Origin of the sequence: Bradyrhizobium campsiandrae, from assembly GCF_014529705.1 — a bacterium.
Classification (GTDB): Bacteria; Pseudomonadota; Alphaproteobacteria; order Rhizobiales; family Xanthobacteraceae; genus Bradyrhizobium; species Bradyrhizobium campsiandrae.
Genome location: NZ_JAANIH010000073.1, coordinates 1 through 42,343, shown reverse-complemented (window position 1 = coordinate 42,343; position 42,343 = coordinate 1). Strand labels below are relative to the sequence as shown.

Annotated in this window: 40 protein-coding genes and 1 pseudogene; 15 read left to right on the top strand and 26 right to left on the bottom strand. The window is 64.8% G+C overall.

The annotated features are described in order from the left end of the window. The 3 genes and pseudogenes from G8O24_RS35855 to nifA form a co-directional block, all read right to left on the bottom strand. Positions 1 to 164: pseudogene (locus G8O24_RS35855) on the bottom strand (Fe-S cluster assembly protein SufB); the annotation flags it as partial. A gap of 10 nt (positions 165 to 174) precedes the next feature. Then, positions 175 to 369 (bottom strand): 4Fe-4S binding protein, encoded by a 195-nt coding sequence (locus G8O24_RS35850; RefSeq protein WP_028137126.1) that lies wholly within the window; start codon positions 367 to 369, stop codon positions 175 to 177. A 145-nt stretch (positions 370 to 514) separates the two neighbouring features. Further along, positions 515 to 2,248, bottom strand: a complete 1,734-nt coding sequence (nifA, locus tag G8O24_RS35845) for a nif-specific transcriptional activator NifA (protein ID WP_188107239.1) — start codon at positions 2,246 to 2,248, stop codon at positions 515 to 517. 93 nt (positions 2,249 to 2,341) lie between these two features. Between nifA and G8O24_RS35840 the strand changes: the two genes are divergently transcribed. Further along, on the top strand, positions 2,342 to 2,503 hold the full coding sequence (locus tag G8O24_RS35840; RefSeq protein WP_188107238.1) for a hypothetical protein: 162 nt from the start codon (positions 2,342 to 2,344) through the stop codon (positions 2,501 to 2,503). On the opposite strand, the gene G8O24_RS35835 is transcribed toward G8O24_RS35840, so the two are convergent. Beyond that, entirely contained in the window at positions 2,504 to 3,343 is an 840-nt protein-coding gene (locus G8O24_RS35835) for an SDR family NAD(P)-dependent oxidoreductase (protein ID WP_188107237.1), read from the bottom strand. Between the two features lie 302 nt (positions 3,344 to 3,645). Here G8O24_RS35835 and G8O24_RS35830 point away from each other — a divergent pair, with 302 nt between their 5' ends. Further along, the gene (locus G8O24_RS35830) at positions 3,646 to 4,482 is read left to right on the top strand and encodes a xanthine dehydrogenase (RefSeq protein ID WP_188107236.1); all 837 of its coding nucleotides are present in this window, start codon (positions 3,646 to 3,648) and stop codon (positions 4,480 to 4,482) included. Beyond that, positions 4,479 to 4,700 (top strand): (2Fe-2S)-binding protein, encoded by a 222-nt coding sequence (locus G8O24_RS35825; protein ID WP_188107235.1) that lies wholly within the window; start codon positions 4,479 to 4,481, stop codon positions 4,698 to 4,700. The genes G8O24_RS35830 and G8O24_RS35825 overlap by 4 nt, the downstream gene beginning before the upstream one ends. A 239-nt stretch (positions 4,701 to 4,939) precedes the next feature. Here the strand turns inward: G8O24_RS35825 and G8O24_RS35820 are convergent, their stop codons facing one another. Continuing rightward, positions 4,940 to 5,902 (bottom strand): phosphate acetyltransferase, encoded by a 963-nt coding sequence (locus G8O24_RS35820; protein WP_188107234.1) that lies wholly within the window; start codon positions 5,900 to 5,902, stop codon positions 4,940 to 4,942. A 592-nt stretch (positions 5,903 to 6,494) separates the two neighbouring features. Here G8O24_RS35820 and G8O24_RS35815 point away from each other — a divergent pair. Next, positions 6,495 to 8,009 carry an ATP-binding cassette domain-containing protein gene (locus tag G8O24_RS35815; protein WP_188107233.1) on the top strand — a complete coding sequence of 505 codons (1,515 nt, stop codon included), beginning with the start codon at positions 6,495 to 6,497 and terminating at the stop codon, positions 8,007 to 8,009. A 59-nt stretch (positions 8,010 to 8,068) separates the two neighbouring features. Here the strand turns inward: G8O24_RS35815 and chcB2 are convergent, their stop codons facing one another. The 5 genes from chcB2 to G8O24_RS35790 form a co-directional block, all read right to left on the bottom strand. After that, positions 8,069 to 8,809: a cis-4-hydroxycyclohexanecarboxylate dehydrogenase gene (chcB2, locus tag G8O24_RS35810; RefSeq protein ID WP_188107232.1), complete on the bottom strand. Its 741-nt coding sequence runs from the start codon at positions 8,807 to 8,809 to the stop codon at positions 8,069 to 8,071. A 36-nt stretch (positions 8,810 to 8,845) separates the two neighbouring features. Next, positions 8,846 to 9,640, bottom strand: coding sequence for an SDR family NAD(P)-dependent oxidoreductase (locus G8O24_RS35805; RefSeq protein WP_188107231.1), 795 nt, complete (start codon positions 9,638 to 9,640; stop codon positions 8,846 to 8,848). Positions 9,641 to 9,677: 37 nt separating this feature from the next. Beyond that, complete coding sequence (locus G8O24_RS35800) at positions 9,678 to 10,016, bottom strand: NIPSNAP family protein (RefSeq protein ID WP_188107230.1); 339 nt, start codon at positions 10,014 to 10,016, stop codon at positions 9,678 to 9,680. 22 nt (positions 10,017 to 10,038) lie between these two features. Beyond that, a complete protein-coding gene (locus tag G8O24_RS35795) occupies positions 10,039 to 11,271 on the bottom strand; it encodes an ABC transporter substrate-binding protein (protein WP_188107229.1) in 1,233 nt (410 codons plus the stop codon). A 70-nt stretch (positions 11,272 to 11,341) separates the two neighbouring features. Beyond that, positions 11,342 to 13,045, bottom strand: a complete 1,704-nt coding sequence (locus G8O24_RS35790) for an FAD-dependent oxidoreductase (protein WP_188107228.1) — start codon at positions 13,043 to 13,045, stop codon at positions 11,342 to 11,344. A gap of 182 nt (positions 13,046 to 13,227) precedes the next feature. Between G8O24_RS35790 and G8O24_RS35785 the strand changes: the two genes are divergently transcribed. Beyond that, positions 13,228 to 14,106 (top strand): helix-turn-helix domain-containing protein, encoded by an 879-nt coding sequence (locus tag G8O24_RS35785; protein ID WP_188107227.1) that lies wholly within the window; start codon positions 13,228 to 13,230, stop codon positions 14,104 to 14,106. A gap of 57 nt (positions 14,107 to 14,163) precedes the next feature. Here the strand turns inward: G8O24_RS35785 and G8O24_RS35780 are convergent, their stop codons facing one another. Genes G8O24_RS35780 through G8O24_RS35770 form a run of 3 tightly spaced genes read right to left on the bottom strand, consistent with a single transcriptional unit; the run spans position 14,164 to position 16,997 of the window. Further along, the gene (locus tag G8O24_RS35780; protein WP_188107226.1) at positions 14,164 to 15,057 is read right to left on the bottom strand and encodes an NAD-dependent epimerase/dehydratase family protein; all 894 of its coding nucleotides are present in this window, start codon (positions 15,055 to 15,057) and stop codon (positions 14,164 to 14,166) included. A gap of 21 nt (positions 15,058 to 15,078) precedes the next feature. Continuing rightward, positions 15,079 to 15,927, bottom strand: a complete 849-nt coding sequence (locus G8O24_RS35775; protein ID WP_188107225.1) for an IclR family transcriptional regulator — start codon at positions 15,925 to 15,927, stop codon at positions 15,079 to 15,081. 14 nt (positions 15,928 to 15,941) lie between these two features. Further along, positions 15,942 to 16,997, bottom strand: a complete 1,056-nt coding sequence (locus tag G8O24_RS35770) for a Gfo/Idh/MocA family protein (RefSeq protein WP_188107224.1) — start codon at positions 16,995 to 16,997, stop codon at positions 15,942 to 15,944. Between the two features lie 177 nt (positions 16,998 to 17,174). On the opposite strand from G8O24_RS35770, the gene G8O24_RS35765 reads away from it, so the two are divergent. The 10 genes from G8O24_RS35765 (at position 17,175) to G8O24_RS35720 (ending at position 29,336) form a co-directional block, all read left to right on the top strand. Continuing rightward, positions 17,175 to 18,437, top strand: a complete 1,263-nt coding sequence (locus tag G8O24_RS35765; protein ID WP_188107223.1) for an ABC transporter substrate-binding protein — start codon at positions 17,175 to 17,177, stop codon at positions 18,435 to 18,437. Positions 18,438 to 18,515: 78 nt separating this feature from the next. After that, positions 18,516 to 19,385: a branched-chain amino acid ABC transporter permease gene (locus tag G8O24_RS35760; RefSeq protein ID WP_188107222.1), complete on the top strand. Its 870-nt coding sequence runs from the start codon at positions 18,516 to 18,518 to the stop codon at positions 19,383 to 19,385. Continuing rightward, a complete protein-coding gene (locus G8O24_RS35755) occupies positions 19,382 to 21,913 on the top strand; it encodes a branched-chain amino acid ABC transporter ATP-binding protein/permease (protein ID WP_368736641.1) in 2,532 nt (843 codons plus the stop codon). Before G8O24_RS35760 ends, G8O24_RS35755 begins: the two co-directional genes overlap by 4 nt. Positions 21,914 to 21,929: 16 nt before the next feature. Further along, positions 21,930 to 22,739 carry a shikimate dehydrogenase family protein gene (locus G8O24_RS35750; RefSeq protein ID WP_188107220.1) on the top strand — a complete coding sequence of 270 codons (810 nt, stop codon included), beginning with the start codon at positions 21,930 to 21,932 and terminating at the stop codon, positions 22,737 to 22,739. Positions 22,740 to 22,743: 4 nt separating this feature from the next. Then, positions 22,744 to 24,468 (top strand): FAD-dependent oxidoreductase, encoded by a 1,725-nt coding sequence (locus tag G8O24_RS35745; protein ID WP_188107219.1) that lies wholly within the window; start codon positions 22,744 to 22,746, stop codon positions 24,466 to 24,468. Positions 24,469 to 24,477: 9 nt separating this feature from the next. Continuing rightward, positions 24,478 to 26,205, top strand: coding sequence for an FAD-dependent oxidoreductase (locus G8O24_RS35740; RefSeq protein WP_188107218.1), 1,728 nt, complete (start codon positions 24,478 to 24,480; stop codon positions 26,203 to 26,205). Positions 26,206 to 26,222: 17 nt separating this feature from the next. Further along, positions 26,223 to 26,837 carry an NIPSNAP family protein gene (locus G8O24_RS35735; RefSeq protein WP_188107217.1) on the top strand — a complete coding sequence of 205 codons (615 nt, stop codon included), beginning with the start codon at positions 26,223 to 26,225 and terminating at the stop codon, positions 26,835 to 26,837. Positions 26,838 to 26,852: 15 nt separating this feature from the next. After that, positions 26,853 to 27,683: a sugar phosphate isomerase/epimerase family protein gene (locus G8O24_RS35730; protein ID WP_188107216.1), complete on the top strand. Its 831-nt coding sequence runs from the start codon at positions 26,853 to 26,855 to the stop codon at positions 27,681 to 27,683. Next, positions 27,680 to 28,387, top strand: coding sequence for an SDR family oxidoreductase (locus G8O24_RS35725; protein WP_188107215.1), 708 nt, complete (start codon positions 27,680 to 27,682; stop codon positions 28,385 to 28,387). Before G8O24_RS35730 ends, G8O24_RS35725 begins: the two co-directional genes overlap by 4 nt. 172 nt (positions 28,388 to 28,559) lie before the next feature. Beyond that, positions 28,560 to 29,336, top strand: a complete 777-nt coding sequence (locus G8O24_RS35720; RefSeq protein ID WP_202988802.1) for a sugar phosphate isomerase/epimerase family protein — start codon at positions 28,560 to 28,562, stop codon at positions 29,334 to 29,336. 63 nt (positions 29,337 to 29,399) lie between these two features. On the opposite strand, the gene G8O24_RS35715 is transcribed toward G8O24_RS35720, so the two are convergent. From G8O24_RS35715 to G8O24_RS35655, 13 genes are all read right to left on the bottom strand, one after another. Beyond that, positions 29,400 to 30,161 carry an SDR family NAD(P)-dependent oxidoreductase gene (locus G8O24_RS35715; RefSeq protein ID WP_188107214.1) on the bottom strand — a complete coding sequence of 254 codons (762 nt, stop codon included), beginning with the start codon at positions 30,159 to 30,161 and terminating at the stop codon, positions 29,400 to 29,402. A 21-nt stretch (positions 30,162 to 30,182) separates the two neighbouring features. Continuing rightward, positions 30,183 to 31,922 carry a nitrilase-related carbon-nitrogen hydrolase gene (locus G8O24_RS35710; protein ID WP_188107213.1) on the bottom strand — a complete coding sequence of 580 codons (1,740 nt, stop codon included), beginning with the start codon at positions 31,920 to 31,922 and terminating at the stop codon, positions 30,183 to 30,185. 11 nt (positions 31,923 to 31,933) lie between these two features. Further along, positions 31,934 to 32,923, bottom strand: a complete 990-nt coding sequence (locus G8O24_RS35705; RefSeq protein WP_188107212.1) for an acetamidase/formamidase family protein — start codon at positions 32,921 to 32,923, stop codon at positions 31,934 to 31,936. A 31-nt stretch (positions 32,924 to 32,954) separates the two neighbouring features. Beyond that, positions 32,955 to 33,683, bottom strand: a complete 729-nt coding sequence (locus G8O24_RS35700; protein ID WP_188107211.1) for an ABC transporter ATP-binding protein — start codon at positions 33,681 to 33,683, stop codon at positions 32,955 to 32,957. After that, a complete protein-coding gene (locus G8O24_RS35695) occupies positions 33,676 to 34,392 on the bottom strand; it encodes an ABC transporter ATP-binding protein (protein ID WP_188107210.1) in 717 nt (238 codons plus the stop codon). The genes G8O24_RS35700 and G8O24_RS35695 overlap by 8 nt, the downstream gene beginning before the upstream one ends. After that, positions 34,392 to 35,456 (bottom strand): branched-chain amino acid ABC transporter permease, encoded by a 1,065-nt coding sequence (locus tag G8O24_RS35690; protein ID WP_188107209.1) that lies wholly within the window; start codon positions 35,454 to 35,456, stop codon positions 34,392 to 34,394. Before G8O24_RS35690 ends, G8O24_RS35695 begins: the two co-directional genes overlap by 1 nt. 15 nt (positions 35,457 to 35,471) lie before the next feature. Beyond that, on the bottom strand, positions 35,472 to 36,344 hold the full coding sequence (locus tag G8O24_RS35685) for an ABC transporter permease subunit (RefSeq protein ID WP_188107208.1): 873 nt from the start codon (positions 36,342 to 36,344) through the stop codon (positions 35,472 to 35,474). A 103-nt stretch (positions 36,345 to 36,447) separates the two neighbouring features. Then, complete coding sequence (locus tag G8O24_RS35680; protein ID WP_188107207.1) at positions 36,448 to 37,689, bottom strand: urea ABC transporter substrate-binding protein; 1,242 nt, start codon at positions 37,687 to 37,689, stop codon at positions 36,448 to 36,450. A 10-nt stretch (positions 37,690 to 37,699) separates the two neighbouring features. Next, positions 37,700 to 38,365, bottom strand: a complete 666-nt coding sequence (locus G8O24_RS35675) for an ANTAR domain-containing response regulator (RefSeq protein WP_188107206.1) — start codon at positions 38,363 to 38,365, stop codon at positions 37,700 to 37,702. Next, positions 38,362 to 39,522, bottom strand: coding sequence for a transporter substrate-binding domain-containing protein (locus G8O24_RS35670; RefSeq protein WP_188107205.1), 1,161 nt, complete (start codon positions 39,520 to 39,522; stop codon positions 38,362 to 38,364). Before G8O24_RS35670 ends, G8O24_RS35675 begins: the two co-directional genes overlap by 4 nt. A 406-nt stretch (positions 39,523 to 39,928) precedes the next feature. Beyond that, entirely contained in the window at positions 39,929 to 40,978 is a 1,050-nt protein-coding gene (locus tag G8O24_RS35665) for a LacI family DNA-binding transcriptional regulator (protein WP_188107204.1), read from the bottom strand. Continuing rightward, positions 40,975 to 41,619 carry a ThuA domain-containing protein gene (locus G8O24_RS35660; protein WP_188107203.1) on the bottom strand — a complete coding sequence of 215 codons (645 nt, stop codon included), beginning with the start codon at positions 41,617 to 41,619 and terminating at the stop codon, positions 40,975 to 40,977. The genes G8O24_RS35665 and G8O24_RS35660 overlap by 4 nt, the downstream gene beginning before the upstream one ends. 10 nt (positions 41,620 to 41,629) lie before the next feature. Beyond that, on the bottom strand, positions 41,630 to 42,343 hold a 714-nt coding region (locus G8O24_RS35655), incomplete at its 5' end, for a Gfo/Idh/MocA family protein (RefSeq protein WP_244646198.1).

Sequence of the window (42,343 nt, the reverse complement as noted above, 5' to 3'; positions counted from 1 at the left end):
AGCATCCAGTCGGGCTCGTTCTTCTTCTGCGAGATGAATTTTACGATCTCTTCCGACAGCCCCTTGGGGGCCTTCTCGGTGTCGATCAGGGTCTCAAACCCATAACGATACTGGTCGACGTCGATGCCGCGGACCCGCTCGATTGTTTCCTGAACCGCCGCCATCGACCTGCCCTCAGGCCGGGATGCAGGTATCGGGTACCGGACAGACCACCGCGCATTGCGCCGTGTCGAAATGCCCCTCGCATTCGGTGCACTTCTTCGGATCGATCACGTACATATCGCGCTTAAGGCTGATCGCGGCGTTCGGACACTCGAACTCACACGCACCGCAAACCGTGCATTGCGAGGCGACGATCTTGTAGGCCATGTGTTCGACTCCTTGAATGGGCAATGCCGTCGAGCATCTCTCTTCAAGCGTCGTGCCAATCGTGAAGCCTCGGAAATTCAACGATAATTTTCTCGGATCCGGTTGTCGTGGCCCCGACAGCATGTCGCATCTGCGACAGTCGGGGTCAGAGCCGCTTGACCTCGATGCCGTGCTTCTTCAGCGCGTAGCCGATCTGCCGCGGGGTAAGGCCGAGCAGGCGAGCGGCCTTGGCCTGAACCCAGCCGGACTTCTCCATGGCGGCGACGACGCTGTCGCGGTCAGTCACACTGCCGGCCAGCGACCCGGCCGCGCCGCCCGCCCCCACCGGCTCGGCCGGCGGCGGAGATCCGCCGGCAACCCTCTCGCGCGGAACATTTGAAGGAAGCACGGTCAGCGGCACGATCGGCAGCGAGCGCTGTTGCGTGCTTTCCGATGTCCCGTTCCACAACATCGCAGACAGGCACTGGCTGTGACAGCAGGCGAAATCGTTCCGGACGATTTCCGGGCCCGGCGCCAGCGTCGCCGTGCGCTGTACGCAATTCTCGAGCTCGCGCACGTTGCCGGGGAAGCCGCAGCTCATCAAGACCTCGATCGCGTGCCGATCGAAGCTCAGCGCGCGGCCGTTCTCGCTGTTGAAGTTCTTTAGGAACTCATTGGCCAGTAGCGGAATGTCACTGCGCCGCTCGCGCAGTGGCGGCAGCATCATCGGCACCACGCTGATGCGATAATAGAGATCGGCGCGGAATTCGTTGCGCGCGACCGCCTCTTCCAGATTGCGATTGGTCGCGGCGATGACGCGGACGTCGACCTTGATGGTCTGATTGCCGCCGACCCGTTCGAATTCCTGCTCCTGTAGCACCCGAAGGAGCTTGGCCTGGAACGAGGCCGAGATCTCGCCGATCTCGTCCAGGAACAGGGTGCCCTTGTCGGCGAGCTCGAACCTGCCCTTGCGGGAGTTCAGCGCCCCCGTAAAGGCGCCCTTCTCGTGGCCGAACAGCTCGGACTCCAGCACCGATTCCGGCAGAGCCGCGCAATTGATCTTGATGAAGGGACGCTTCGACCGCGGCGACAATTCGTGAATGGCCTTTGCGATCAACTCCTTGCCGGTGCCGGATTCGCCGCGCAGCAGCACCGTCGAGTTCGACTTCGCCACCACCGCGATCTTTTCCAGCAGCCCGCGCAGGGCCGGGCTGTCGCCGATGATGCCTTCGACCTGAACCCTGCGGCGATCGCGCGTCGGCTTCAGCTCGGACAGCTCCTTCTGCAGCCGATAGCTCTCGTGCATCAGCCGCTCGCGGTCCTGCGCGACGACGCGGTGCAGCTTCACGGTCTGGCCGACCAGATTGGCGATCATGGTCAGGAGGCGGACGTCCGAATCGAACCGGTACATCGGGCGCTCGTCCCAGACCCGGTCGATCGTCAGCGTGCCGACGACCTTGGAATCGATGCGGATCGGCACGCCGATGAATGACACACGCGTGGTGTCCGAGGCGCCCAGGGTCTCGACATCCGCCGGGCTGAAGGCGGGATGGGTCGCAATATTTTCCGCAACCAGCGGCATTGCGGTCGCGACGATCTGGTCGACCGCCTTTTGCGGCAACCGTCCGCGATAGCGCTCATCGCTGCCCTCGCTCCAGCCGGCCCCCACCGCAAGATCGGGGATGCCGTCGTCGGAGAGCAGCGCGACGACGCCGTGGCGCATCTGCAGAAACGATTGCAGGAGGTTAATGACGTTCGCCAGTGTCGTCTCAAGCCGCGTCGGCGCCGTCAATATCTTGGAAATCTCGAAAATGCCGGTCAGCGCGATTTCGTTCAGCGGCACGATCGGCGCGATCTGATCGGCGGGAGAGCGTTCAATCAAAGGAGCAGCGTGCAGCATGACGGAATCTCCGTTGCCTGTTAGATCCTCCCCGCGGCCTTCTTTGGAATTTGTCGTATTCTGATTCATGTCGTGTCGGGAGTCGCGCTCAACTTGTCAGCATCGCTGCAAAAAGATTCCATCGCACGTGCTCGCTTTGTCATCCGTTTCGCGGAATTTACCTTCGGAATGGGGGTCACGCGCGAAAGCGGGATCGCCGCATTGATCCGGATCAAATCGACGAAGTTTCTTTTGCGATCGGCGCCGGCCACTTGATCACACGTGCTGTCCTCCGTTGATCGGTACTTCTGCACCTGTGACGTAGCTGGCCGCATCCGAACACAGGAAGAAGATCACCTTGGCGACCTCGTCGGGTGTGCCGACCCGATGCAGCGGGATGATCGGCGCCAGCTTGGCCTCTGTCTCCGGCGACAGGATATCGGTCTTGATCTCGCCGGGCGCAATGGCGTTGACGCGAATTCCGAACGGCGCGTAGTCATGCGCCATCTCGCGGGTGAGACAGGCGAGCGCCGCTTTCGATGTCGCATAGGCGGTGCCGGCAAACGGATGCACCCGCGAGCCCACAATCGAGGTGACGTTGACGATCGAACCGGCGGCGCGCTTCAATTCCTCCACGAGGCCCTGCGCAAACAAGATCGGCGCCAGCAGGTTGACGTGGAACACGCTCATCCAGGTTTCCACCGGCGTCGTCATCGAATTGAGCCGCGAGCCGTCGGCGGCCTTGGGTGAAATGCCGGCATTGTTGATCAACGCATGCAGCGGTCCGCCCTCGAGCCGCTCCTTGATCTCGGCAACCGCGCGCGGCAGGGCACGATGGTCGCTCAACTCGACCTGCACATGGTTGTCCGTCCCGGAATCCCAAGGACATCGCTCGCCATCGAAGGGCTGCCGGGAGCACGTGATGATCCGCCAGCCGGCCTCGGAGAACAGTTTTCCCGTCGCATGACCGATGCCGCGCGACGCACCTGTCAGCACCAGCGTCTTCCGTTCGCGGCCTTGTGCGCGCGACTTGTCGCCATGAAACGGGCACAGCGCAACATCAGGCGCAGACGCACCACCCGGCGCAGCATCGCGATCCAGCAGATCGAGCGTCACGTCAGCTCCTCACTGCGTCCGACCGGACGCCCGACAATTACGACTGGGCCGACTTTGCAGGAATTGGGCCACGCCCCCAATCGTTGCGGTTTCTTCTGCTCGATGTCGGCTTTTCGACACGATGCAAGGTTTGCAACACGCTCGCGTTTGCTTTCGGACCAGACGGGCCCGCGACGGCTTCGTGAATGTTGATCGGCAGTTGAGAGCTCTTTTTCAATCGTTCCAAATGGCCCGCCTCTTGCTCTTCCCGTTCCAGGCGGGTTCGCGCCTTGCTGCACGTTTCTCTGCAACCGTGGTTTCAAATGTCCCAGCCGAACGACCAACGACTCTTTGCTGTTATCCTCGGCACCAATGAGATCGCCTCCGCTGTCGGCATTCAACTCGTCCGCGCCGGATATTGCGTGGTGCTGTCGCACGATCCGGATCCACCGGTGATCCGGCGCAAGATGGCCTTTCACGACGCGCTGTACACCGACACCGTACAGCTCGAGACGTTGGTGGCGGAACGCGTCGACGACGGCGTGCAGGTCTATCAGGCGCTGGGCCGGCCGCCGCAAATCATGGTGACCTGGCTCGGGCTGCTTGATCTGCTGCCGGTACGTCACATCGACCTTCTGATCGATGCGCGCCTGCAGAAGCACCGGATCACGCCCGACCTTCGGCGGCTCGCCCGCTTGACCATCGGGCTCGGCCCCGGCTTCTCGACGAACTCCAATTGCGATGTCGCAGTCGAGACAAGGCCCGGCAAGATCGGGCTGATCACAGACACGCGCTGGACCGATGCGGCCGACGGCGTCGCTAGTTCGCTGGGCGACGTCGGTGCGGAACGCTTCGTCTATTCGCAATTCGCCGGACGCTGGCACACGCCGATCGAGATCGGCACCCGCGTATACCGGGATCTCGTGCTCGGCCATCTCTCCGGTGTTCCGGTGCTCGCGCCGCGCGACGGCATCCTGCGCGGCATCGCCCGCGACGGCTGCGATGTGCCGGCCGGCGTCAAGCTGGTGGAGGTCGATCCACGCGGCCGCGATGCGCAGTGGACCGGAACGGACGGCCGCGGACGCGCCATCGCCAGCGCCACCATTGCCGCCGTCAGGCTCCACGCTGCACGACGCATCACGCAACGGAATCCGGCATGATCGTTTGTTCCTGCAATGTCATCAGCGATCACGACATCAGGGATGTGGTATCAACCGACGGCGAGCTTTGCTCGGCCGCGCAGGTCTATGGCTGCCTCGGATGTACCGTCCGGTGCGGGTTGTGCTCACATTCGGTCAAGCGAATTCTGGAGGAGCGGCCGGCTCGCCGCGCTCGACATCTGGAGGACCTAGGCGCCACGGCGGCTCGCTCCGCGTAGCGTCTGGAACGACATGCCGGCATCGGCCCTCCGCAGGGGTGACCGAAATGGAAATTCGGAAACAACCCCATGCACAGTAGCCATGGCGTTGATCGCGCAAGATATTCTGATTTTACGAAAAAAATGTTGACCCGTCGGGCAAAACACTGGCAATATGCCATCATCACCTCACGCACCGCAGCGCCCCAGCCCGACACGCGGATGCGTGATCAGTCGATCGAGAATGCTGTCCATGGCGCTCACACGGCAACGGTCGGCGTCTTCTGGCGCCGCGCTTGGGCATAGAGGGCGGCGAGAGCGCAGGAGGCCATCCGTGCCCGTGGCGTATCGGCGCGCGAGGTCAGGACGACAGGCACGCGCGCGCCGAGCACGATGCCGGCGCCGTCGGCCTTGGCGAAATAAGCGAGATTCTTGGCAAGCATGTTGCCGGACTCGAGATCGGGCACGACCAGGATCTGCGCACGGCCGGCGACCCCCGACTTGATACCCTTGATGCGCGCGGATTCCGGGTCAACCGCATTGTCGAAGGCGAGCGGTCCATCGAGCACGCCGCCCGTGATCTGGCCGCGGTCCGCCATCTTGCAGAGCGCCGCCGCCTCGATCGTGGACGGAATTTTCGACGTCACCGTCTCCACGGCAGACAGGATGGCAACGCGCGGCGACTTGCCGAAGCCGGCCTGGTTGTAGAGGTCAATCGCATTCTGGATGATGTCGCGCTTGGCATCGAGATCAGGGAAAATGTTGATCGCGGCATCGGTCACGAAGATGGTCTCGGCATAGGCCGGCACGTCCATGACGAAGACGTGGCTGATGCGCCGGTCGGTTCGCAGCCCCCCGGCCTTCGCGGTGACGGCGCGCATCAGCTCGTCGGTGTGCAGGCTGCCCTTCATGAGCAGCTCGCCGCGGGCCGCATGAATCAATTCCACGCCTTTCGCCGCAGCATCATGGCTGTGGGCGACATCGACGATCTCGTAACCGGAAATATCCAACGCGAACCTGGCGGCCACATCCCTGATCTTGCGTTCCGGGCCAACCAACAGCGGCCGGATGATGCCGGCCACCGCGCTGTCGACGGCGCCCCGCAACGACGTCTCGTCGCAGGGATGCACGACGACGGTCGGCGCCGGCGGGACCGCCCTGGCCGCGGCGATCAGGTTATCGTACTTGCTGGGAGAGTGCATATCTGCCGTATCCTGTGACATCAATTTGCTCGCGATCCTGCCGCCCGCACCAGGACGCCTTCGCCTCGGATCGGCCCTCCGTCGCGCCGACAATTGACGGCGCCGTGCGAGAACGAACCTTGATCCAGGTCAAGATGAGCTGCCCACTTAAGAAGCTCTCATCCTGCATGGACATCACGAGATACGGCTTGCTTGACGACCCGATCGCTGCCGGAGTGACATCGGCATGTCACAAATCACAACTGCCGCGGCGCAAACAGCGGACGAAAGGCCACCGCCAACACCGCGCTCCAAGTCAGGATCGGCACGAACGGTCCGAACGACGAGGAACGTCCAGATCATCCAGCTCTAACGACGTTCTCGCCATTGATGATTGACCGAGGCATGTCAGAGGTAAAGCCTTGCCCTGCCCCGATTGAGTTGGTAGCATTTCCCATGCCTCAGGTTGAAGGCCCGAGAAGATCGATGATCTATTACACTTTTCAGAATCCAACCCGAGGACCTGTCTCGGCCCCGCGTTTCATCTCGCGGGGCTGACCAAGGAGCGCATCGCCGTCTCGTTGTCAGCCGCTTCTGCGCATTTTATCGCGCGCCCTGACTCCATGAGACTGCAATGTCCCTTATCGCCATCAAAGACGTTTCTCTGACGCGTGTCGAGACGCTTTTCACCGGGCTGAGTTTCTCGATCGCCAAAGGCGATCGCCTCGGCCTTGTCGCCGCCAACGGACGCGGCAAGTCGTCCCTGCTTCGTATTTTGGCGGGCGAGGACGATGCCACCACCGGCACCGTCACCCGCAGACGCGGGCTGATTGTGGCGGCCGCCCCGCAAGATCCGCCCGAACGGCTCCTGTCCCTGAGCTTCCACGAGGCCGTGCGCGACGCTCTCGCTCCCGATGTCGCCGAAATCGAGAGCTGGCGCGTCGATGTCCTGCTCGATGATCTGCTGGTGGACGACTCCATAAGGGGCCGCGCCATTCGCCGCCTGTCCGGCGGTTGGCAACGGACAATGCTGCTGGCACGAGCCGCCGTGGTCGAGCCCGATCTGCTGCTGCTGGATGAGCCGACCAATCATCTCGACATCGGCCGGATTGGCGTGCTCGAAAGGTTTCTCGCGGCCTTGCCTCGCGACTGCGCGGTGGTCGCAGCGAGCCATGACCGGGCGTTCCTCGATGACGTGACCAGCCGCACCTTGTTCCTTCGCCCCGAGGACAGCGCGGATTTTTCCTTGCCCTATTCTCACGCCGTGCAGGCATTGGAAGAACGCGATGCTGCGCGGGAAAGGCAGTTCGAGAACGATATGCGCAAGGTCAAGTCGCTCCGGCAGCAGGCGGCGAAGCTCAAGAACATCGGCATCAATTCCGGCTCGGACCTGCTGGTGGTCAAGACCAAGCAGCTCTCTGAGCGCGCCGACCAACTCGAAGAGCGCGCCCGACCAGCGCATCTGGAGCGCTCGGCAGGGACGATCCGCTTGACCAACAGTGGCAGCCACGCCAAGGCGCTGGTCACGATCAACAATACGGCAATCACCACGCCAGACGGGAGAGTTCTGTTCCGTATCGGACCGAGCTGGATCGAGAACGGCGACAGAGTGGCGCTGCTCGGAGCGAACGGCACCGGCAAGACGCGGCTGGTCGAAAGGTTGCGGGCGGCACTTACCGCGTCGGATCCGGACATACGAGGGGCGACGAGCCTCAAGCTCGGATATTCGGATCAGGCGCTGTCTCAGCTCGACGCGTTTGCAACGCCTTGGGAAGCCGTCAAGCGTTTGAGCAGTCTTCCGGATCAACTGACGCGCTCGCAGCTCGCGGGGGCCGGGGTCGGCATCGACGCCCAGGCTGCACCCATCTCGCGGCTCTCGGGCGGCCAGCGAGCGCGTCTCGCCATGCTGCTGCTGCGTCTGGCGCAGCCGAATTTCTATCTCCTGGACGAGCCGACCAATCATCTCGATATCAACGGGCAGGACATGCTGGAGAGCGAGTTGATCGCGCACGGTGCGGCCTGTCTTCTCGTCAGCCACGATCGCGCCTTTGTCCGAGCCGTAGCGACACGGATTTGGGTCATCTCGGAAAAGCGGCTCGTCGAGGTTGATGATCCGGCCCCCGTCTTCGACCGGCTGATGTCCGGTTGAACTCTGCATTGTCTCGCAACGCGGCATCCGGCGGACAGAGCCCGCCGGCAGCCACGCGGCTAAATCGCCGTATAGCCGCCATCCGCATTGATGCATGCGCCGGTGATGATCGAGGCTCTCTCACTGGCGAGAAAGGCCACGACCTGGGCAATCTCGTCGGGCCGGGCGAGGCGCCCAATCGGCTGGCGTAGCAACATCGCCTGCCGAACCGCTGCGGGGAGTTGGGCCAGGAGCGGTGTGTCGACATAGCCCGGCGAGACGCAGTTTGCCCGGACACCTTGCCGCGCGTAGGTCAATGCAACCGAGCGGGTGAGATTGACGACTCCGGCCTTCGCAGCCGAGTAGGCATTGCTGTTCTCCTGACCGACATGGGCGAGGATCGAAGCCATGTTGACGATCGCACCGCCGCCCGTTGCGAGCATCGCGCCAACGGCAAATTTGTTGCAAAGCGCAACGCCGGTAAGGTCAACGTCGATCACACGTCGCCAATCGTCGAGATCGAGCTGATGGATCGGCGACTTGCGTTCGGGAATACCCGCGTTGGCGACGAGTATGTCGATCCGACCGAAGCGTGCGACCGTGGCCTGCATCAGTGCCGCAACGTCGGCCTCATCGGTGACGTCGACACGTTGAAACATCACCTCAAAGCCGTCATCGGCAAGTTCGGCCGCGAACGCAGCGCCGCCTTCAGCGAGATCGCCGAGCACGACCTTCGCACCTTCAACCGCAAACAGCCGGGCAATCGCCGCTCCGATCCCCGAGCCAGCGCCTGTGACGACCGCGACCTTTGCCTGCAGCATCGATCCCTCCTGCCTGACCAGCGACCCGCCGGCATCTCAGCTCTTCTCGAAGCCCGGGCGCGGAATCACGCCCATGATCGTCCGGGTGAAGCCACCGTCGACGACGAGTTCTTCCCCGGTGATGTAGCTTGCACGCTCGCTGGCGAGGAACACCACCGCATCGGCAATGTCTGACGGCCGGCCGATGCGCTGCGCCGGCACCAATGCCCGCCGGGCGTCGTGAACACCTGGCGCCTGATAGATCGCCTCGGTCATCGGCGTGCGGATCATGCCCGGGCTGACCACATTGCTGCGCACACCGCGTGGCCCCCATTCGACGGCGAGCTGACGGGACAGCATGACGACGCCGGCCTTGCTCACGCTGTAGGCGCCGCTGTAGCTCTGCGGGGACGATGCCGAGATCGACGCGACATGGACGATGGCGCCGGCGCCCCGCTGCAGCATGGGCCGACCGAGGACCCGCGCGCAGCGCAGATAGCCCGTCAGATTGAGCGACAGAATGCGATCCCAGTCGGCCATGCCGATGGCATCGAGGCCGCCGGACAACATGGTGCCGGCATTGTTGACGAGGATCGCGACCTGGCCGACCTTTGCGGCGATCTGCTCGGCGACGTTCGCGACGCTGTCGTCGCTCGTAACGTCGCAGGCGAAGAATTGAGCGCGGCCGCCAACGCCCCGGATCTCCGCCACGACGTCTGAGCCGGCCTCATTCCGATCGAGCACGACCACGTTCGCACCGACCGCCGCCAACCCGAGAGCGATGCCGCGCCCGATGCCGGCGCCACCACCCGTCACCACGGCGACGTTCGAGGAAAGATCGATCCATGTCATGCAGCGCTCCGCGCGTTGAGAAAGGACGGCCCGCGCATCAGGATGAAAGCCCCGCCAGGGACGGCAATTCGATCCTGCGGATCAGACGGTTCTCCTGCGCGACGATGAGATGTTCGGAAGCCCTAAGATAAGCCGGCCAGTCCGGATCCCTGTCGCGCGCAGCGTGCCGGCGCTCGAACTCGCCCATGTCGGGAAAGCCCCAGAGGTGCACGATCTGATTCAGCGGCCCGACCGCGCTCGTGAACATGCCGAGCGGCCGCCCCAGATATTTGAGCTGGACCGGCATCGCAAGCCGATCGAATACATCGATGAACTCCGTCATTTTCCGCAGCGCAATGGTGTAAACGCGCAAATCGACGATGGCATGCTCGGTCATCGGACCTCTCCCGACTTGGCGATCAGCTGCGCACCAGTGCGCAATTGCCTTCCTCGATGGGCCGGAACGCCTCGTCCGCGCCGAGCGTCGAGACCAGCTTGTAGACGTCGCCGGTTGATTTGCTCTCCGCGGGCTTCTTCACCTCGAAGAGATAGGCCGGGTGGATCTTGCGACCGTCGGCTCGGATCTTGCCCTGACCGAAGCAATCGTCGTCCGTCGGCAGCTTCTTCATCAGCTCGACCACGTCGCGGCCATTGCGCTTGGCGCGCTCGACGCCGAGCTCCTTCACCGCCTTGAGGTAGTGCAGCACGCAGGCGTAGTCGCCGGCCTGGCTCATATTCGGATAAACGTTGGCGGCGAGGCGCGGCTTCACCCGATTCATGAAGGCGCGGGTCCGGTCGTTCAGGTCCCAATAGAAGGTCTCGGTCAGCGACAGCCCTTTCGCCGTCGACAGGCCCATGCCGATGACGTCGGTCACATAGCCGACCAGCGCCGCCATGCGCGTGCCGCCCTGGTCCAGGCCGAACTCCTGTGCCTGCTTCAGGCAGTTGATCAGCTCGTTGCCCGAATTGGCGAAGGCGATCACATTGGCTCCGCTCGACTGCGCCTGCAGCAGGAACGATGAGAAGTCCGACGTCGAGCCGAAGGGATAGCGTACCGAGCCTAGCACCGTGCCACCGGCCGCCTTGACGAACTTCGCCGCATCCGCTTCGGCCGCATGGCCGAAGGCGTAGTCGGCGGTGAGGAAGAACCATTTCGAGCCGCCGGTCCGGACCAGCGAGGTCGCGGTGGAGTGAGCGAGGCACCAGGAGTCCCACGACCAGTGCACCAGATTTGCGCTGCAGTTCTTACCTGTCAGGTCGGACGAGCCGGCGGTGGTGATCAGAGCGACCTTGTTCTTGTCCTCGATCAGGTATTTCGCGCCGAGCGCGATCGAAGAGTTGCCGACATTCTCGATCACGTCGACGCCGTCCTGGTCGAACCATTTGCGGATGATCGCAAGTCCGACATCGGCCTTGTTCTGATGGTCCGCCACCAGGATCTCGACCTTGATGGACGGATTGGACTCCATGAATTCGGCCGCAGCCTGCTGCGCGCATGCGACTGTGGTCGGCCCCGACACGTCGCGATAGATGCCGGACATGTCGGTGATGACGCCAATGCGAATGGTGCTGTCGGCCTGCGCTCGCGCCAGGCGCGGCGCCAGCGTTGCCGCGAGACCTGCACCGACAAAGCCCCGTCGGGTGATGTTCATGTCGCTTTCTCCCTCTCTCGCCGCACCGTTCCGGCGCATGCTCTCGTTGGTCCCGATGGACGATGTGCTTTCAGGCTTGCTGACCGGCCAGATGACGGCCGGTGATGTAGCCGAAGGTCATGATGGGGCCGAGCGTGATGCCGGCGCCGGGATAGTTGCCGCCCATGATCGAGGCGCGATCGTTGCCGACGGCGTAGAGCCCGCCGATGGCCGTGCCGTCGTGGCGCACCACCCGGCCGACCACGTCGGTGGTCAATCCATCGAATGTGCCGAGATCGCCCATGATGATCTTCAGCGCGTAATAGGGCCCGGTCCCGATCGGCGCGACGTTCGGATTGGGCTTGTGCTCGGCATCGCCGAGATAGCGATTGAAGGCCGTGCTTCCGCGCTTGAACGCGGGGTCCTCGCCGTGAACGGCTCCCTGGTTGTACGCGCGAACCGTTCCCTCCAGGCCGTCGGCATCGATGCCAGCATTGGCGGCAAGTTCACGGAGCGTCGTCGCTCTGGTGAGGTAGCCGTTGCGCACGAAGATGCCGACCGGCACGGGCGCCGGCTTGGCGTAACCGAGGCCGTATTTCCGGATCGTCGCGTGATCACAAATCAGCCAGGCTGCGGTTTCCTTACCGCCGACGCCGTCGGCAATCATGGCAGCGCCGACGTCGTGGTATGATTCCGACTCGTTGGTGAAGCGCCGTCCCTTCCGGTTCACCGCGATCACGCCGGGCTTATAGCGGTCGACGAGATGCGGAAACGCGCCGGCGCGATTGCCGAGCGGCACACGCGATACCGGCATCCAGGCGGCGGCGTTCGTAAAGCGGATATCGCAGATGCCGCCGACCTCCTCCGCCATGCGGATGCCGTCGCCGGTATTGGCCTCGGGCGTCGGCGACAGATGTTCCCCGCCGCGGGCAAGGTGCGGATAGGCGCGAGCAATGCGGGTCTGATCGTGGGGAAATCCGCCGCTCGCCAGCACCACCGCGCGGCGCGCCGCGATCCGGTAGTCGCCCTTCTCGTCGCTCACGACCGCGCCCGTGATGACGCCATTGTCGCTGAGCAGCCGCCGCGCCGGCGTTGCCGTGAGCAGGGGGATGCCGAGATCGAAGACGGTCTTGGCCAGACGCGCCGCCAATGCGTTCCCACTGGTGATCTTGACGCCTCGGCGGTAGAGGGCAAGGTCCTTGATGTGGCTCGCAAGCCGCCTGGCGACATAGATCGCGGAGGTGAGCGAGCTCGTCACACGGAAGAAATGCTTCAATTCGTCGTTGGATGAATTGAACATCATCCCGATGAAGGTGATGGTCTCGAGCGGCGGGCGCAGCCGTCCGATCTCCGCGCCCAGCGCACGGGCGTCGTAGGGCGCCGCAGTGACCGAGCGGCCGAGCTTCGCGCCGCCCGCGACGTCGGGGTGATAGTCCGGATAGGCAGACAGAATGAACTTCGCCTCGGTCTCCTTCTCGAAGAAGTCGAGCATGCGTGGACCGATTTCGAGAAAGGCATCGATCGCCGCGTCGTCGAAATGATTGCCGGTCTCGTGTTTGAGATAGGTCCGGGCCGCCTCGCGGCTGTCGGTCAGCCCGGCATCACGGGCATGCCGGTTGCCGGGGATCCAGAGCACACCGCCGGAGAAGGCCGTGGTCCCGCCGAAATACTGATCCTTCTCGATGATGATCACATCGAGCCCTGCTTTCCGCGCTGTGATCGCGGTGGACAATCCGCCGGCGCCCGATCCAACCACCAGCACGTCGCACGACAGATCACGGTCCTGTCCCGGCATTGGCGCTCCTCCTGCGGCATCCCGGATCGTCGGCTGTGTCGCGACTGCACGGGATCGACCTGCGCTGGGTAGGACGGAGCCGCCCAATCCGCCAATGGACGAACCTTCTTTCCTATTGTACTTTTCGTAAGTGCAGCGCAGCGTACTGCAATGACCAAAGACGTCGGCCCGGAACCGCGGACATGATCCCACACTATTTTTTGTACGAAGAGGATGCCGCGAAGGTCGAACCCGCATTCCTGCACATCGAACCGATCCCGGTGCGCAGCGGACGTCACAATTGGACAATTCAAACCCATACACACCCGGACCATCACCAGATCCTGGTCATCAGCAAAGGCGGCGGCAGCATCGAGGTCGAAGGCGAAAACTGGGAGCTGGCGCCGCCGGCGCTGGTGATCATTCCCGCGCTCACCGTTCACGCCATCCGTTTCAAGCCCGGCACCGACGGCTATGTCATCACGGTCGCACCGCCCTTCCTGCAATCGGCCCTCGACGACGATCCCGAGCTCGTCGGCAGCTTTCATGTGCCTGCCCGCTTTCTCCCGCAGCAGATCGGCGATGACATCGATCTGATCGGCCTGTTCGCCTCGCTCGAACATGAGTTCGTCTGGTCGGCACCCGGGCGGCGCGCCGCGATCAAGGCCTATCTGCAATTGCTGGCGGTCGCTGCGCGGAGGCTCCTGGAGCAGGAGCGCGCTCGCCCCGTCGCCTTCGCGCGCGATGCAAACACCGTGATGCGCTTTCGCGAGCTCCTCGAGCAGAACTATCGCAATCACCCGCCGCTCGATTTCTACGCACGCAAACTGGGCGTGACGACCGCGCGCCTCAATGCCTGTTGCCGTATCGCGACAGGCCGGTCCCCGCTGGCGCTGATCAACGACCGTCTGCTCACCGAGGCCAAGCGCAACCTGCTCTATTCCGACATGAGCGTGAACGAAATCGGCGCCGCACTCGGCTATGACGACCCCGCCTATTTCAACCGGTTCTTCTCGCGCAATGCCGGCATGCCGCCCGGCCGCTTCCGCGACGGCCTGCTGCCCGGCGGCAACCGCAATTGATGGCGCGCCCCGTCAGTTCCCCAGCGCAGAGGCGAGCCCAGCGGCCTTATTGATGCATCATCGATCGGCCCGATAAAGCTCGATGGTGCGGCGGATGCCATCCCGGAGCGACGTGGCGGGCAGATCGGGAAATACGCGACGCAATTCGCCTTCGCCGATGTCCGCTGCGAATGGAAGCAGGGGGCCGTCGATGGCGATCCTGGCGTTGGGGACAACGGCCCGGACCGCGGCGACGACCGCGTCATTCGACGCCACTTCGCCCGGCAGGTTGAAGACATGCGCACCATGGGGCTCGCGGCGAAGCGCCGCTTCATAGGCCGCAACCACGTCGTCGACAAACACGAGGCCGGCAGTGGCAATGTAGGGAATGACATAGGCCTCGCCGCGCGCCGCCGCGCGGCAGGCGAGCGAAGGACCCGCGGTCGATCCGCTCTCCCGGCCATAACCGTAGACGATGTAGGGCCGGAAACCGACGCTGGCGATGCCGTGATCCGCCCAAAAGGCGCGTGCACTGCCCTCGCAGGCGAGCTTGAACGTACCGTAATGGGTCACCGGGCGTGGCGTCGTCTCATCGTCCGGCCCGTAGACGCCGGCGCTGCTGGTGAAGACGATGCGGCGGATGCCGAGCGCCCGCGCGGCGTTGAAGACATTCAGCGTTCCGACCAGGTTGATCATCGCGCCGCGGACGGGGTCGTCCTTGCAGGCCGGCGTCAGGATGCCCGCCAGATGGACGACAGCGTCGCAGCCTTCGGCCGCAGCCCGCACCGCCAGCCCATCGGCGATATCACCGAGATGCCACTCTACCGACGCCGACGCAGCTCCGACGATCCGGTCGAACTGCGCGCTGCGCGGGACGGGTTCGAACACGCGCAGGCGATTGCCCGTTTCGGCAAGACGCCGCGCCAGCCAGGCGCCGATGAAGCCGCCGCCGCCGGTGATGAGAATTCGCATGGGACTCACAACTCGCGCCGTTCAGGATGCATTGGTGCCGAAGAAGCTGCCAAGGGGCCGGCCACCTTGCAGGCCCGGCGAGGCGAGCGTTGCCATCGAGAGCTCCTGCGCGGTCTGCAGCAGTGCTGGCGCCAGTTCGAGCATCCGCTCTTCCGTCAACCGGATATGGGGACCTGCGATCACGACCGCGCCGGTCACCTCCTTGGTCTTGGGATGACGGATCGGCGCTGCAGTCGCGCTCATCCAGGGGGTGTAGGTCTGCATGCAGACGCTGACGCCGCGCTTGCGGGTCTGGCGCAGATATTTCTGCAAGGCCGGCCAATTCTCCGGGGCGCGCGGGCCATAGTCCTTGCGCAGTCCATAGCCCTGCTTCTCGACGAGCGCGCGCGCCTCCTCGTCGGTGAGGCAGGACAACCAGGCGTGACCGCTGGCCGAGCAGGACAGCCGTCCCACCTGCCCCATGTCCGGATCGTAGCGAAGTCCCGCAGGCGAGCCTTGCGCCTTGGCGACCCAGACCAGCTCACGCCCGTCGATCATTGCGAGGCGCACCAGCTCGCCGCTCTCCCGCGCAAGGCGGTCCAGCAGCGGCTGGGCGAAATCGGTGATGCCGCTGCCGGCGAGGAAAGTGAAGGCGAGCGAGGCAATCTTTGCCGTGAGCTGGTAGGCGCCCTGCTCGCGCTCCTGCTTGACGTAACCGTGCTCGATCAGGCTCGTGAGCACACGATGCGTGGCACTGCGCGGGATACGCAGGGAATCGGCGATCTCGAACAACAGCATGCCGTGGGCGTTGCTGGCGAGCAGCTCGAGCACACCGAGGGTGCGCTCCAGAAGGCCGCTCGGCGCCTCGACGGGCTCCGAACTTTTCAGCATGAGGGTATCCTGGCTCACGATTCCGTCTCCTGATCAGGCCTCACTATCTGTCCGGTTTTGGCGGCTTTGTGAACAGCCATCGTCGCCTGCAATGTCAGCATTCCATCGCGCGCCGTGATCAGCGGCAATTCCTCCCCGCGCGCGACACGCACCAGATGATCCAGTTGCGCGCGGTAGGGATCGCCGCGCTCGATATCGAGGCTCTCGCGCGCAATCGGTGCGAACCAGCTCTTCGTGGACTTATACCGCCAAAAGTCGAGAGTCGGCAGGGCGAGCGAGCCTTCCGTTCCACTGATGAAATGCGTCTGCACCGCGGCGGGCTGCGGCGGATAGTTCGCGCTCTCGCCGCTGGCAAGATCCCAGCTCCATGGCGCGACTGCGGTATCGCTGAGATTCAAGGTCACCAGCGCGCCATTGACGAGACGGAGCAGCACGGCCGCGCTGTCCTCGACGGCGAAGCCGCGCACGGCATGTGAGGCAACCGCCTGGACCGAGGCAATCTCGCCGCACAAGTGACGGATCAGGTCGATCTCGTGAATGAGGTTGATCAGCACCGGCCCGCCGCCGGGCTCGCGTCGCCAGGCCATCTCGAAATAATCGGCGGGCTTGTAGAAAGTGTAGAGCACCGATGCGTTGGTGAGGCGCCCCAGCGCACCTTCGGTGATGATGGCTCGCGCCCGCCGGATGATCGGATTATGTCGCCGATGATGTCCGACGAGAACGGGCACGCCGGCACGCTCCGAAGCGGTCGCGATCGCCGCCGCGTCGGCCAGCGTGCTTGCGACGGGCTTCTCGACCAGCGGCACGATGCCGCGCTCGATGCAGGCGATGGCCAGCTCGCGATGGGTTGCGTTCGGGGTCGCAATGATCGCGACATCGGGCTTCACGCCGTCCAGCAGATCGCGCGGCTCCGCGAACCAGCGCACGCCGAGACTTTCGGCATAAGCCTTTCCCGCAGCAACGGGTTCCGCAATTGCGGCGAGCGTGCAGATGTTCGACCGGCCGATCGTTTCGACATGCGCCCGGCCGATTGCGCCGGCTCCGATGACCGCCACGGTGGCCTTTGTCATTTCCTATCCTTCCATGGGCTTTGGGACCCTTAGCACGCACCGTCGAGTATTGGAATTCAATTCCAGTTTTGAGTTTTTGGATATTGGAATCCAATTCCAGTCATGCTAGAGGCGCCTCCAAGAGCCGCTGATGTGCGGCCCGCCAGCCACGACTGGCTCGTAGCAGGGAGGACGAAAATGACGGAACGGACCAAGACACGCGGCCCCACGGCCTTGCACATCGGCCGACGCAGCCTGCTATTGGGCGCGACATCGCTCGCGGCCTCCAGGCTCGGCATGCCCTATATCGGCAACGCCGCGGCCGCCGAGCCGATCAAGATCGGCATGATCTGGGCGAAGACCGGATCGATCGTCGACCAGGCGGAATATCTCGCGCAGGGCGGCATGCTGGCATTGGAGCAACGCAACGGCACGTTGCTCGGCCGGCCCGCCGAAATCGTCTGGCTGGACGAGCCCAATCCGCAAGGCGCACAGCAAAGTGCAGAGCGCCTCGTCGGCGAGCAGAAGGTCGTCGGCATGGTTGGCGGCGCGCTGTCCTCGTTCGCGCTCGCCATCTCGTCGGTCGCCAAGAAGGCCAAGATTCCCTACGTTGCGGCCAACGCCGCCACCGGCGATCTCACCGGCAAGTCCTGCAACAAGTACACCTTCCGCCTGCAGCCGCCGGTCGACGTGCACGCCCGCATTCTGGCGCCCTATTGCGCCTCGATCGGCAAGAAGTGGTACCTCCTGACCGCGTCCTACGCCTTCGGCCAGGACATCAAGCGCGCCTTCACCGACTACATCACCGCCAATGGCGGCACGGTGGTCGGCGCCGACGAGGTGCCGGTCGGAACACCGGACTATTCGTCCTTCATCTTGAAGATCCGCGCCGCCAAGCCCGACGTCGTGATCGGCGGCATCGCCGCCAGCGATCTGACCACGTTCCTCAAGCAATGGAACGAGCTCGGCATGAAGGGCAAGATTCCCTTTGCCGAGATCTCGGTCGGCAACACCGATTTGTGGGGCGTCGGCCCCGAGGCGGCCGACGGCCTCTACACCATCACCTGGTGGTACAAGAACCCCAACAATTCGCCCGAGGAGCAGGCGATGGCGGCGGCCTACGAGAAGAAATACAACCGCCCCGCCGCCGACAAGGCCTGGATGGGCTGGCTCGGCATGAAGAGCCTGCTCGATTCCATCGAGATGGCAAAGTCGACCGAACCCGGCGCGATCGTCCAGGCGCTCGAGAACTGGAAATATCGCCGCAGCGACATGGATATCGGCTATCGCGGCTTCGACCACCAGATGACGAGCCGTCTGCTGGTTGCCGGCATCCACCCGAAGATCACGGACAAGTGGGACTATTTCGACGTCAAAGCCGAATTGCCCAAGACGCCGGACGACATCGCCAAAGCCTTCGGTGCGCAGGCCGACAGCGTCTGCAAGATGGACACGCTCTGACGTCGCTCACAGGCGGCGCGCGATGTGGACACGTTGTGCCTTCATGTCGCGCCTCGTTCGCCAACAACGGATGACGCCATGCTCGATATGATCCTGTCGCAGGCCGTCAATGGTCTGGTGCTCGGCTTTCTCTACGTCCTGATTGCGATCGGGCTCTCGATCATTTTCGGGATGCTCGGCATCGTCAATTTTGCCCACGGCGCCTTCTTCGCGATCGGTGCCTATCTCGCCTATGCGCTGGGCAGGGAATTCGGCTGGTGGGCCGCACTCGCCGCTCCGCTCCTGACCGGCGCGATCGGCGTCTTGGTCGAGATGGTCCTGATCCGCCATCTCTACGGCAAGGAGCCGCTGCTCGGCCTGATCCTGACCTTCGCGCTCGCGCTGCTCGCGGAGGCCTTGCTGCGCCTGATCTTCGGCGGCGCGCCGGTGCCGTTCGCAGCGCCAAAATTCCTGGCGGGCTTCGTCGAATACGGGCCGATCCTGATCACCAAATACCGGATGTTCGTGCTGGTCTCGACCGCGCTGGTGCTGGTGCTGTTCTGGGCGTTCCTCGCCTACACGCCGTACGGCCGGATCATCCGCGCCGGATCGCGCGATCCGGAAATGGTCGGGCTGCTCGGCATCAACCTGCCGATCGTCTTCACCGGCGTGTTCAGCATTGGCTGCCTGCTCGCCGGCCTCGGCGGACTTTTGGCGGCGCCGCTCTGGACCATCACGCCGTCGATGGCCGCCGGCGCGATCATGCCGGCCTTCGTGATCGTGACCATCGGCGGCCTCGGCTCCTTCCTCGGCGCCATCGTGGCCGGCCTGCTGGTCGGCCTCACCACCGCCATGACCATCCAGTTCCAGCCGGAATGGTCGGGAGCTGCCATGTACATCCTGATGGCCGCCATCCTGCTCATCCGTCCGCGCGGACTGTTCGGCGAACGCTGGGAGAGGTTCGAGTGACACGTTTGTCTGCGCTACGTCATCCGGCGCTCATCGTCGCGCTCGTCCTCGCCGCGCTGACCGCTGTCTGGTCGCTGCTCGGCGCGCCGATCTCGCTGATCACGCAGATCGCAATCTACACGCTCTATGGCGCCGGCGTGAACCTGCTGGTCGGCTATACCGGCCTCGTGCCGTTCGGCGCCTCGGTGTTCTTCGGTTGCGCCAGCTATGCAGCCGCGTTCTTTGTCCTCGGCCGCTACGGCAACGACCTCGTCTCGCTCGTCTTCGCGACCTTGTTCTCGGCCCTGCTCGCGCTTGCGATCGGCGCCGTCATCCTGCGACGCAAGGGCCTGTACTTCTCGCTGCTGACCCTCGCCTTCTCCCAGATCGCGTTCGAGATCGCGTTCAAATGGACCGCGGTGACCGGCGGCGAGAACGGATTGCAGAGCGTTCACCGGACCAGTTTCACGACAGCATGGTCGTTCCACGTCTTCGTCGTTGCAGTCACCGTGATCTGCATGTGGCTGATGTGGCGCATTGCCCACTCGCCGTTCGGACGCGTCCTCCAGGCGATACGCGACAACGAACAGCGTGCGAGCAGCCTCGGCTATGACGTGCATCGCTTCCGCCACGGCGCGCTGATCCTGACCGGAACCTTCGTCGGTCTCGGCGGCGCGCTGCTGACCCTGATGCTGGAAGGTGTCTACGCCAACAATCTGAGCTGGCAGCATGCCGGCGACTCGCTGCTGATGACGGTGCTCGGCGGCGTGCATCATGTGCTCGGGCCGCTGTGGGGCGCGATCGCCTTCATCATACTCGAAGACCGCCTGTCGGCGATCACCGAAAACTGGTGGCTGGTCTTCGCGCCGATCCTGATGCTGTTCGCGCTGACGTCCCCGGAAGGCATGCAGGGCCTGTGGCAACGCCTCTTCGGCCGGCAACGCTGGACCCTGGTACGCCCCGATATCCCGCCGCGCCCCGATGTCATCGCTCCATTCACAAGCAGCGCCGCCGGGTTCGAGCGCGGCAAGCTGCTGCTCCAGACCATTGCCCTGAGCAAGAGCTTTGGTAGCCTGGTGACCGCTAAGAGTATCGATCTCGAGGTCCGCAGCGGCGTGCTTCACAGCATCATCGGTCCGAACGGCGCCGGCAAGACCACGTTCTTCAACATGCTGTCCGGAGCGCTGAAGCCCAGCGGCGGGCGCATCGTGTTCGACGGCACCGACGTGACGCGGGCGCCGATGCATCTGCGTGCCCGCCTCGGCATCGGGCGCTCGTTCCAGATCCTCTCGATCTTCCCGAATCTCACCGTATTCGAGAACGTCCGCGTGGCGGTGCAGGCCCAGCGCAAGGGATCGGGCGCACTGCTCTCCGACGCTTACGCGGTGGACGCGGTCAACGCGCGGACGTGGTCGATCCTCGACGCCGTCGGCCTTGCCGACGTCGCCGCCGATCAGTGCGTCAATCTCCCGCACGGCGCCAAACGCCTGCTCGAGATCGGGATCACACTTGCGATCGACTCCAAGCTGCTGCTGCTCGACGAGCCGCTGGCGGGCCTCGCCGAGGCCGACCGCATCGTGGTTGCCGAGTTGATCCGGAAACTCGCACAGAGCCATGGCGTTCTGCTGATCGAACACGACATCGACCGCGTGCTGGCGATTTCCGACCGCATCTCCGTGCTGCACCAGGGGCGCATGATCGCCGACGGCAAGCCCGCGGACGTCGCGGCCAATCCCGATGTCATCGCGGCCTATCTCGGCGCAGCGAGGGACGGCGCGCAGGCTCCGCCGCCCGCGATCGAACGCGCCGCGCATGCACGAGCCGAGGCCGTGCTCGTCGCGAGCCGCGTCTGCGCGGGCTATGGCGGAAGCACGGTGCTCGAGTGCGTCGATCTCACCGTGCACGCGGGCGAAGCCGTCGCGCTGCTCGGCCGCAACGGGGTCGGCAAGACGACCCTGCTGCGCAGCCTCACGGGGACGTTGAGCGCGAGCAGCGGCGAGATTCTGTTCGAGGGCAAGCCGCTTACAGATCTGAAACCCTACGAGATCAACCGTCTCGGCGTCTCCCTCGTACCCGAGGGACGCCGGTTGTTTCCCAATCTGACGGTCACCGAAAATCTGCAGCTCGCGGCCCGTCCGGGCGGCATCGGGCTCGATGGGGCGTTCGAGCTGTTCCCTCGCTTGCGCGAGCGCCGCGCTGCCAAGGCCGAGAGCCTGTCGGGCGGCGAGCGCCAGATGGTCGCGATCGCGCGCGCCCTGATGGTGCCGAGCAAACTGATCCTGCTCGACGAGCCCTTCGAAGGTCTCGCGCCGGCGGTGGTCAAGGAGGTCATGGACGCGCTCATCAAGCTGCGCGGCAAGGTCGCCATGGTTATCGTCGAGCATCATGCCGAGCTCGTCCTGCCCATCGTCGATCGGGCCTATGTGCTGGTGAACGGCCAGATCGCATTCACCGGCGACGCAGTGATCCTGGAGCGGGATCATGAATTGCAGGCCCGCCTGCTCGGCGTCGTGCAGACCGAGCCGGCAGAGGCCCGCGGCGCGGCATAACAAGAAGAAAAAAAGCATGATCAGCCTGAACCTGACCGGCGCAACCCGCCTCAACATCATCGTCGGCGACCCGATCGCCCAGGTCAAATCGCCCGGCGGCGTCACCAAGGCCTTCGCCGATCGCGGCTATGACGGCATCCTGGTGCCGGTGCAGATCGACAGCGCACATCTCGGAGCTTTCCTGAGCGCGGCAACGGAGGTCCGCAATCTCGACGGCATCATCGTGACGGTTCCGCACAAATTTGCCTGCTTCGAGTTCTGCGCCAGCGCGACCGAGCGGTCGCGCCTGCTCGGCTCGGTCAACATCATGCGCCGGCGGCCGGAAGGCGGCTGGCACGGCGACATTGTCGACGGGCTCGGTTTCGTCGGCGCGGTGCGCGCCAATGGCGGCGAGCCGGCCGGCAAGCGCGCGCTGCAGGTCGGCGCCGGAGGCGCCGGGTCGGCCATCGCCATGGCGCTGGTCGAGGCCGGCGTTCGCTCGCTTGCGATCCACGACACCGACGCATCCCGCCGGGACCAGTTGATCGCCAAGCTCAAAACGCTCGGCCGCGCCGAGATTGTCGCCGGCACGGCGGATCCCTCCGGTTTCGAACTGGTCGCCAACGCCACTCCGCTCGGCATGCGCTCCGGTGACCCCTATCCGGTCGACGTGGCGAAGCTCGATGCCAGCACCTTCGTCGGCTGCGTCGTCACGAGCCCGGCGGTCTCGCCGCTCGTCGAAGCTGCCCGGCGCCTGGGATGCCGGACCTCGACCGGCACCGACATGTACGATGCGCTGCAGAGCTCGATGATCGACTTCCTGCTTGCGCGCGAGGAAGCGAGGTAAGGCCATGTTCAGGACCATCGACACGATTTCCGACCGGGCGCGCTACGACGTCGTCGTGATCGGCTCGGGCGCCGCCGGCATGGCGGCGGCACTGTTCGCCGCCATCGAGGGCCGCAAGGTGCTCGTGGTCGAACGCACCGAATATGTCGGCGGCACCAGCGCGTTGTCGGCTGCGACGACGTGGATGCCGAACTCGCATCATTCCAAGCGCGTCAACCCTGACGACAGCCGCGAGAAAGTCCGCAAGTTCCTCGATGGCGTTGTCGGCAACCACGCCGCGCCTGCGATGCGGGAGGCCTTCCTGGACAGCGCGCCCGAGGCGGTGGCGACGCTCGAGGCGAACAGCGAGGTCAAGTTCCGCCCTTACGCGACCCATCCGGACTACGAGCAGCAATTCGAAGGCGCGACCATGCGCGGCCGCGCGCTGGAGCCCGTGCCGTTCGATGGCCGCAGCCTCGGCGCCGATCTCGACAAGATCCGCCCGCCGATCCCGGAGTTCACGATCTTCGGCGGCATGATGGTCGACCGCACCGATATCGGCCATCTCCTCGGTATCAGGAAGTCCGTGCGCTCCTTCGCGCATGCGGCAAGGATCCTCGCACACTATGCGGGCGACAGGCTGATGAGGCGGCGCGGATCTCGCCTTGTCATGGGCAACGCGCTGATCGGCCGCTTCCTGGCGTCGCTCAACGCGCGCGGCGTCGACATCCTGCTCCGGACCGAGGTGCAGGATCTCGTCACGGAGAACGGTGCAGTCACCGGCGTAGTGCTGAGATCGGGCACGACCGCACGGCAGGTGACCGCCACGCGGGGCGTCGTTCTCGCCGCCGGCGGCTTCAACAGGCATCCGCAGCGGCGCGGTGAACTGCTGCCCGAGGGCGAGACCTACAGCCCGTCGGCTCCGGGGCACACCGGCGCGATGCAGGATATCGCGCTGCGGCTCGGCGCGCGCCTCGGCGAAGGCAATCTCGACAGCGCGTTCTGGGCACCGGTCTCGATCCGGCGGCGGGCCGACGGCAGCACCGCAAGCTTCCCGCATTTCGTCATGGACCGCAGCAAGCCCGGCACGGTCTGCGTCGACCAGAGCGGCCGGCGCTTCGTCAACGAGTCCGTTTCGTACCATCTGTTCGGCCGGGCGATGTTCGAGCACAACAAGACCGTGCCCTGCATCCCCTGCTTCATCATGACCGACGCAGTCGGCCTGAACAAATACGGCCTCGGCATGGTGCGCATGGGCACGCGCGACCTCACGCCTTATCTCGCCGACGGCTATCTGACAGCGGGCGCGACGGTGAGCGAGCTCGCCGGCAAGATCGGCGTGCCGGCGGCCAATCTCGAAGCCACGGTCACGGCGATGAACCGCTATGCCGCCGATGGCACCGACCCGGAATTCGGCCGCGGCACCACGCCCTATCATCGCGTCAACGGCGACGCCTCGGTTGGCCCCAATCCGACCCTCGGCCCGATCGCAACGGCGCCCTATTACGCCGTGCGGCTCTATCCCGGCGACATTGGCGCGGCGACCGGACTTGTCATCAACGAATGGGCGCAGGTGACGCGCGCCGACAACAGCCCGATCGCGGGCCTTTATGCCTGCGGCAACGAGGCCAACTCGATCATGGGCGGCACCTATCCAGGGCCGGGCATCACCATCGGTCCGGCCATCACGTTCGCCTACCGCGCGATCCGTCACGCGCTTGGCGAAACACAGGCACGGCGCGCCGCATGAGTTCGATCCATGGCCAAAACTGACATCGTCGACTGTGACCTGCTCGTGATCGGTTCGGGCGCGGGAGGGCTGGCGGCGGCCGTCACCGGCGCCTCACTCGGCCTCGACGTCCTGCTGATCGAGAAGGACACGCAGCTCGGCGGCACCACGGCCTGGTCCGGCGGATGGATGTGGATCCCGCGCAATCCGCTCGCGCAGGCGGCCGGCATCGTCGAAAATCCGGAGCAGCCCAGGCGCTATCTGCGGCACGAGCTTGCCGAGGGTTACGACCCTGCCCGCATCGAGATGTTTCTCGATCAGGGCCCGCGCATGATCGACTTCTTCCAGCGCGAGACCCGCCTCGCTTTCATCGATGGCAACCAGATTCCCGATTTCCACGGCAACAGCCCGGGCGCGGTGACAGGGGGGCGATCCGTCTGCGCGGCGCCGTTCGACGGCCGTGAGCTGGGTGCGCGCATCCGCGATCTGAGGCCGCCGCTCGAGGAAGTGTCGCCCTTCGGCATGGGGATCGCCTCGGGCGCCGATCTCAGGCACTTCCTGAACGCCAGTTCGTCGCTCGGCTCCTTCCTGCATGTCGCGCGGCGGCTGGCGCGGCATTTCTGCGACCTGCTGCGCTTCGGCCGCGGCATGCACCTGGCCAACGGCAACGCGCTGGTGGCGCGCCTTCTGAAATCGGCCGACGAGCTCGGCGTGCGGATCATGACGGCGACGCCGGCACGGTCGCTATCGACGGAGGGATCTCGCGTGGTCGGCGCCCACGCCGGACAGGACGGCAAGGTATTCGATATCCGTGCGCGGCGCGGCGTCGTGCTCGCATGTGGCGGCTTTCCGCATGATGTCGCACGGAAAGCGGCGCTGTTCGCCCACGCGCCGAGCGGCCGCGAGCACTGGTCCGCGGCGCCGGAGAGCAACACCGGCGACGGCATCCGCCTCGGCGAGACCATTGGCGGCCGGCTGCGCACCGATCTTTCCGACACCGGCGCCTGGGCGCCGGTGTCGCTGGTTCCGCATCAGGGCGGATCGGTCGGCCGCTTCCCGCATCTGATCGAGCGCGCCAAGCCGGGCCTGATCATGGTGCGCAAGGACGGACTGCGCTTCGTCAACGAGGCCGATTCCTATCACGACGTGATGAAGGCGCTGTTCGCCGCGACACCCGCAGGCGAGCCGGCGGAAGCGTGGGCGATCTGCGACACGGCCTTCATCAAGCGTTACGGACTGGGCCGGGTTCGCCCGTCGCCCTTCCCGATCCGCCCCTGGCTGCGCAACGGCTATCTCAAGCGCGGGAACAGCGTCCCAGCGCTCGCGCGCGCCTGCGGCATCGCCTCGGCGGCTTTCGAAACGACGATCGCGGACTACAACGCATCTGCCGCGCGTGGCGAGGATCCCGCCTTCGGCCGCGGCAACACGCCGTACAACCGCGTGCAGGGCGAGGCCGCGCATCAGCCGAACCCGTGCGTCGCCCCGATCGAAGCCGGTCCGTTCTATGCGGTGAAGATCGTCGCCGGCAGTCTCGGCACTTTCGCAGGGCTCGACACCGACGAGCATGCGCGCGTGCTCGATGGCGAGAAGAAGCCGATCGAGGGCCTCTATGCCGTCGGCAACGACATGTCGAGCATCATGGCCGGCCGCTATCCGTCCGGTGGCATCACCCTCGGTCCGGCCATGACGTTCGGCTACATCGCCGCGCATCACGCCGGCGGGATTCCGCTCGAGAACAACCGGTCAGCAGCCGCATGACCGCAAGGAGAGACGACATGCTGTACGAGATCGCAACGTTGACGGTGAAGCTCGGCACCGCGGCCAAGGCCGTGGCCGGGATCGGCGAATATGTCGGCGCGGCAGAGGCCAAGGGCACGCTGCTCGGCTGCTGGGCCAGCGAGATCGGCGATCTCAACCAGCTCCTGGTGCTGCGCTGTTTCGCGGACGATAAGGAATGGCGCACTGAACGGGAACGGGCGTTGCGCACGACCAATCCCTTCAACGCGGGCGAGGCGATCTCGCAGATGAGCTTCGACACCTATGCGCCGTTCCCGTTCCTGCCGCCGGTCGCACCGGGCAAATACGGCAGCGTCTACGAGATCCGTACCTACCGCCTCAAGCACGGCGGAGTTCCGCCGACCATCGCCGCCTGGGAAGCCGCGGTGCCCGAGCGCGGGAAGCTCTCGCCGCTGTCCATCGCCATGTATGCGCTGGACGGGCCGCCGCGCTTCACCCATATCTGGCCGTTCGCAAGTCTCGACGCGCGCGCGGCCGTGCGCGCAGACTCCGTTGCGAGGGGCGTCTGGCCGCCGAAGGGAGGCCCGGACTGGCTGACCGGCGACATGCGTTCGATCGTCGCCCTGCCGACGTCGATCTCGCCGCTGGCCTGACACGAGGCGCCCGCCATGCCACACATCTATTCCCTCGCCTATCTCACCTCGGCGCCGATGGCGCCTCCGGATGCGCTTCTGCTCGCCCAGAAGCTCGGCTACCAGGCCATCGGCGTGCGGATCGCGCCGGCGGCGCCCGGCGGCGACTTCTCGCCGCTGGCAACCGACCCCGGATTGCTGCGCGAAACCATGCGCCGCATCGACGACACCGCAATTCCCGTGTTCGACGTCGAAATTGCGCGGCTCCGTGCGGATTTCGAAGTCGATCAGTTCGCCGCCTTCCTCGAAGCGGCAGGCAAGCTGAAGGCGCGCGCCATTCTTGTTGCCGGCGATGATCCGGATGAGGCGCGCCTGACTGACTCGTTCGCACAATTCTGCAGGGCAGCGGCGTCCTACGGTTTGACCGCCGATCTTGAATTCATGCCATGGACCGCCGTGAAAAACGCCAAAGCCGCCCTGCGCATCGTGACGAAGGCTGCCGAACCGAATGGCCGGGTGTTGGTCGACGCGCTGCACGCGGCGCGCTCTGCCACCACTCTGAACGATATCGCGGCGCTGCCGCGTCACCTGCTCAGCTATGCCCAGCTGTGCGACGCGCCAGCGCACGTTCCGGCGACGAACGAGGAACTGATTCACACTGCTCGCTGCGCCCGACTCATCCCTGGTGAGGGCGGCATCGATCTCACCGGCATCGTCGCCGCGCTGCCCGACGATCTGCCGCTCAGCCTCGAAATCCCGAACGATGAATGGCTGCCCAGGCTTGGCGCCGAAGAATGGGGACGCCGTGCGCTCGCGGCGGCCCGCCGCGTCGTGGCCGCGGCGGAAGAAGGAAGGCTCTCCGCATGAGCGGCCTCGATCTCTCCGGACGAGTTGCTGTGATCTCAGGCGGATGCGGTGGCATTGGCCAGGCGGTGCGTGCAAGGCTGACCTCTGCCGGAGCAACGGTCATCGTCTGGGACGTGGCCGAAGGCGCGGACTCGCGGATCGATCTCACTAACGAAATCGCCGTCAACGAGGCAATGGCGCGTCTGATCGATCGCCTCGGCCGCATCGACGTGCTGGTCAATGCCGCGGGCATCACCGGACCGACGGTCAACATCGAGCACTACAGTCTTGCCGACTGGCGGCGTGTCCTCGATGTCAATCTCACCAGCACATTCCTCTGTTGCAAGGCCGCGGTCCCGCCAATGCGGCAGCGAAACGCGGGACGCATCGTCAATCTCGCCTCCATCGCCGGCAAGGAAGGCAACGCCGGCATGACCGGCTATTCCGCGGCCAAAGCCGCCGTGATCGCGCTCACGAAATCGCTAGGCAAGGAACTCGCAAGCACCGACATTCGCGTCAATGCGATTGCGCCCGCGGTGATCGCCACCGACCTCGTCAAGCAGATGTCCGAGGAAGCCTATCGGGGCGTGCTGGCGAAGATTCCACTTGGCCGCGCCGGCCGTCCCGACGAGGTCGCCGCCCTGGTCGCCTGGCTTGCCTCCGACGAATGCTCGTTCTCGACCGGCGCGACTTTCGACCTGTCGGGCGGGCGAGCAACCTATTGAGCTGATGGTCGCATATGCCGAGTTGCGAACGCAATATCTGAGCAGGCCGACCAAAACGAATGAAGGCTGTAGCGAAGAACAGGACATCATGAAACCCGCAATCGACTCCTACTGCTATCACCGTTTCTTCGGTGAAGTCTATCCGCAGCTCGAGTCCGATCCTGGCCGCCGGATGACGCTCGACGATTTCATCGCCCGCGCCCGAGAACACGGCGTCAAAGGCGTATCGATCGAATCGTTCATGCTCGACGATTTGAGCCCGCAACGTGTGGCGGCGCTGCGCCGCGCGCTCGACCAGGCCGGGCTCGAGCGCGTTTGGGCGTGGGGTCATCCGCGCGGCCTCGAATCCGGTACGGCACCGCATGCCCTCGACGACCTCACGCGCCATGTCGACGTCGCGCATGCGCTCGGCGCAACCGTGATGCGGATCTGCGCCGGCGGCCGCCGCACCCGCACGCTCCGGTGGGAGGAGCACAAGGCTTTGCTCGTCCCGCTGCTGAACGAGGCCGCAGACTATGCGGCAACCAAAAACGTCGTGCTCGCGATCGAGAATCACATTGATCTCCTCGCGGACGAACTCGTCGAACTGCTCACGACGTTGGACCATCCGGCCCTCGGCGTCTGCCTCGATACCGCGAACAATCTGCGCATGTTCGAAGACGCGATGGTCGCGATCGAGAAGCTCGCGCCCTACGCCAGGGCCGTTCACCTCAAGGACATCACCGCGTATCGCGGCAGTCCGCGCGACTTCGGCTTCTGGCCGAGCGTTCCGCTGGGCCGAGGCCTCATCGACATTCCGAAGGCCTTGGCGCTGCTGCGGCGCGCCAATTACACGGGGCTCCTCGCGCTCGAAATCGACTATCTGCATCCGTCTTATGCCGACGAAGAGGCTGCGATAGCGCAGAGCCTATCCTACCTGCGGGGCACTCTCGACATCGGGACAGTCTAATCCTCTGCTGCGGCAACCGATCGTGCCGAGGCGATCATGAGAACGCAAAGCTGATACGCCTTCCTACAACTGCACACCGCGCGTGAGCGCACCATCAACGACGAGATTCGTGCCTGTGATGAAGCTGGCCGCGCGGCTGGCGAGAAACACCACCGCGTTGGCCATTTCCTGCGGCGTTCCCATTCGGCCCGTCGGGTTGAGCGCCAGCGCGCTCTTGTAGAGGTCGGGATTGTTATCCTTGATCATGTTCCAGACCCCGCCTTCAAAATAGGTATTGCCCGGCGAGACCGAGTTGGCGCGGATGCCCTTCCCCGCGAGCTGATTGGCGAGCCCCTGGGTGTAGTGGATGATCGCCGCCTTGAAGGTGCCGTAGGGACCGGCGGCGAAATCGACCTCGCGCCCCGAAACGCTCGATATCGTGACGATCGCGCCGGCCGCGCTCCTTTCCAGATAGGGCATGGCCGCATTCACCAACCGGACCGTGCCCATCATATCGGTCGAGAATTCCTTCTCCCAGCTCTCGTCGTCCTGCCCGATGGCGAGCGCGCTGACATTCGCGACGACGACATCGATGCCGCCGAGCTTTGCCGCCATGTCTTCGACCCAGGACTTGAGGACGGCCGCATTGGCGACGTCGGCCGCACCGCCATAGGCGGCAACACCCTTGGCCTTGAGCGCGGCGACCGTGCTCTCGACCTCGGCGAGATTGCGGGAGCACACGCCGAGATCGGCGCCTTCGGCTGCAAATGTCTCGACGATCGCCCGTCCGATTCCCTTGGTGCTTCCCGTGACGAGTACCTTGGCGCCCTTGAGTCCCAGATCCATGGCCGAACTCCTTTTCGTGGGTCAGTAGTTGGTCGCAATTGCCTTGATCAATCCCCGGTAGCTGTGCGGCATGCGCATCGACACCAGATCCTTTCGCCGCACGACGTTGGTCGGATAGACGCTGTCGAGATTGCTGGTGTCGACCAGCGCGGTCGCGACGCCCGTACCAGCGGCCGCGATCGACTCCCGCCGCGGAAATTCGAACGTATCGGGGCCGAACACGCCGCTCAGTCCAGGGTACCCACGCGCGGGATCGACGACATTGGCGAAGGCAAAGAACAAATTGTTCTCACCCGCACGAACGCGGAAATGGTGCCAATGATGCGGATCCGGACCGGTCGGAATCGGCTTCGGTTGCTCCACCTCCGTGCCGGTATGCGACGAACTGAAACGCCCCTTGATCGCAGCGGGACAGGCAATGAGATCGCAGCCACGTAGCGCCAGCACACGGCCCGCCTCCGGGAAAGAGGCGTCATGACCGATCAACAGGCCAATACGGCCGACCGGGGTGTCGACGACGCACCATCCGTTTCCGGCGGTCGCCCAGCTTCGCTCTTCGGCGGTGAGATGGGTCTTGCGATAGACCGAGACGCCTCCATCCGGTGCGACGAGGCAGGCGCTGTTATAGAGCATATCGCCAGCACGTTCGGCGAGGCCGCACACGAGATAGAGGCCAAGCTCCTTCGCGAGCCCCGCCAAGCGATCGGTCACAGGGCCGGGAACAGGTTGCGCCAATGCCGCGGGCTTGCCGAGACCGGTCGCAGCAAGCTCCGGCAACACGACGAGCTCGGCGCCCTCGGTGCGAGCCTTGCGCGCCAATACTACGATCTGTTCAAGATTCCAGTCGACATCGTCGACCGGCGCGAATTCCGCGACGCTGACCCGCGAGGTCTTCCCGGCTGGCCAGGGCTCGTGGCCGTAGAGGCCGAAGAAATCGCGCGGATTCCAACTGAAGGTGTCGGTGAGGAGCTCCGGATAGAGCTCCGGCCGGCGCTGCGAGAACACGGCCTCGCCGAGCACCCGGCGGGCGCGTGCGGCATCGAGATCGATCTCCGACATCAGCACGCCGTCGCCCTTGTCGCGCACCGCAATCACCTGCCCGTCCGGCGCGATCACGCAGCTTCCGCCACTGAACTGCACGCCGCGCTCGAGCCCCCACCGGTTGCTCTCGATCACGTAACAGCCGTTCTCGAAGGCACGGCTGATCCAGTAAGGCGCCGGCGTGCGTTCCGCCAGCCAGTTCGAGATGTGGCAGATGACATCGGCGCCGCCGAGCGCCATCAGCCGCGCCGTCTCCACGAAATGGATGTCCATGCAGATCAGCAGCGCGATGCGCCCGATGGGCGTCTCGAACACCTGGTTGTGCAGATCGCCGGCTGCGGCCCATTTCGGCTCGGAGATATAGGGATGCGTCTTGCGGTGACGGCCAACGATGCCGTCGGGTCCGATCAGAACGGCCGTGTTGAAGTAGATGTTGTCCGCGTCGACCTCAGGCATTCCGATCACGATGTAGCAGTCATATTTGCGCGCCAGCGATGCAAAGCGACCGGTGGTCGGCCCCGGAATCGCCTCCACGAACGGTGCGACCTCGGCGCGGTCGAACCAACAATAGCCCGTCGTTCCCATTTCCGGCGTGACGATGAGCTTCGCACCGGCCGCCGCCGCCTGCTCGCAGAGCTCGAGCAGGCGCGCGATGTTGCGCTCCTTCTCGAACATGGCGGGCTCGAACTGGACGGCGGCGACCTTGTGGATGGTGGACATTCCGGCCGGCCTCAAGCGAGATAGGACTTCTTGATCGAGGCACCCAACGTGTATTTTGGATCAACCATGTTGCCGAGCCTGACACGGCCGGCCTGCGTCAGCAGCATATAGGCATCGATCTCGTCGAAGCCGTAGTCGGCCGCCATCCAGCGGCACAGCTCGCGATAGGCGATGCGGGCTGCGTCCTCCATCGGCCGGGCCGAGCCGATGGTCATGATGAAGTCCTTGGTTTCCAGCCGCGGCCAGGCGATGGTCCAGTTCTTGATGAGGTCGACCTGCACCGTCGTCACGGTGGGATGCTCGATGGCGACGCCACAGAGCTCACCGTCGCCCTGCGCGGCATGGCAGTCGCCGAGATAGAGCAGCGCTCCCTTGGTGTTGACGGGCAGATAGATGATGGCGCCGACGCCGATATCGGGCAGATCCATGTTGCCGCCATAATAGTCGGGGACCAGCGAGGAGATCGCCTCGATCTCCGGCGAGGTGCCGATGGTGCCGATGAACGGCTCATAAGGCAGCGTGATCTTGTCGTTCCATTTGGTGCCGGTCTTGGCGTCGATCTCGAGCTTCTTGACGCGCTCCGGCAGCGCCGGATTGAGCAGCGCGGTCTGTCCGGTCGAGACCAGGCCGCCGAAATCGGGCATCACCACGGTGGTGCCGCAAGGCTGCGGCCCGCGCGGCACGATGCTCTCGATATAGACGGCGAGCGTATCGCCCTTCTCGGCGCCGTTGACGTGGATCGGTCCGTTCTGCGGATTGAGGAACGGGAAGTTGAGAATTTTCGACGGGCTGTCGGTCTCCTTCTTGATCGCTCCCTCGAATGCGTCATGGGTCTCCGCAGCGACCACCGCGCCGGGATCGACGGTCAGCACCGGCTTCACATAGGGACCATAGACATAGTGGTACTTGCCCTGCTCGCTCTCGGTGATGGTGTGCTTCGTGCCACGCTCGCCTTTGGCGATGCCCTTGCGGGCCATGATGGAGTCTTTCTGCCAGGACATTTGCTTTTCTCCTTCTGTCGGCGTCAGTCTTTCAAACCGCAAGATGGCGGCGCATCTCGGCCTCGTCATCGAGCGCCGCGCGATCGAGATTGGCGACGATGCGGCCCTTGTCCATGACGTAGCAGCGCTGCGCCATGGCACGGATCATGTCGAGATTCTGCTCGACCAGGATGATGGTCACACCGGTCCTGCGATTGAGCTCGACCATGTTGCGCGCGATGTCCTGGACGATGCTCGGCTGGATGCCCTCCGAGGGCTCGTCGAGCAGGATCAGGTTGGGGTCGGCGATCAGGACCCGTCCGATCGCAAGCTGCTGCTGCTGGCCGCCGGACATCGTGCCGGCGCGCTGGTTCCAGCGCTCGGCCAGGATCGGAAAGGTCTCGACGATCTTGCGCCGGCCCGCTTCGGGAATGCCGCCGCGCTTGATCGCGGCGCCCACCGCGACATTCTCGCCGACCGTCAGGCGCGGAAACACGTCGCGTCCCTGCGGCACATAGCCCATGCCAAGACGCGCTCGCTTGTGCGCCGGCAAGGATTCCACCGCCTCGCCGCGATAGACGATCGAGCCACCCATCGCCGGCACGAGCCCGATCAGGCTCTTCATCAGCGTGGATTTGCCGACCCCGTTGCGGCCGATGACGGCGACGATCTCGCCTTCCCGCACCTCGATCTCGAGGCCCTGCAGCACCGGCTTGCCGCCATAGCCGGCGCGCAACGCCAGCGTCGACAGGATCACCTCCTTGCGTGGCACGTCAAGCATGGGCCTGCCCCAGATAGATCGCCGCCACGCGTTCGTCGGCGACGATCTCGTCGATCGAGCCCTGCGCGAAGACCTGGCCGAGATGCAGCACGGTGACGCGCCGGGCGACCTGGCGCACGAACGCCATGTCGTGCTCGATCGCCAGCACCGTCATGCCGTCGGCATTGAGCCGCTGCACCATCTCCCCGGTCATGTGGGTCTCTTCCGGCGACATGCCGGCGGTCGGCTCGTCCAGCAACAGCAGGCGCGGCTTCAGGCTGATCGCCATGCCGATTTCCAGCCATTGCTTCTGACCATGGCTGAGATTTCCGGCGGTCTGCGCTTGCTCGGCCTCCAATCCAAGGAAGGCCAGCAGCCGGCCGATCTCGGCGTCGAGCTCGGCGCCGCGATGCCGGCTCTGAAGTGCGATCTCGAGGTTCTGGCGGACGGAGAGGCCCTTGAATACGCCAGGCACCTGGAACTTGACCGAGAGCCCGCGATGAATCCGCGCAAAGGATTTCAGCGCCGTGATGTTCTCCCCGGCGAACAGAATGTCCCCGCTGCCGGGATGATGCTCGCCGAGGATCAGACGGAACAGCGTGCTCTTGCCGGCCCCGTTCGGTCCAATCAGACAATGGATCTCCCCAGGCTCGAGCGTGAGGTTGACGCCGTTGGTGACGTGCAGCCCGCCAAAATGCTTGTTCAACTTGCGCAGCTCCAGCAGCGACATCAGCCGGCCCTCTGCAGGAAGCGGCTGGCGAAGCGGCCAAGCCAGTTCATCACCCCGAGCACGAGGCCGTTCGGCGCGATCAGGACCGTGAGCACCAGCAGCACGCCCATGAACACGAGAGCATACTGGCTGCCGTAGATCGTCAGCGCCTGGAACGCGGCGAGCACGATCAGCGTGCCGATCACCGTCGAGGTCAGGTCGCTGCGGCCGCCGACGGCAACCCAGATCAGCGGCAATGCGGCCGCGGTCATGCCCATGCTGGACGGCGTGATGTACTGCCCCCACACCGTGTAGAGCACGCCGGAGAGCCCTGCGAGAGCGGCGCCGATGACGAAGGTAATGAGCTGGTACTTGCGCACGTCGTAGCCGAGCATCTCCGCGCGCTCGGGATTCTCGCGGATCGCGACAATGACGTTGCCAAACGAGGAGTTCATCAGGATGCGCAGGCCCAGATAGACGAGCACCAGCAGGCCGAGCACGAGATAGTACAGGCCGACATCCGCGAACAGCACGATCGGCTCGCCCGGCCAGGGGATCGTCAGCGGCGGCATCGCGCTCATGCCGTTGAAGCCGTTGAGGCGCGCGGCTCCGACGTGCCACTCGGGCCCCGCCGTCTGCGCCATGAAGCGCTCCAGCATCAAGGTCACTGCGAGCGTGACGATGCCGAGAAAGACACCGGCGATGCGGCCGAAGAACATGAAATAGCCGAGCAGGACCGCGAACAGCGCGGCGATCATCACCGCGAGCACCAGCGCGAGCAGCGTGAAACCGTAGGCCGAGCCGAAATTGATGGTCAGGATGCCGTAGCCATAGCCGGCGATCCCGAAGAAAGCTGTCTGTCCGAAGGACAACGAACCGCCATAGCCCCAGATCAGGCACAGGCTGAGCGCGATGAACACCCAGACGAAAAAGTAGACGGTATTGCCGACGGTATAGCCGTCGCTGAACAACGGATAGGCCAGCGCGGCGAGCAGCACGATGGCAAACGCGCCCCAGAAGGCCGGACCGCGCCCGACGGTCTGCGGCCCTTCGAGACGACGAAACAGCGAGAGGAAACTATTCACGGCGTTATCGCTCCGTCAGGTCCGCTCGCGCAGCACGAATCCCGAGATGCCTTTCGGCAGCACCCGGACGACGATGATCACGGCAACAAGCAGGCCGATCTGGCCGAACAGTTGCCCCTGCCACGACGTCATCGCCGACTTGACCACCGCGAGCACGCCGCCGGCCGGCGCCGTGCCGAGGAAGACGTCGGCGCCGCCGATCACGACAGTGACGAAGGCCTCCATGATGAAGGTCGCGCCCATCGTCGGCACCAGCGTCATGGTCGGGGCGTAGAGGCCGCCGGCGAGGCCGGCGAGCCCTGCCCCGCAGGCGAAGGGGAGGCTGTAGATCAGGCGGGTGTCGACGCCGAGGGCAGCGGCCATATGCGGCACCTGGATCGTGGCGCGCGCCAGCACGCCGAAACGGGTCCAGTTGAACAGCGCGTAGAGCGCGGCGAGCACACCGAGCGCGGCGCCGAACAGCACAATGCGATAGATCGAATAGGAGTACGCCCCGACCTGGAAACTACCGAACGGCGTGCCGACGCCCGCCATGGTCGAGCCGACCATGATCAGCGTGCCCTGCGTCGCGATCAGGCTGAGGCCCCAGGTGGCGACGATGGTGTCGAGCGGACGGTCGTAGAGATGGCGGATCACCGCGAGTTCCACCACCACGCCGACGAGAGCCGACACGAGTGTGCCGGCGAGAATCCCGAGCGGCAGCGGCAGGCCGGCATGCACGGTCGCGGCCGTGACATAGGCCCCGCACATGATGAATTCGCCATGGGCAAGATTGATCACGCCCATCATACCGAAGATCACCGCGAGCCCGCAGGCCGAAAGCACCAGAAACGCGAAGGCGTCGCCGAATTGATAGAGCGCCGAGAATGCAAGGGTTGCGATGTCCATGAATCAACCAGAATGTGGGAGGACGCGGCGTTGCCGCCGCAGCTGTCCGTAATCGCCCCGGCGCGCCGGCAACGCCGGAGGCGCCGGGGCGACTGGCCGCCGGTCAGGGTTTCGGCGGCGGATTCGACGGAGTATACTGGGCCATCGGATCCTTCTTGGTGAGGTCGCAGCCGGCTTCACCCAGCCAGTACGGCTTGATGTCCTCCCAGGTCTTCGGGAACGAGATCGAGTGATCGGCACCGACCTTGGCGAGATAGATCGTGTGCGACATGTGCTGGCTCTTCGGGTCGATGCAGACCTTGCCCTCCGGAGCCTCCATGCAGACATCGCCCAGCGCGATCACCTTGCGGATGTCCTCGCGCTTGGTCGACTTCGCCCGCTCCACCATCTGCTTGTAGAGATAGACGGCGAGATAGGAATTTTCGGCCTCCTGGTTCACATAGGGCTCGCTCGGGAACTTGGCCTTGAACTTGGCGTAGAACTCCTTGCTCTTGGGCGAGTCGATCTCCTCGATGTAGTTGGTCGTGACATACATGTCCTTCAGGCTCGGCGGCTTGAAGCGCTTGTGCTCATAGCCCTGGCCGACATTGACCGAGGAGGCCATCGGCAGGTTGACGCTGGCCGAAGCCGCCTGCTCGTAATATGAGGCCTGCGCGGTGCCGACCAGCAGCGTGACGACGAAGTCCGGCTTGGCCTTCTGGATGTTCTGGATGCTCTGGGAGAATTGCGAGACGCCGAGCGGAATGAACTCCTCGCCAGCCATCTTGCCGCCGTTCTCCTTGACGATCTTGCGCACCCATTCCGCCGATATCTGGCCGAAATTGTAGTCGGCAGCGAGCGTGTAGACGTTCTTGCCGTACTTCTCCATCATGTAGGGAATGAGCGTGGAGAACTGCTGCTCCGGCACCGCGCCGGTCACGATCATGTGGCCGTCGCAGACCCCGCCTTCATACTGGTTGTTGTAGAAGGCAAAGCCGTTGAACTGGTCGACGATCGGCCGGTACGCCTCGCGCGAGGCCGAAGAGAAGCCCGCGAACACGACATCGACCTTGTCGCGCTGGAGCACGCGGCGCATGAACTCCTGGTAGCGCGTGTTGTCGGACTGGGTGTCATAGGCCACGAGCTCGAGCGGCCGGCCCATGATGCCGCCGGCCTTGTTGATCTCGTCGGCCGCGAGCTGAATGGCGTGGACCTTGCCGATCGTGGCCGCGGCGAAATCGCCGGACTGGTCTTCCAGCACGCCGAGCTTGATCGGGTTCTCGGCCGCCTGTGCCAGCGATGATCCGAAGACAAGCGTCCCCGTGAGGGCTGCGGCACGCAGCCCCCGCAATACAGACTTGCTCATTTTGCTTCTCCTAGATGGCTTGCTTGTTGCCGCCTTGCAGCATGATGCCGGTCGTGCGGCCGGTCGTGTCGGGCGGCTTAGCCCGCTTGCTCAGAAACTCCTCGCAGTAGAGTTCCATGTTCTGCCGCGCGCGCATGCTTTCGCGGCGGAGCTGGGAATAGGCGCCCTCCTCGTCGAGACCGCCCTGCTGCATCAGCAGGATGACGGCCCGGATCACCGCGCGCCGGCCCCGACGGCGTTCCTCGAGGTCCTGGAGGCGCGCGCTCATTTCGGCGCGCAGCAGGAATTGGTTGATACCCATGAACAACGAGGCGTAGACCGCACCGCCATGCACCGGCTTACGCAGGAACGAGGTCGCACCGAGATTGACCAGCGCCTTCAGCCGGCTCGGCGCCTCGACGCCGACGAGGCCGATCACCGGCACCGGCGGCAGACGCGAGGCCGGGTCGACCTCGATCGCGACCGCGCCTTCGAGGTCGCCGTCCACGAACAGGATATCGCGATCGGCCTGGAGGCTGGCAGGATCGATCTGGGCGCGGCCGTCGATGATCTCAGGATATTCGGTGGACACGCCGAGCTTGGCCAGCGTCGTCTCGAGCGTGCTCTCCCATCCGCCTCGGCGCGTGACGACGATGGCGCGGCCGCCCTTGAAGTTCTGTAACAGTCGGGAGCTCATGATTGCACCACTTTCAAAAGCGGAGAGCGCATTGCACTGGCAAAGCGCGGCGACGACTGGACGAGATAGGGATCGGGCGCGATCGGCTCGCGCGACTCCAGCAGCACCTCAAATTGGCCATTGGCAGCCGACCGGCCGATCCGTGGCGTGAGCCAGGCATGAAAAGTCTCCCGGTCAATCCGGACCTCGCCCTGGGGCGCGCGCAGCCGCTGATCGGCGACGGCAGCCCGCACGGTGCGGGCATCGTCGGTGCCGGCCCGCGACAAGGCCGCAGCGAGCAGCTTGACGGCGATGTAAGAGGCTTCGGCATCGGCCGAGGACACCGGTCCATCCGGAAAGGACCGCGTATAGGCACCGATGAAGTCGGCATTTTCAGGCGAGTTCAGTGACGAGAAGTAGACACTGGAAGACAGATGCCCATCGACCGCATCAGGACCGATCTCCGGCAGTTCCGGTTCCGAGAGCGTGCAGCTCGCGACCGGGATCTCCGCGGCCTGGTCGATGCCGCGGGCACGGCAGGCGGCGCGGAACGCACGGAAGAACGCGTAGGCGCTGGTGCCGATCAAATTGTTGAAGACGAAATCGGGACGCTGATCGATGATGGCCGCGATGACCTGGTCGACCTCGGTGTCGCCGACCGAGAGGTAGCGCTCCGCGAGCACCGAGCCGCCGCGAGCGATCAGCGCCTCACGAAAGATGCGGTTGTTCTCCCAGGCCCAGATGTAATTCGAGCCGATACAGAAGGCACGCGAGCCCACCCGGGAGGCCAGATAGTCGACCAACGGCAGCACGTGCTGGTTGGGCGCGGCTCCGGTATAGATGACATTGTCGGAACTCTCGAAACCTTCGTAATGCGAGGGATACCATAGCAATCCGTCGAACTTCTCGAAGCAGGGGATCACCTCCTTGCGGCTCGACGAAGTGTAGCAGCCGACCACATGGCGAATGCCGCAACCGAGCAGCTCGAGGCTGAGTGAGCGATAGCGCGCCAGATCGCCGGACGGATTGACCACGACCGGCTCCAGCTCAATGCCGGAGTTGCCGGCATTGACCTCCTGAAACGCCAGCAACGCGCCATTGAGGATCGAACGTGCGACGACGCTGTATGAGCCCGTCGTCGAGAACATCACGCCGATCCGATAATGCCTTCGCGTCATCACTCGATCCAAAAACAAAAAAGCGCCCGCCGGCTAATGAAGCCGAGGGCGCCCTCGCCGCCAACCAAACACGCTTGCGCGTGGCGTTGGAGATGGTTTGAACTTGTTCGCGTTGACGGGCTGCCTTGCCCCACGCTCGTGCGTTACGGTCGTTGAGATCGAATATTATGTCAAGCGCGTTGTTGCAGCGAAAATTGCCGTAATTCGTGTCGACGTGTAGCAAAACTGTGCAACGCGGCTCACGGTCGCCGAACTGACCTGCCGAAAAAGAAGGGCCAAGCGAGGGGTCTGCTGGCACCGAGTCGTAGATGTCACGGGACGGATTGGCGCTCAGGAGCGCTCCGAGAAGGTTGGATACCGGCTCAAACCCGCCAAGCGCCGGTGCACATCAAAGAAACCGCAAAAGTCACGGCAGATTGTCGCGCAGAAAAATGTCGATGCGGATGCGCTCCTGATCCGGACTGATGGGCTCGCCGGAGCAATGCGCGAGCAGCACGCGCGCGGCGGAACGCGCCTCATGGCCGGGATCCTGGTTGATGACAGCATCGAGCGTACCGCGGACCAGGAAGCGCCGCGTGTGCTGGGTCAGCTCGTGGGTGATCCAGATCACGTCGCGCGCCCGCCCGGACGCCTCGAGCGCCGCGGCAATGCCGCGATTGCCGGCGCCGCAGCAATAGATGCCGCGCAGGTCGTTACGCCGCTTGAGCAGCGCAGCGGTCAACTCTCGCGTTCGTTCGCTGTCGTCCCGGCCCTCGATCACCGGCAACGTCGTGAGGTTCGGATGCTCGCTGGACAAGATCTGATGGAAGCCGAACTGCCGCTCGGTGTGGTCGCGTAGCGACAATGATCCGGCGATCACCGCAACCTTCCCCTCGCGCGCGGCGAGAAAGCGCCCCATCAGCGTTGCTGCCGTACGCCCTGCGGCTGGATTGTCGATTCCGACATAGTGCAGACGGCGCGAGCTCGGTGCATCGGACACGAGGGTCACCACGGCGATCCCGCGCGCGGTGAGTTCATCGATCGCGTCACGCACCTTGGGATGGTCGAGCGCGACGACGGCGACCCCCTGATAGACCGACGACAGGCCGTCCAGCGCGCCGGCGAGGACGTCCGGATCGAACACGTCGACGTGGAGGATGTCGATGAAGCCGCGCTGGCTGGCCAGCCATTCCGCGGTGCGCTGGACCTGCTCGGACAGGTTGGTCATGAAGCTATTGCTGCCGGCCGGCAGCACGAAGGCGAACCGAAACGACTGCCCGCGCGCAAGCCGTGCCGCCGCGACGTCGGCACGATAACCGAGTTTCGCCACTGCAGCCTCGACACGGGCGACCGTCTTGGCGCGCACGCCCTCGCGCCGGTTGACGACGCGATCGACAGTGGCGAGCGAAACGCCCGCCGCACGTGCGACATCCTCCAGCGTCGCGCGAACCGCCGGCTGCGTCGCGCCGCCTCTCATTCGCGCGCCGCCCACAGCATGCCGCGGGTCATCAGCGTCCTGATCTCCGGCACGTCGAGCTCGTAGGCGCGGTGGCCGAGCGAGGAATAGAACACCCTGCCGGCGCCGTAGCGCTTCTTCCACACCACGGGCATCACCACGCCATCGATCCAAGGCGCGTGCTCACCGGTGAAGGTCGTCGTCGCCAACACCTCGATAGCGGGATCGACATGCATGTAATATTGCTCGGAACGATGCTCGAAACTCTTCAGGCCCTTCATGATGGGATCATCCGGCTGCGTCAAGTCGACCTTATAGTCGATGATATTGCCGGGATGGGCGACCCACTGCCCGCCGCACAGGAACTGGTAATCGACGGACTCGCGGAACGCATCGCACATGCCGCCATGATGGCCGGCGAGCCCGACACCGCCGCGCACCGCCGCGCAGAGATTGAGCGCGTCGGCCTTCTCGATCCTCGACATGGTGTAGATCGGGATGATCAACGAGAGATCGTGGATCGCGGGATCGCCAAACGCCTCCGTCGTGGTCTCAACCCGGACCTCGAAGCCTTCCGCCTTCAGCCAGCCTCGGATCATCGAGGCACACAGATCCGGATCGTGTCCCGGCCAGCCGCCCCATACAATCATTGCCTTGCGCATGGTCATTCCCTCAGTCGATCTGTCCGGTTTCACGTCCGGCCGGCAGCATTGCCGGCCGCTCGACGCGGTTCTCGATCTTGACGCGGCGGCCCTCGTCCGCGGAGGTCTGGAACGCCTCCATCACCTCCAGCACGTGGAACGCAAGCGCGCCGCTGGCGCGGTGCGGCCGGTTGTTCAGGATCGCGGACGCCATGTCGGCGACGCCGATGGAGCGGAACTCGCCTTCGACGTGCCCGTGCGTCAACGGCACCGTCTCGAATTCGCCGCCGGTCTTGGCGACCTGCACCTCGCCGCCGAAGCGGTTCGGGTCCGGCACCAGCATGCTGCCCTTGTCGCCATAGATCTCGATCGGCGCGTGCCGATGCTTCGGCACATCGAAGCTCATCGTGATCGAGACCACCGCCCCGCTTTCGAATTCGAGCGTGCCTGCGACATGGGTCGAGACCTCGACCGGGATCAAAGTGCCGTTCATCGGCTGGCTGGTGACCAGACGCTCGGACTTCGGACGCGCGGTCGAGCCCATCACGCTGGCGACCGGTCCCAATAGCTGCACGAGATCTGTGATGTAATACGGACCCATGTCGAGCATCGGCCCGCCGCCGCGCAGAAGGGCCTTCGCGTCGGCTGCGCGCCCGACACCTTCCTCGGTGGTGGGCACCAGACCGCGCGCAAGCTGATCGACGAGGGCGCGATCGGCACGCCCGTGGCGGGCAACGCCTTCTTC

Bases quoted from the DNA above. Each gene is read 5' to 3' on its own strand.
- G8O24_RS35850 (WP_028137126.1), bottom strand. From the start codon at position 369: ATGGCCTACAAGATCGTCGCCTCGCAATGCACGGTTTGCGGTGCGTGT.
- nifA (WP_188107239.1), bottom strand. From the start codon at position 2,248: ATGCTGCACGCTGCTCCTTTGATTGAACGCTCTCCCGCCGATCAGATC.
- G8O24_RS35830 (WP_188107236.1), top strand. From the start codon at position 3,646: ATGTCCCAGCCGAACGACCAACGACTCTTTGCTGTTATCCTCGGCACC.
- G8O24_RS35825 (WP_188107235.1), top strand. From the start codon at position 4,479: ATGATCGTTTGTTCCTGCAATGTCATCAGCGATCACGACATCAGGGAT.
- G8O24_RS35820 (WP_188107234.1), bottom strand. From the start codon at position 5,902: ATGTCACAGGATACGGCAGATATGCACTCTCCCAGCAAGTACGATAAC.
- G8O24_RS35815 (WP_188107233.1), top strand. From the start codon at position 6,495: ATGTCCCTTATCGCCATCAAAGACGTTTCTCTGACGCGTGTCGAGACG.
- chcB2 (WP_188107232.1), bottom strand. From the start codon at position 8,809: ATGCTGCAGGCAAAGGTCGCGGTCGTCACAGGCGCTGGCTCGGGGATC.
- G8O24_RS35805 (WP_188107231.1), bottom strand. From the start codon at position 9,640: ATGACATGGATCGATCTTTCCTCGAACGTCGCCGTGGTGACGGGTGGT.
- G8O24_RS35800 (WP_188107230.1), bottom strand. From the start codon at position 10,016: ATGACCGAGCATGCCATCGTCGATTTGCGCGTTTACACCATTGCGCTG.
- G8O24_RS35795 (WP_188107229.1), bottom strand. From the start codon at position 11,271: ATGAACATCACCCGACGGGGCTTTGTCGGTGCAGGTCTCGCGGCAACG.
- G8O24_RS35790 (WP_188107228.1), bottom strand. From the start codon at position 13,045: ATGCCGGGACAGGACCGTGATCTGTCGTGCGACGTGCTGGTGGTTGGA.
- G8O24_RS35785 (WP_188107227.1), top strand. From the start codon at position 13,228: ATGATCCCACACTATTTTTTGTACGAAGAGGATGCCGCGAAGGTCGAA.
- G8O24_RS35780 (WP_188107226.1), bottom strand. From the start codon at position 15,057: ATGCGAATTCTCATCACCGGCGGCGGCGGCTTCATCGGCGCCTGGCTG.
- G8O24_RS35775 (WP_188107225.1), bottom strand. From the start codon at position 15,927: ATGCTGAAAAGTTCGGAGCCCGTCGAGGCGCCGAGCGGCCTTCTGGAG.
- G8O24_RS35770 (WP_188107224.1), bottom strand. From the start codon at position 16,997: ATGACAAAGGCCACCGTGGCGGTCATCGGAGCCGGCGCAATCGGCCGG.
- G8O24_RS35765 (WP_188107223.1), top strand. From the start codon at position 17,175: ATGACGGAACGGACCAAGACACGCGGCCCCACGGCCTTGCACATCGGC.
- G8O24_RS35760 (WP_188107222.1), top strand. From the start codon at position 18,516: ATGCTCGATATGATCCTGTCGCAGGCCGTCAATGGTCTGGTGCTCGGC.
- G8O24_RS35750 (WP_188107220.1), top strand. From the start codon at position 21,930: ATGATCAGCCTGAACCTGACCGGCGCAACCCGCCTCAACATCATCGTC.
- G8O24_RS35745 (WP_188107219.1), top strand. From the start codon at position 22,744: ATGTTCAGGACCATCGACACGATTTCCGACCGGGCGCGCTACGACGTC.
- G8O24_RS35740 (WP_188107218.1), top strand. From the start codon at position 24,478: ATGGCCAAAACTGACATCGTCGACTGTGACCTGCTCGTGATCGGTTCG.
- G8O24_RS35735 (WP_188107217.1), top strand. From the start codon at position 26,223: ATGCTGTACGAGATCGCAACGTTGACGGTGAAGCTCGGCACCGCGGCC.
- G8O24_RS35730 (WP_188107216.1), top strand. From the start codon at position 26,853: ATGCCACACATCTATTCCCTCGCCTATCTCACCTCGGCGCCGATGGCG.
- G8O24_RS35725 (WP_188107215.1), top strand. From the start codon at position 27,680: ATGAGCGGCCTCGATCTCTCCGGACGAGTTGCTGTGATCTCAGGCGGA.
- G8O24_RS35720 (WP_202988802.1), top strand. From the start codon at position 28,560: ATGACGCTCGACGATTTCATCGCCCGCGCCCGAGAACACGGCGTCAAA.
- G8O24_RS35715 (WP_188107214.1), bottom strand. From the start codon at position 30,161: ATGGATCTGGGACTCAAGGGCGCCAAGGTACTCGTCACGGGAAGCACC.
- G8O24_RS35710 (WP_188107213.1), bottom strand. From the start codon at position 31,922: ATGTCCACCATCCACAAGGTCGCCGCCGTCCAGTTCGAGCCCGCCATG.
- G8O24_RS35705 (WP_188107212.1), bottom strand. From the start codon at position 32,923: ATGTCCTGGCAGAAAGACTCCATCATGGCCCGCAAGGGCATCGCCAAA.
- G8O24_RS35700 (WP_188107211.1), bottom strand. From the start codon at position 33,683: ATGCTTGACGTGCCACGCAAGGAGGTGATCCTGTCGACGCTGGCGTTG.
- G8O24_RS35695 (WP_188107210.1), bottom strand. From the start codon at position 34,392: ATGTCGCTGCTGGAGCTGCGCAAGTTGAACAAGCATTTTGGCGGGCTG.
- G8O24_RS35685 (WP_188107208.1), bottom strand. From the start codon at position 36,344: ATGGACATCGCAACCCTTGCATTCTCGGCGCTCTATCAATTCGGCGAC.
- G8O24_RS35680 (WP_188107207.1), bottom strand. From the start codon at position 37,689: ATGAGCAAGTCTGTATTGCGGGGGCTGCGTGCCGCAGCCCTCACGGGG.
- G8O24_RS35675 (WP_188107206.1), bottom strand. From the start codon at position 38,365: ATGAGCTCCCGACTGTTACAGAACTTCAAGGGCGGCCGCGCCATCGTC.
- G8O24_RS35670 (WP_188107205.1), bottom strand. From the start codon at position 39,522: ATGACGCGAAGGCATTATCGGATCGGCGTGATGTTCTCGACGACGGGC.
- G8O24_RS35665 (WP_188107204.1), bottom strand. From the start codon at position 40,978: ATGAGAGGCGGCGCGACGCAGCCGGCGGTTCGCGCGACGCTGGAGGAT.
- G8O24_RS35660 (WP_188107203.1), bottom strand. From the start codon at position 41,619: ATGCGCAAGGCAATGATTGTATGGGGCGGCTGGCCGGGACACGATCCG.